General features: G+C 72.5%; 58 protein-coding genes and 2 pseudogenes (2 of these 60 running past the window's edge). 24 read left to right on the plus strand and 36 right to left on the minus strand.

Going from position 1 to position 55,870, the window contains the following annotated elements; genetic code table 11:
* The 4 genes from AAH991_RS14710 to AAH991_RS14725 form a co-directional block, all read left to right on the plus strand.
* Positions 1-1,068 carry the 3' portion of a L,D-transpeptidase gene (locus AAH991_RS14710; RefSeq protein ID WP_346226358.1) on the plus strand. Its footprint begins 165 nt before the window's first position, so only the last 1,068 of its 1,233 coding nucleotides appear in the window; the start codon falls outside the window, past its left edge; it ends in the stop codon at positions 1,066-1,068.
* A 46-nt stretch (positions 1,069-1,114) separates the two neighbouring features.
* On the plus strand, positions 1,115-1,549 hold the full coding sequence (locus tag AAH991_RS14715) for a VOC family protein (RefSeq protein WP_346226359.1): 435 nt from the start codon (positions 1,115-1,117) through the stop codon (positions 1,547-1,549).
* 93 nt (positions 1,550-1,642) lie between these two features.
* Positions 1,643-2,074, plus strand: a complete 432-nt coding sequence (locus tag AAH991_RS14720; RefSeq protein WP_346226360.1) for an NfeD family protein — start codon at positions 1,643-1,645, stop codon at positions 2,072-2,074.
* Between the two features lie 2 nt (positions 2,075-2,076).
* Positions 2,077-3,171: an SPFH domain-containing protein gene (locus AAH991_RS14725; RefSeq protein WP_346226361.1), complete on the plus strand. Its 1,095-nt coding sequence runs from the start codon at positions 2,077-2,079 to the stop codon at positions 3,169-3,171.
* A 278-nt stretch (positions 3,172-3,449) separates the two neighbouring features.
* On the opposite strand, the pseudogene AAH991_RS14735 reads toward AAH991_RS14725, so the two are convergent.
* Positions 3,450-3,566: pseudogene (locus AAH991_RS14735) on the minus strand (FAD-dependent monooxygenase); the annotation flags it as partial.
* A 393-nt stretch (positions 3,567-3,959) separates the two neighbouring features.
* On the opposite strand from AAH991_RS14735, the gene AAH991_RS14740 reads away from it, so the two are divergent.
* From AAH991_RS14740 to AAH991_RS14750, 3 genes are read left to right on the plus strand one after another with little or no spacing between them, the layout of a single operon-like run.
* Positions 3,960-4,250, plus strand: coding sequence for a hypothetical protein (locus AAH991_RS14740; protein ID WP_346226455.1), 291 nt, complete (start codon positions 3,960-3,962; stop codon positions 4,248-4,250).
* The gene (locus AAH991_RS14745; RefSeq protein WP_346226362.1) at positions 4,154-4,714 is read left to right on the plus strand and encodes an MFS transporter; all 561 of its coding nucleotides are present in this window, start codon (positions 4,154-4,156) and stop codon (positions 4,712-4,714) included. The genes AAH991_RS14740 and AAH991_RS14745 overlap by 97 nt, the downstream gene beginning before the upstream one ends.
* The gene (locus tag AAH991_RS14750) at positions 4,711-4,896 is read left to right on the plus strand and encodes a hypothetical protein (RefSeq protein ID WP_346226363.1); all 186 of its coding nucleotides are present in this window, start codon (positions 4,711-4,713) and stop codon (positions 4,894-4,896) included. Before AAH991_RS14745 ends, AAH991_RS14750 begins: the two co-directional genes overlap by 4 nt.
* Before the next feature lie 47 nt (positions 4,897-4,943).
* Here AAH991_RS14750 and AAH991_RS14755 read toward each other — a convergent pair whose 3' ends face one another.
* From AAH991_RS14755 to AAH991_RS14795, 9 genes are all read right to left on the minus strand, one after another.
* Positions 4,944-6,641 (minus strand): GTPase, encoded by a 1,698-nt coding sequence (locus tag AAH991_RS14755; RefSeq protein ID WP_346226364.1) that lies wholly within the window; start codon positions 6,639-6,641, stop codon positions 4,944-4,946.
* Complete coding sequence (locus AAH991_RS14760) at positions 6,638-8,365, minus strand: P-loop NTPase family protein (RefSeq protein WP_346226365.1); 1,728 nt, start codon at positions 8,363-8,365, stop codon at positions 6,638-6,640. The genes AAH991_RS14755 and AAH991_RS14760 overlap by 4 nt, the downstream gene beginning before the upstream one ends.
* Positions 8,366-8,475: 110 nt before the next feature.
* Entirely contained in the window at positions 8,476-9,156 is a 681-nt protein-coding gene (locus AAH991_RS14765) for a hypothetical protein (protein ID WP_346226366.1), read from the minus strand.
* A gap of 6 nt (positions 9,157-9,162) precedes the next feature.
* Complete coding sequence (locus tag AAH991_RS14770; protein WP_346226367.1) at positions 9,163-10,626, minus strand: sensor histidine kinase; 1,464 nt, start codon at positions 10,624-10,626, stop codon at positions 9,163-9,165.
* Entirely contained in the window at positions 10,610-11,299 is a 690-nt protein-coding gene (locus AAH991_RS14775) for a response regulator transcription factor (RefSeq protein ID WP_346226368.1), read from the minus strand. Before AAH991_RS14775 ends, AAH991_RS14770 begins: the two co-directional genes overlap by 17 nt.
* A complete protein-coding gene (locus tag AAH991_RS14780; protein WP_346226369.1) occupies positions 11,296-11,892 on the minus strand; it encodes a hypothetical protein in 597 nt (198 codons plus the stop codon). The genes AAH991_RS14775 and AAH991_RS14780 overlap by 4 nt, the downstream gene beginning before the upstream one ends.
* 28 nt (positions 11,893-11,920) lie before the next feature.
* The gene (locus tag AAH991_RS14785; RefSeq protein ID WP_346226370.1) at positions 11,921-13,201 is read right to left on the minus strand and encodes an ABC transporter permease; all 1,281 of its coding nucleotides are present in this window, start codon (positions 13,199-13,201) and stop codon (positions 11,921-11,923) included.
* Positions 13,198-13,962, minus strand: coding sequence for an ABC transporter ATP-binding protein (locus tag AAH991_RS14790; RefSeq protein WP_346226371.1), 765 nt, complete (start codon positions 13,960-13,962; stop codon positions 13,198-13,200). The genes AAH991_RS14785 and AAH991_RS14790 overlap by 4 nt, the downstream gene beginning before the upstream one ends.
* A gap of 92 nt (positions 13,963-14,054) precedes the next feature.
* Complete coding sequence (locus AAH991_RS14795) at positions 14,055-15,215, minus strand: efflux RND transporter periplasmic adaptor subunit (protein ID WP_346226372.1); 1,161 nt, start codon at positions 15,213-15,215, stop codon at positions 14,055-14,057.
* Between the two features lie 157 nt (positions 15,216-15,372).
* On the opposite strand from AAH991_RS14795, the gene AAH991_RS14800 reads away from it, so the two are divergent.
* A complete protein-coding gene (locus AAH991_RS14800; protein WP_346226373.1) occupies positions 15,373-17,229 on the plus strand; it encodes an efflux RND transporter periplasmic adaptor subunit in 1,857 nt (618 codons plus the stop codon).
* A gap of 365 nt (positions 17,230-17,594) precedes the next feature.
* Here AAH991_RS14800 and AAH991_RS14805 read toward each other — a convergent pair whose 3' ends face one another.
* Together AAH991_RS14805 and AAH991_RS14810 are read right to left on the minus strand one after the other, a co-directional pair.
* Positions 17,595-18,359 carry an SDR family NAD(P)-dependent oxidoreductase gene (locus AAH991_RS14805; protein ID WP_346226374.1) on the minus strand — a complete coding sequence of 255 codons (765 nt, stop codon included), beginning with the start codon at positions 18,357-18,359 and terminating at the stop codon, positions 17,595-17,597.
* Between the two features lie 32 nt (positions 18,360-18,391).
* Positions 18,392-18,952 carry an NADPH-dependent FMN reductase gene (locus AAH991_RS14810; RefSeq protein ID WP_346226375.1) on the minus strand — a complete coding sequence of 187 codons (561 nt, stop codon included), beginning with the start codon at positions 18,950-18,952 and terminating at the stop codon, positions 18,392-18,394.
* A 96-nt stretch (positions 18,953-19,048) separates the two neighbouring features.
* Between AAH991_RS14810 and AAH991_RS14815 the strand changes: the two genes are divergently transcribed.
* Positions 19,049-19,516: a MarR family winged helix-turn-helix transcriptional regulator gene (locus AAH991_RS14815; protein WP_346226376.1), complete on the plus strand. Its 468-nt coding sequence runs from the start codon at positions 19,049-19,051 to the stop codon at positions 19,514-19,516.
* 80 nt (positions 19,517-19,596) lie between these two features.
* Here the strand turns inward: AAH991_RS14815 and AAH991_RS14820 are convergent, their stop codons facing one another.
* The 7 genes from AAH991_RS14820 to lhgD all read right to left on the minus strand — a co-directional run bounded on the left by AAH991_RS14820 (position 19,597) and on the right by lhgD (position 24,409).
* Complete coding sequence (locus tag AAH991_RS14820) at positions 19,597-19,803, minus strand: ATP-binding protein (protein WP_346226377.1); 207 nt, start codon at positions 19,801-19,803, stop codon at positions 19,597-19,599.
* A complete protein-coding gene (locus AAH991_RS14825) occupies positions 19,800-20,099 on the minus strand; it encodes a helix-turn-helix domain-containing protein (RefSeq protein WP_346226378.1) in 300 nt (99 codons plus the stop codon). The genes AAH991_RS14820 and AAH991_RS14825 overlap by 4 nt, the downstream gene beginning before the upstream one ends.
* Positions 20,096-20,377: a type II toxin-antitoxin system RelE/ParE family toxin gene (locus AAH991_RS14830; protein WP_346226379.1), complete on the minus strand. Its 282-nt coding sequence runs from the start codon at positions 20,375-20,377 to the stop codon at positions 20,096-20,098. The genes AAH991_RS14825 and AAH991_RS14830 overlap by 4 nt, the downstream gene beginning before the upstream one ends.
* Before the next feature lie 213 nt (positions 20,378-20,590).
* The gene (locus tag AAH991_RS14835) at positions 20,591-20,962 is read right to left on the minus strand and encodes a hypothetical protein (RefSeq protein ID WP_346226380.1); all 372 of its coding nucleotides are present in this window, start codon (positions 20,960-20,962) and stop codon (positions 20,591-20,593) included.
* Between the two features lie 60 nt (positions 20,963-21,022).
* The gene (locus AAH991_RS14840; protein WP_346226381.1) at positions 21,023-22,480 is read right to left on the minus strand and encodes a sensor histidine kinase; all 1,458 of its coding nucleotides are present in this window, start codon (positions 22,478-22,480) and stop codon (positions 21,023-21,025) included.
* A 3-nt stretch (positions 22,481-22,483) separates the two neighbouring features.
* Positions 22,484-23,206: a response regulator transcription factor gene (locus AAH991_RS14845; protein ID WP_346226382.1), complete on the minus strand. Its 723-nt coding sequence runs from the start codon at positions 23,204-23,206 to the stop codon at positions 22,484-22,486.
* An 18-nt stretch (positions 23,207-23,224) separates the two neighbouring features.
* Positions 23,225-24,409, minus strand: coding sequence for an L-2-hydroxyglutarate dehydrogenase (gene lhgD, locus AAH991_RS14850; RefSeq protein WP_346226383.1), 1,185 nt, complete (start codon positions 24,407-24,409; stop codon positions 23,225-23,227).
* Positions 24,410-24,497: 88 nt separating this feature from the next.
* On the opposite strand from lhgD, the gene AAH991_RS14855 reads away from it, so the two are divergent.
* Positions 24,498-24,860, plus strand: a complete 363-nt coding sequence (locus tag AAH991_RS14855) for a hypothetical protein (RefSeq protein ID WP_346226384.1) — start codon at positions 24,498-24,500, stop codon at positions 24,858-24,860.
* A gap of 63 nt (positions 24,861-24,923) precedes the next feature.
* Positions 24,924-25,358 carry a CBS domain-containing protein gene (locus tag AAH991_RS14860; RefSeq protein WP_346226385.1) on the plus strand — a complete coding sequence of 145 codons (435 nt, stop codon included), beginning with the start codon at positions 24,924-24,926 and terminating at the stop codon, positions 25,356-25,358.
* 94 nt (positions 25,359-25,452) lie between these two features.
* Here the strand turns inward: AAH991_RS14860 and AAH991_RS14865 are convergent, their stop codons facing one another.
* Together AAH991_RS14865 and AAH991_RS14870 are read right to left on the minus strand one after the other, a co-directional pair.
* Entirely contained in the window at positions 25,453-26,115 is a 663-nt protein-coding gene (locus AAH991_RS14865; protein WP_346226386.1) for a response regulator, read from the minus strand.
* Positions 26,112-27,242 (minus strand): sensor histidine kinase, encoded by a 1,131-nt coding sequence (locus AAH991_RS14870; RefSeq protein ID WP_346226387.1) that lies wholly within the window; start codon positions 27,240-27,242, stop codon positions 26,112-26,114. The genes AAH991_RS14865 and AAH991_RS14870 overlap by 4 nt, the downstream gene beginning before the upstream one ends.
* A 176-nt stretch (positions 27,243-27,418) precedes the next feature.
* Here AAH991_RS14870 and AAH991_RS14875 point away from each other — a divergent pair, with 176 nt between their 5' ends.
* Positions 27,419-27,826 (plus strand): hypothetical protein, encoded by a 408-nt coding sequence (locus AAH991_RS14875; protein ID WP_346226388.1) that lies wholly within the window; start codon positions 27,419-27,421, stop codon positions 27,824-27,826.
* Positions 27,823-29,343 (plus strand): multicopper oxidase family protein, encoded by a 1,521-nt coding sequence (locus tag AAH991_RS14880; protein WP_346226389.1) that lies wholly within the window; start codon positions 27,823-27,825, stop codon positions 29,341-29,343. The genes AAH991_RS14875 and AAH991_RS14880 overlap by 4 nt, the downstream gene beginning before the upstream one ends.
* Before the next feature lie 22 nt (positions 29,344-29,365).
* Here the strand turns inward: AAH991_RS14880 and AAH991_RS14885 are convergent, their stop codons facing one another.
* Complete coding sequence (locus AAH991_RS14885) at positions 29,366-30,403, minus strand: hypothetical protein (RefSeq protein WP_346226390.1); 1,038 nt, start codon at positions 30,401-30,403, stop codon at positions 29,366-29,368.
* Positions 30,404-30,496: 93 nt separating this feature from the next.
* On the minus strand, positions 30,497-31,606 hold the full coding sequence (locus AAH991_RS14890; protein WP_346226391.1) for an epoxide hydrolase family protein: 1,110 nt from the start codon (positions 31,604-31,606) through the stop codon (positions 30,497-30,499).
* A 62-nt stretch (positions 31,607-31,668) separates the two neighbouring features.
* Here AAH991_RS14890 and AAH991_RS14895 point away from each other — a divergent pair, with 62 nt between their 5' ends.
* The 7 genes and pseudogenes from AAH991_RS14895 to AAH991_RS14925 form a co-directional block, all read left to right on the plus strand.
* Positions 31,669-32,652, plus strand: coding sequence for a helix-turn-helix transcriptional regulator (locus AAH991_RS14895; protein ID WP_346226392.1), 984 nt, complete (start codon positions 31,669-31,671; stop codon positions 32,650-32,652).
* 76 nt (positions 32,653-32,728) lie between these two features.
* Positions 32,729-35,974 (plus strand): ATP-binding protein, encoded by a 3,246-nt coding sequence (locus AAH991_RS14900; RefSeq protein ID WP_346226393.1) that lies wholly within the window; start codon positions 32,729-32,731, stop codon positions 35,972-35,974.
* 125 nt (positions 35,975-36,099) lie between these two features.
* Positions 36,100-36,300, plus strand: a complete 201-nt coding sequence (locus AAH991_RS14905) for a hypothetical protein (RefSeq protein ID WP_346226394.1) — start codon at positions 36,100-36,102, stop codon at positions 36,298-36,300.
* A gap of 168 nt (positions 36,301-36,468) precedes the next feature.
* Positions 36,469-37,464: an MvdC/MvdD family ATP grasp protein gene (locus tag AAH991_RS14910; protein ID WP_346226456.1), complete on the plus strand. Its 996-nt coding sequence runs from the start codon at positions 36,469-36,471 to the stop codon at positions 37,462-37,464.
* Positions 37,454-38,506, plus strand: a complete 1,053-nt coding sequence (locus tag AAH991_RS14915; RefSeq protein ID WP_346226395.1) for a TIGR04500 family putative peptide maturation system protein — start codon at positions 37,454-37,456, stop codon at positions 38,504-38,506. The genes AAH991_RS14910 and AAH991_RS14915 overlap by 11 nt, the downstream gene beginning before the upstream one ends.
* Complete coding sequence (locus AAH991_RS14920; RefSeq protein ID WP_346226396.1) at positions 38,503-40,647, plus strand: peptidase domain-containing ABC transporter; 2,145 nt, start codon at positions 38,503-38,505, stop codon at positions 40,645-40,647. The genes AAH991_RS14915 and AAH991_RS14920 overlap by 4 nt, the downstream gene beginning before the upstream one ends.
* Positions 40,648-40,740: 93 nt before the next feature.
* Positions 40,741-42,006, plus strand: a pseudogene (locus AAH991_RS14925) (AfsR/SARP family transcriptional regulator); the annotation flags it as partial.
* A gap of 579 nt (positions 42,007-42,585) precedes the next feature.
* Here the strand turns inward: AAH991_RS14925 and AAH991_RS14930 are convergent.
* The 4 genes from AAH991_RS14930 to AAH991_RS14945 form a co-directional block, all read right to left on the minus strand.
* Positions 42,586-43,338, minus strand: coding sequence for an SDR family NAD(P)-dependent oxidoreductase (locus tag AAH991_RS14930; protein ID WP_346226457.1), 753 nt, complete (start codon positions 43,336-43,338; stop codon positions 42,586-42,588).
* On the minus strand, positions 43,335-44,654 hold the full coding sequence (locus tag AAH991_RS14935; protein WP_346226397.1) for an MFS transporter: 1,320 nt from the start codon (positions 44,652-44,654) through the stop codon (positions 43,335-43,337). Before AAH991_RS14935 ends, AAH991_RS14930 begins: the two co-directional genes overlap by 4 nt.
* A gap of 70 nt (positions 44,655-44,724) precedes the next feature.
* Complete coding sequence (locus AAH991_RS14940; protein ID WP_346226398.1) at positions 44,725-45,306, minus strand: TetR/AcrR family transcriptional regulator; 582 nt, start codon at positions 45,304-45,306, stop codon at positions 44,725-44,727.
* A gap of 37 nt (positions 45,307-45,343) precedes the next feature.
* The gene (locus AAH991_RS14945; protein ID WP_346226399.1) at positions 45,344-46,516 is read right to left on the minus strand and encodes an FAD-dependent monooxygenase; all 1,173 of its coding nucleotides are present in this window, start codon (positions 46,514-46,516) and stop codon (positions 45,344-45,346) included.
* Positions 46,517-46,571: 55 nt separating this feature from the next.
* On the opposite strand from AAH991_RS14945, the gene AAH991_RS14950 reads away from it, so the two are divergent.
* Positions 46,572-47,141, plus strand: coding sequence for a PadR family transcriptional regulator (locus AAH991_RS14950; protein ID WP_346226400.1), 570 nt, complete (start codon positions 46,572-46,574; stop codon positions 47,139-47,141).
* A 49-nt stretch (positions 47,142-47,190) separates the two neighbouring features.
* A complete protein-coding gene (locus AAH991_RS14955; protein ID WP_346226401.1) occupies positions 47,191-48,159 on the plus strand; it encodes an aldo/keto reductase in 969 nt (322 codons plus the stop codon).
* Between the two features lie 100 nt (positions 48,160-48,259).
* On the opposite strand, the gene thpR is transcribed toward AAH991_RS14955, so the two are convergent.
* From thpR to AAH991_RS14995, 8 genes are all read right to left on the minus strand, one after another.
* Positions 48,260-48,829 (minus strand): RNA 2',3'-cyclic phosphodiesterase, encoded by a 570-nt coding sequence (thpR, locus tag AAH991_RS14960; protein WP_346226402.1) that lies wholly within the window; start codon positions 48,827-48,829, stop codon positions 48,260-48,262.
* Positions 48,792-50,045, minus strand: coding sequence for an MFS transporter (locus AAH991_RS14965; RefSeq protein WP_346226403.1), 1,254 nt, complete (start codon positions 50,043-50,045; stop codon positions 48,792-48,794). Before AAH991_RS14965 ends, thpR begins: the two co-directional genes overlap by 38 nt.
* 5 nt (positions 50,046-50,050) lie before the next feature.
* On the minus strand, positions 50,051-50,494 hold the full coding sequence (locus tag AAH991_RS14970) for a MarR family winged helix-turn-helix transcriptional regulator (RefSeq protein ID WP_346226404.1): 444 nt from the start codon (positions 50,492-50,494) through the stop codon (positions 50,051-50,053).
* Positions 50,495-50,654: 160 nt separating this feature from the next.
* Positions 50,655-51,083, minus strand: coding sequence for a VOC family protein (locus tag AAH991_RS14975; protein WP_346226405.1), 429 nt, complete (start codon positions 51,081-51,083; stop codon positions 50,655-50,657).
* A gap of 10 nt (positions 51,084-51,093) precedes the next feature.
* Entirely contained in the window at positions 51,094-51,585 is a 492-nt protein-coding gene (locus tag AAH991_RS14980) for a helix-turn-helix transcriptional regulator (RefSeq protein ID WP_346226406.1), read from the minus strand.
* A 9-nt stretch (positions 51,586-51,594) separates the two neighbouring features.
* On the minus strand, positions 51,595-52,110 hold the full coding sequence (locus AAH991_RS14985) for a DUF3995 domain-containing protein (RefSeq protein ID WP_346226407.1): 516 nt from the start codon (positions 52,108-52,110) through the stop codon (positions 51,595-51,597).
* Positions 52,097-52,549, minus strand: a complete 453-nt coding sequence (locus tag AAH991_RS14990; RefSeq protein WP_346226408.1) for a hypothetical protein — start codon at positions 52,547-52,549, stop codon at positions 52,097-52,099. The genes AAH991_RS14985 and AAH991_RS14990 overlap by 14 nt, the downstream gene beginning before the upstream one ends.
* Positions 52,550-52,702: 153 nt before the next feature.
* Entirely contained in the window at positions 52,703-54,208 is a 1,506-nt protein-coding gene (locus tag AAH991_RS14995; protein ID WP_346226409.1) for an NCS2 family permease, read from the minus strand.
* A gap of 94 nt (positions 54,209-54,302) precedes the next feature.
* On the opposite strand from AAH991_RS14995, the gene AAH991_RS15000 reads away from it, so the two are divergent.
* On the plus strand, positions 54,303-54,563 hold the full coding sequence (locus tag AAH991_RS15000; protein ID WP_346226410.1) for a DUF2530 domain-containing protein: 261 nt from the start codon (positions 54,303-54,305) through the stop codon (positions 54,561-54,563).
* 15 nt (positions 54,564-54,578) lie between these two features.
* On the opposite strand, the gene AAH991_RS15005 is transcribed toward AAH991_RS15000, so the two are convergent.
* Entirely contained in the window at positions 54,579-55,625 is a 1,047-nt protein-coding gene (locus tag AAH991_RS15005) for a TetR/AcrR family transcriptional regulator C-terminal domain-containing protein (protein ID WP_346226411.1), read from the minus strand.
* 155 nt (positions 55,626-55,780) lie between these two features.
* Between AAH991_RS15005 and AAH991_RS15010 the strand changes: the two genes are divergently transcribed.
* Positions 55,781-55,870 carry the start of an FAD-dependent monooxygenase gene (locus tag AAH991_RS15010; protein ID WP_346226412.1) on the plus strand. 1,116 nt of this gene lie beyond the right edge of the window, so only the first 90 of its 1,206 coding nucleotides appear in the window; the start codon lies at positions 55,781-55,783; the stop codon falls past the right edge of the window.

Raw genomic sequence — 55,870 nt, forward strand, 5'->3', positions numbered from 1 at the left:
TCCGGCGCGACGGCGGTCCCGCCGGAGGCGGGCCTGGTCGTCAGCGCGACGGGCGGCAGGCTGACCAGCGTGCTGGCGTTCGCGGGGCGCGACCCCGTGCCCGGCACCTTCGACCCGGCCCGCACCGTCTGGCGGTCGTCGTGGACGTTGCGCCCCGGCACGCAGTACGTCGTCAACGCCGTCGCGACCGGGCCCCAGGGCGTCACCGCCCAGGTCGCGGGCCGGTTCCGCACGCTCACCCCGCGCCGTGCGGTCGCCGTCGCCTCGATCGTCCCCGCCGACGGCGAGACCGTCGGGGTCGGCATGCCGATCATCGTGACGTTCACCGGGGCGGTCGAGGACCGCGCGGCGGTCGAGCGGGCGCTGGAGGTCCGGGGCCCCGCCGAGGGCGCCTGGCACTGGGTGAGCTCCACCCAGGTCGTCTACCGGCCCCGGAAGATGTGGCCGTCCGGCGGCGACGTGCGCCTGACCGCCCATCTCGCCGGCGTCCGCGCCGCCCCCGGCACGTACGGCACCGCCGACCGGAGCGTGGCCTTCACCGTGGGGCGGGCCATGGTCAGCACGGTCGACACCCGCGCCCACGAGATGGTGGTGCGGCAGGACGGCCGGGTGGCCCGGCGTGTGCCGATCAGCGCCGGCATGGCGACCACCAGGGAATACACGACCACGAGCGGGATCCACCTGACGATGGACAAGGGCAACCCCGTCCGCATGGTGTCCCCGGGCCGCCGCAAGGGCGACCCGGGCTTCTACGACAAGCTCATCGACTACGCCGTACGGATCTCCAACAGCGGCGAGTACGTCCATGCGCTGGACAACGTGTGGGCGCAGGGCCGGGTCAACGTCAGCCACGGCTGTGTGAACGTCCACCCCGACCAGGCGCGGTGGTTCTACGAGCACGCGCTGCGCGGCGACCCCGTCATCGTCACCGGCACGACCCGCGAGCTGGAGTGGAACAACGGCTGGGGCTTCTGGCAGCTCTCCTGGCCCCGCTGGCTGGCGGGCAGCGCCCTGCGGCACGACGGCGCGCGCACCCCTTCCCCCGTGACCCCTTCCGCGGCCTCCTGACAGACACGGCCGCACTCGAGTCAGCGGTCTGCATTACGGTCGAGTCATGGCAGCAGTGACGATCGACCTGACTCTCTATTGTGAGAACGCACGGCTCCTCGCCGAGTTCTGGAAGACGGCGCTCGGCTACGTCGACGAGATCCCGGCCTCCCGGTACGGCACCGCCGAGGAGTCGTTCGCGCGGCTCGACCTGCCCACCGGCGGTGCCGACGACGACGGGGCCCTGCTGTGCGACCCCGAGGGAATCGGCCCCCGGCTCTCCATCTTCCGGGTCCCCGGGCGCGGGACGGCGGACAACCGGCTCCACATCGACGTGCGCGTGCCCGGGGAGGGCTCGGCCGCCGACCGGTGGGAGCGGATCAGGGTGGAGGCCGCCCGGCTGGTGCGCGCGGGCGGCACGATCCTGGAGGCCTTCGACGACCACATCCTGATGGCCGACCCGGAGGGCAACGAGTTCCGCGTCACCGCGGCCCCGGCGTAAGGACCTCGCACCCTGGGATGGCGCGGCCGTACGCGTTAGGTTTGAGGAGGAACCGGACCCGAGCGGTGTTCGTTCATTGCTATGGAGGCGGCAATGGACTCCTGGATCGTATGGCTCATATTGGCAGCGGTGCTGGGCGTCGCGGAGATCTTCACGCTGACCGCGGCGTTGGGACTGCTGTCCGTCGCGGCCCTGCTCACGACCGTGGCCGCGGTCGTCGGGCTACCGCCGGCGATCCAGCTCGCCGTGTTCGTCGTCGCTTCCGTCGCCGGCCTCGCCGGGGTGCGCCCGATCGCGCTCCGGCACCTCAAGCAGCCGCCGCCGAAGCGCTTCGGCGTGCCCGCGCTCATCGGCAAGTCCGCGTACGTGACCAAGGAGGTCACGGGCAGGGACGGCCGGGTGCGCATCGGCGGGGAGGAGTGGTCGGCCCGTGCGTACGACGAGACGCTCGTGATCCCGCCAGGGGCCACGGTCGACGTCATAGAGATCGAGGGCGCCACCGCCCTCGTCTATCCCCGGGAGTGATCATGGACGGAGCATTGATCGCCGGACTCGTCATCGCGTTCGTCGCGATTCTGACGGTGCTGCGGGCGGTCCGGATCGTGCCCCAGGCCAGAGCCGGCAACGTCGAGCGCCTGGGCAGGTACTACCGCACGCTGGGCCCCGGCCTGAACTTCGTCATCCCGTACATCGACCGGGTCCGCCCGCTGCTGGACCTGCGCGAGCAGGTGGTGTCGTTCAAGCCGCAGCCGGTCATCACCGAGGACAACCTCGTCGTGGACATCGACACGGTGCTGTATTTCCAGGTCACCGATCCCCGGGCGGCGGAGTACGAGATCGCCAACTTCATCCAGGGCGTCGAGCAGCTCACCGTGACGACGCTGCGCAACGTGGTCGGCGGCATGGACCTGGAGAAGACGCTCACCTCGCGCGACATGATCAACAGCCAGCTGCGCGGCGTGCTCGACGAGGCCACCGGAAAGTGGGGCATCCGGGTCAACCGGGTCGAGATCAAGGCGATCGACCCGCCGAAGACCATCAAGGACGCCATGGAGAAGCAGATGCGCGCCGAGCGGGACAAGCGCGCGGCGATCCTCACGGCCGAGGGCCAGCGGCAGTCGCAGATCCTCACGGCCGAGGGCGAGAAGCAGAGCGCGATCCTGCGCGCCGAGGGTGAGCGCACCTCGCAGATCCTCAAGGCCCAGGGCCAGTCGCAGGCGATCGACGAGGTGTTCCAGGCCGTCCACCGCAACGACCCCGACCCCAAGCTGCTCGCCTACCAGTACCTCCAGGTGCTGCCGCAGCTCGCCCAGGGCCAGGGCAACACGATGTGGGTGATCCCGAGCGAGGTCACCTCGGCACTCAACACGCTGTCGAAGGCGTTCACCGAGTCGCTGCCCGCGAGCCGGGCCACCGTGACCGACGGCAGGGAGCACGAACGGAGGACGGCGGGCGACGCGGCCGTCGCCGAGGCCGAGCGGGCCGCCGCCGAGGCCAGGGCGGCGGCCGAGGACAGCGAGCTGGGACCGCGCCAGATCGAGTCCCGCCGCGCCGATATCGGCACGGACGGCGTCCCGAGCCCCGACCCCGCCCACGCCGTACGCCCCGACGAGCGCCCGTAGTCCGCACCATGTCCAGGTAGGCGGCGAGCTCGTCCGCCGAGGAGGTGGAGACCCCGGCGTACCCGTCCGGCCGGACGAGGGTGTACCGCTCGCCGCCGCGCCGGGCGAGCTTCCAGCCCAGGGTGCAGGCGTCCTGGACGCCGGTGTTGAGACCCTGCCCGCCCGTCGGCGGGTGCTCGTGGACGGCGTCCACGGCCAGGAGGACCCGGCCGGAGCGGTAGCGCGTCGAAGACCTCCAGCGTGCGCGGCCGCAGGCCCTTGCCCTTGGAGCCGGCCGCGGGCTCGGGCGCCCGCTCGACGATCCGGCGGGCGACGCCCCGCCGGGCCAGGCCCACGGCGAGAGTGAGCCCGGCCGGGCCGGCTGCGGCGATCAGTACGTCGGTGTTCTCGTGCATGCCCCGGCCATGCCGGGCCGCTCTGCCGAACCGCTGTCACGCGCCTGCCATGCCTGCCGCCGGGTCGCCCCCCACATCCCCGTGGCGACTGTCATCGCGGTAAGTGAGGAGTGAGTTGACGGGTACCCGATCAGGGGGACTACTGCTGCCGGACACGTGAGGTGGAGGCTTTGACCGGGTGCGAGGACATCTCCGTGGAGGGTGAGCGGCTCCCCGCCGCTTCGCCGAGGCGAGGTGCGCGTACCGGTGCCTGACCGGTTGAGCAGCGGGGTCCCGGCGGGTGGCACGCCCGGCAGGCACGGGCGGAAGGTCGCGGACCCCCGCCGCTGGAAGGCGCTGGCCGTCTGTCTGATCGCCGGTTTCGTCACCTGGTTGGACATCAGCATCGTCAACGTGGCACTGCCCTCCATCCGCATCGCGCTGGACGCTCCGCCGAGCGACCTGCAGTGGGTGGTATCGGGATACGCATTCGCCTTCGGGCTGCTGCTGGTGCCTGCCGGGCGATTCGGTGACACGCACGGCCGGCGCGATGTGTTTCTCTTTCCTTGTTTCGCAGAGGCTCGTATGCCCTCGGAACCCTGCTCGCGATGCTCTACTTCGGCGGATTCACCGCGATCTTTTTCATCATCACCCAGTACCTGCAGGAGGGCTTGCACTATTCCGCGCTGCGAGCGGGCTGGGTGAGCGCGGCATTCGCGCTGGGATCGGCGCTCAGCGCCGCGCTGGGCGGCCGGGTCGTCGCCCGGTTCGGCCGCCCGCTGGTCGTGTTCGGGCTGGTGCTTGTCACGCTCGGACTGGGTGCCACCGAACCCGCCGCGCGGCTGGTTTCCGGGCAGAACGCGGCCTGGGCGATCGCGGCGCCGTTGTTCGTCGCCGGGGTGGGCAACGGTCTGATCGTCTCGCCCAACCAGACGCTGACCTTGTCGGCGGTGCCTGTCGCCGAGGCCGGGGTTGCCGCCGGCGTATTGCAGATGGGACAGCGGATCGGTGCCTCCGTCGGTATCGCGGCGGTGGGCTCGGCTCACGGCATCTACGCGGCGTCGTTCCAGCAAGCACTGCTGGTCAACATCATGTTCGTGCTGGCCGCCCTGGCCGCCGGGATCGCCGACGTGTTCGTCGAGCGCCGCGCTGACCGGCGGTCCGGATGAAGGATTCGGGCAGGACGGCGCAGGAATACCCGAACGGATCATTGGCCGACGACGGCGTCGAGTTCGTCCTGGGTCTCGCGGCGGCCGGCCTCGCCATCGCCTTCAGCGGAGGAGGCGCCCTCGCCGCCGACAACCTGTGGCAGGGCCGCAGGGCGAAGGCCTTGGAACACAAGTCGCGATGACGCCCGCATGACGGAGCGGGCCCTCTCTGGTGCGGGGTCCACCGCGGTCACGAGGCGGCGAGCGACACGCGGTCGGCGAATCTGGCGTAGCGGTCGAGTTCGTCTCTGGTGGGCGCGACGATCAGCTCCCCGGCGACCCGTTCGATGCCGGCGCGCAACGCCTTGGCGGCCCTGCGCGCCCTGCGCCGCCCGCCGATCCAGGCGAACACCCGGCACAGCAGCGCGATCAGCACTCCCGCCAGCGCGCCGCCCAGCAGGAGCACGGTCGGCCACGGCGCCCGGCCGAGCGTGGGGGTGGGCAGCTCGGGCAGCATGAGGTAGTTCAGCGCGAAGCGCACGAGCAGCCAGATCGCGCCCAAGGCCATCGCGGCGACGGTCAGCCACTGCGCCGTTCCCGCCACGCGCCACCATCGCGGGGCCTTGGAGACGCCGCCCGACGTGGCCGCGGCGACCGTGCGGTCCAGGGCGTCGGTCAGCTCCTCCGACCGCGACCGCGCCGCGTGCCGTACGGCTGTCGCCCACGGCTCGGGCACCTCCTCCGACGCGGCGGCCCCGACGTCCCGCAGGGCGGTGTCCAGGGCCGAGACCTCGACGGCGGTGGCCGCGGGCAGCGAGGAGCGGGCTCCCCCGGTCAGATGCAGACGGCGCAGCGGGTCGGGCCGCAGCCTGCGCAGCCAGCGCGTCACCGGCCAGCCCGTCGCGGCGACCGAGCGGTGCCGGTGCGACTTCGCGACCGCCTCGACCGCGACGGGCGCCCCGGCCGCCTGCGCCAGCGCCCGCGTCAGAGCCCTGCCGACGGCGACCTCCGGCACCGCCACCCGTCCCGGCGGAGCCTCGGCGGTCGCGCGGGCCGGGGGCGGAGACGCGGCGACGGCCGCCCTCGTCCCCCTCGTGCCGGCCGGGAGCGCCACCGCGCCCGGCTCCGGTTCCCGGGCGGCCGGGGGCCGGGTGGCCGCCCACAGCCCGGCGGCGGCCGAGGCCACGTCGGCGGCGAGCCGCGACGACCAGGCGCGGCGGCGGGAGACTTCGCGGTCGAGCAGCGTCCGCAGTTCGGGGACGCCCTCGCCGGTGCGGGCGGAGACGCCGAGCACCGGAACCCCCTCGAGCCCGTCCGCCGCCAGCAGTCCGCGCAGGTCGTCGAGGCAGCGCTTGACCGAGCGTTCGGGCAGCCGGTCCACCTGGTTGAGCACGACGACCATGACGTCCCGGTGCCGCGCGAGCGGGCGCAGGTAGCGCTCGTGCACGGCCGCGTCGGCGTACTTCTGCGGGTCGAGCACCCAGACCAGCAGGTCCACCACGCCGACCAGACGGTCGACCTCCCTGCGGTGGGCCAGCTCGATGGAGTCGTGGTCGGGCAGATCCAGCAGGATCAGCCCCGACGCGTCGCCCTCGACGGTGTGGCGCAGGGGGACGTCGAGCCAGTCGAGCAGCGGTCCCGCGCCGCCGCCGCCCCACAGGGCCGCCTGCGCCTTGGCGGTCGTCGGCCGGGTCACCCCCACCGTCGCGAGGTCGGTCCCGGACAGGGCGTTGAACAGCGACGACTTGCCGCTCCCCGTCGCCCCGGCGAGGGCGACCGCGGTGTGGTCCACCGAAAGGCCGCGCCGCACTCCGGCGCGGGCGACGACGGCGCGCGCGTGGTCCACGGCCTCCCGGCCGAGCCGGCCCTCCGCCAGGTCGGCGGCCTCGGCGAGCGCCTCCAGGCGGTCGTCCAGCGACACCTCCGCCTTCCTGCGCGGGAGCTTCACAGGACGCCCCTCTCCTGTACGGCCTTCGCGGCCTCCCGCAGCCGGGCCGACGTCTCCGGCGCCGGGCCCAGCCCCTCCACCAGGGAGATGAAGCGGGCGCGTTCCTCGTCCAGCAGCGCGCGGACGCGCCGCCGCAGGTCCTCGCGGGCCTCCTGCGTCAGCGTGCGTACGGCCTGGTCGCCGAAGACGGCTTCGAGCAGCTTCTGGCTGAGCACGCCGGTGCCGCCGGCGATGCCCAGCTCGATGCCGGTGATCCCGCCGGTCGTGGAGAACACGGCCAGCATGATCAGCACGCCGAGGCTGTTCACGCCGAACGACGCCGCCCGGGCGAGCGTGCGCCGGTCGGCGCCCTCGGAGCGGACGAGGTCGAGCACGTGCCCCTGCCAGGCGCGTACGGCCTCACCGGCCCGGCGGGGCAGATCCGGCGAGGCGCGGCCGAGCCGGCCGGAGACGGTGACGCCGGACTTGTCCAGCAGGTCGCGCCCGGCGGGCAGGGCCAGCCACGCCTCGACGGCCCGCTCCGCCGCCCCGTCGGCGGTGGCGCGGATCAGCGACTCCACCCCGCTCTCCAGCGCCACGCGCAGCTCCCTGTCCGGCGCCGGGCGGCCCCGGAACGCGGCGGCGAGGCGGTCGCGCAGCCAGCCGATCCGCGACTCCAGCGAGCGCATCAGGTCGCCGGTGCCGACGAAGTCCTGCCAGCGGGCCAGCACCTCGCCGCGCAGCAGCCTGCCGTCGCGCATCCCGTCGTCGAAGGCCGACATCGCCACGTCGTACGCCCTGCTCGCGATGTCGCGCAGCTCGGTGATGCCCGCCCGCTGGCGCTCCACCCGGTCGGCCAGGTCGGGCACCCGGGTGCCCAGGCTGTCCAGGGCGCCGGTCAGGGTCCGCCGTACGACCTCCGCCCGGGCCTTGGCGTCCACCGACAGGTCGGCGAGCCAGGTCGCGATCGGCTGCACGACGTGGGCGGGCAGCCGGGCCCGCTCCGACGGCAGCTCCAGCTCGGGGACGGCGAACAACGGCGTGCCGCCCAGGCCGTTGTCCCGCAGGAGCCGGGTCAGGTCGGCGGCCACGGGTTCGCACGCCTCGGCCGGGACCCGCTGGAGGATCACCGCGAGCGCCGTGCTCCGCTCCCTGGCCAGGCGCAGGAAGCTCCACGGCACCTCGTCGGCGTACCGCGCGGCGGTCGTGACGAACAACCACAGGTCGGCCGCGGCGAGCAGTTGCGCGGCCAGCTCGCGGTTGGCCGTGACGATCGAGTCGATGTCGGGGGCGTCGAGCAGCGCCAGCCCGGGAGGCAGGCCCTCGACGGGGGCGATCCGCAGGGTGCCCGGCTCGCCGCGTCCCCCGCCGGCCGCCCCTCCCGTCACCCTGGCGAGCCCGGGCAGGACCGTGGTGGAGGTGAACCAGGCGGCGTCGGCGGGGTTGCACACCAGAGTCGGGGCGAGCGTGGTGGGCCGCAGCACCCCTGGCTCGGTCACGGTCACCCCGGCCAGCGAGTTGACCAGGGTGGATTTGCCCGCCCCGGTGGAGCCGCCGACCACGGCGAGCAGCGGCGCGTCGATCGCCGCCAGACGTGGCAGCAGGTAGTCGTCGAGCTGCCCGCGCAGCTCCACCAGGACACGCCGGTCGGCCGCGGCGTCCCCGATCTCCAGGGGGAAAAGGTCCTGATCGAGGTGACGCCGCAGGCTCTCCAGGGCGGCCCGCAGCCTGTCGTTCCCCGCCATACTTTCGACCTTCCCCGAGGAGGGCCCGCGAATCAGCCGCCGGGCGGGCCCGCCCCGGCCCGGTCGCCCGGGTACGGGAGCGGCGGTGGCCGGGGCGGGCCGTCTCCGCGTCAGGCGCCGGGCGCGGCAGCGGGCACGGGTGGGGGCGTGGATGCGGCAGCGGGTGCGGGCGTGGGCGCCGGCAGCAGGACCTTGCACTTGTCGTACGCCTTGGCGACCTTGGGGTCCGCCGTGGCCAGGCCGCGCACGCGTCCGCCGGCGGGCAGTTCGGCGCCGTTGTCCTTCATGCAGGTGCGGAACGCCTGCAGGGCCTGCGGATCGACGCCGCGCCGGCCGCCGAACCCGCCCTGACCGCCTTGCGGCATCAGGGAACGGCACGCCTCGAACGCCTTGCTCGTCGCCGGGTCCATCGACCGGAACCCGCCGAAGCCCCCTCTGGGCCGGTCGCCGGCCCAGCCACTGGGCCAGGCGCTGGGCCTGTCACTGGGCCTGCCACTGGGCCTGCCACTGGGCCTGCCACTGGGCCTGTCACTGGGCCGCACGCTCGGCACGCCCGGAGGACGCCCGCTGGGGAGCGTGACGCCGTTCTCGCGCAGGCACTCGGTGAACGCCGCCCGGGGGTCGGCGCCGGAACCGCCGTCCGCCGCCCGCGTGGTGGTCGTGGTGGTCGTGGTGGTCGTGGTGGTCGTGGTGGTCGTGGTGGTCGTGGCGGCGGTGTCGTCGGCGCCGCCGCAGCCGGTCACCGTGACCGCCAGCGCCGCCGCGGCGGCCGCGATGGACAGGTGTCGCAAGGGGGATCACCCTAGCCTTTCTTCTGGCGGACACGCGGGGAGACGGACGCGGAACACCGCGCCGCGGCCGGGCTCGCTGTCGGCCGTGATGGTGCCGCCGTGAGCCTGGACGAGGGCGGCGGCGATGGACAGCCCGAGCCCCGTGCCGCCGGAGTCCGACCGGCTGCGCGCGGGGTCGGCGCGGTAGAACCTCTCGAAGACGCGCTCGGCGTCGCCCGGGGCCAGGCCGGGGCCGTCGTCGGCCACCTCGATCAGCGCCTGCGATCCGGGCACGAGGCCCACGCCCACCCGGAAGGCGGTGCCCGCGGGGGTGTGCCGCAGGGCGTTGCCGACGAGGTTGCCGACGACCTGGCGCAGTCGCGCCTCGTCGCCGAGCACCCGCACCGGCTCCTCCGAGTCGTCCAGCCTCAGCAGGTCGATCTCCCGGTCCGGTGCGAGCGTCTGCGCGTCGAGCACCGCCCCCGCCGCGAGGCTGAGCACGTCGACCGGACGGCGATCGAGGGGGCGCTGCTGGTCGAGCCGGGCGAGCAGGAGCAGGTCGTCCACGAGCAGGCCCATGCGTACGGCCTGGTCCTCGATGCGGCGCAGCAGCACGACGGGGTCCTGCGAGCTCTGCTGGCGATACAGCTCGGCGAAGCCGCGGATCGAGGTGAGCGGGGTGCGCAGCTCGTGGGAGGCGTCGGCCATGAACCGGCGCATCCGCTCCTGCGACGCCTCCCGCTCCCGGAACGCCGTCTCGATCTGGGTGAGCATGCCGTTGATGGACCGGCCGAGACGGCCCATCTCCGTGCGCCGGTGCCGGAGCGGGACGCGCCGCGACAGGTCGCCGGCCGCGATCGCCTCCGCCGTCCTCTCGATCTCCCCCAGCGGGCGCAGGCTGCGCCGTACGAGCCAGTGACAGGCGACGCCGAGCGCGACGATCACGGCGAGGCCGACCCCGACGACGATCACTTCCAGCTGGGAGACCGTGCCGTCGATGTCGGCCAGGCTGATCGCGGCGACGCGGAAGCGGGCGCCGTCCTCCTCGCGTACGGCGATCGCCCGCCACAGCACCCCTGAAGGGGACTCCACCGTGAACAGCCACCGCTCCCGGTCCTGGCGGGGCCTGGGCAGCGTGGGCGGCGGGTCGGCGTTCGGCGGTTCCTGGACGGTACGGGCCACGGTGCCGTACCGGTCGAGCACGACGATGTAGAACGACCCGAACTGCCGCGGCGGCCGGGACACGGCGTTGGCGGCCTGGGCGGGAGACGGCTCGGCCGGGCGCCGGCCGACGGCCGTGAGCTGCGTGTCGACCCGCTGCACCAGGTAGCCCCGCAGGAGCTGGACGGCGAAGCCGCCGGTCAGCGCGATCGCGAGCGTGACGAGCAGCAGCGTCCCCGCGACGAGCCGCAGCCACAGCGGGGTCCGCGCGGCCCGCCGCCGCAGCTCCCCGACGCGCAGCGAACGGAGCAGGTCACTGACGCGGCGCACGGAGGACATAGCCGACGCCGCGGAGCGTGTGGATCAGCTTGGGCTCGGTGGTGTCGACCTTGCGCCGGAGATAGGAGACGTACGACTCGACCACGTTGTGGTCGCCGCCGAAGTCGTAGTGCCAGACGTGGTCGAGGATCTGCGCCTTCGACAGCACCCGGCCCTGGTTGGCCATGAAGTAGTGCAGCAGCTTGAACTCGGTGGGCGACAGCCGTACGAGGGCGCCGCCGCGCCAGACCTGGTGGGAGTCCTCGTCGAGCTCCAGGTCGGCCACGCGCAGCCGGGCGGGGGCGGTGTCGCCGCCGCGCGTGCGGCGCAGCACGGCCCGGATGCGGGCGAGCACCTCCTCCAGGCTGAACGGCTTGGTGACGTAGTCGTCGCCGCAGCCCAGCCCGGTGATCTTGTCCTCGGTCGCGTCCCTGGCGGTCAGGAACAGCACCGGGACCCGCCGTCCGGAGGCGTGCAGCCGGTCGGAGACGGCGAAGCCGTCCAGGTCCGGCAGCATGACGTCGAGCACGATGAGGTCGGGGCGTACCTTGCCGGCGATCTGGACCGCCTCCCGGCCGGTGGCCGCGGTGATCACCTCGAACCCGGCGTACCGCAGGCTCGCCGACAGCAGTTCCCTGATGTCGGGTTCGTCGTCGACGACCAGCAGCCGGCCCTCCGGGCTCACGATCCCGCCCTCCGGCCCATGGGCGAGCCCTGCGTGACCGACGTCGCCGCCACCTGGCCCTGGTCGTCGGCGGCGCCCGCGACGGTGACGAAGCTGCCCGGCTTGAGGTCGGAGACCTTGCCCGCCCGGCTGACCTGGACCTTGGTGTCGCCCGACGTGGTGACCGTGACCACGCCGCCGTTCGCGGTCTGGACGTAGATCTTGTCGCCGTCGACGAGCTTGACCGTGCCGAAGGTCATGCCACCGGCCCCTCCCCCTGCCCCTGGCCCTGCCCCTGGCCCTGCCCCTGGCCCTGCCCCGCCGAAGCCGCCGCCCGCGCCCCGTGCGTACCCACCGCCCGCAGGGGCCTGACCGGCGCCGGCGTACGCCCCCGCGCCAGCCGCACGAGACGGGAACTGGCCCGAGGTGGAGCCGCCCAGGAGCTTCTGCACCTGGATGCCGAGGAGCAGCCCGGCCACGAGCAGGACGCCCCCGGCCAGGGCGAGCGTCAGCTTCGACCCGCCCGCCCGCGCGGGACGCGCCGTCAGCACCTCCTGGAGGTCGTCGTCGAACGGCGAGGTCTCCAGAAGCTCCTCGGTGTCGTTCCTGCTCACATGAATCTCCCTTCCACGGGTCCGGCCGTCACTCGAAGCGCAGCGCTTCGATCGGCCGCAGCCCGGCGGCGCGGTTGGCGGGATAGCTGCCGAAGAACAGGCCGATCACGACCGAGACGCCGAGCGCCAGCGCGATCGACGCGGGGACGATCACCGGCCGCACGCCCGCGATCGTGAACTGGGCGCCGATCACGGCGATCAGCACGCCCAGCAGGCCGCCGACGAGGCTGAGCATCGTCGCCTCGGCGAGGAACTGGCCGAGGATCGCGCCCTTGGGCGCGCCGATCGCCTTGCGGATGCCGATCTCCCTGGTCCGCTCGGTGACCGTGACGAGCATGATGTTGGTGATGCCGATGCCGCCGACCAGCAGGCTGATCGCGGCCACCGCGCCGAGCAGGACCGTGAACGTCCCGGTCGCCGCGCTGACCGTCTCCTGCAGGGCCGCCTGGTTGAGGATGCGGTAGTCGGCGCTCGCCGCGCCGGTGATGCCGTGCCGCTGGTTGAGCACCTCGCTGACCTCGCTCTGCGCGGCGTCGACCGCCTCGGCGCTCTTGGCCTGCACGAGGATCTGCCCCAGCGGCCCGAATCCGGTCAGACTCTGCTGTACGGCGGGCAGCGGGGCGATCGCCACGTCGTCGGCGTCCTGGAACCCGGACGAGCCGGCCTCCTTCAGCACGCCCACGACGGTGAACGGCACGCCCGACACCGTGATCTGCTTGCCGAGGGGGTCGACCGTGCCGAACAGGTTCTCGGCCACCGTCTGCCCGATCACCACGACCTTCCGTGCGGCGAGCACGTCGTCGTTGTAGAAGTAGGAGCCCTTGACCACCGGCTTGTTGGACGCCTCGAAGTAGCTCGGGTAGGTGCCCACGAGCTGGCCGATCGAGTGGCTCGCCCCATCGTAGGCGGCGCTCTGGGACTGCGCCGTCACGACCGGCGAGACGCTCTTGACCGAGGGAGCGTTCGCCGGGTCGGCCAGCGCCCGCGCGTCGTCGACGGTGAGGTCCTTGGCCTGGGTGCGCGGGCCGGTGTTCTGCCGCCCGGCCTGGCCGCCGCCTCCCCCGCCGGCGCCGCGGGCGAAACCGCCGGGGCCGCCCCCGCCACCCGACGTGGAGGGCGTGATGGTCAGCGAGTTGGCCCCGAGCCGCTGGATGTTCTGCTGGATCTGCCGGGAGGACCCCTCGCCGATCGCGACCAGCAGGATCACCGCGGCGACGCCGATCAGGATGCCGAGCATGGTGAGCGCGCTGCGCATCTTGTTCGCGGCCAGGCCGCGCAGCGCGAAGCGCAGGACCTCCGCGGTGTTCACGACGCCACCTCCGCGAGCCGCGGGGGCGGGCCGCCGACCGGCGTGGTGCGCACGTCCTCCACGATCCGGCCGTCCATGAGGCGGACGACCCGTTTGGCGTGCGCGGCGACCTCCTCCTCGTGCGTGATGACGACCAGGGTCCGGCCGCTCGCGCTGAGACGGTCGAAGATGTTCATGACGTCCTCGCTGGACTTGCTGTCGAGAGCGCCCGTGGGCTCGTCGGCCAGCAGCAGGGTCGGCGCGGTGACCAGCGCGCGGGCCACCGCCACCCGCTGCTGCTGGCCGCCGGACAGCTCGTTGGGCTGGTGGTGGACACGCTCGGCGAGCCCGACCCGGTCGAGCGCGGCGAGCGCCCTGCGGCGCCGCTCCGCGGCCCTGACCCCGCCGTACGCCAGGGGGAGCTCGACGTTGGCGAGCGCGCTCATCCGGGGGATGAGGTTGAACGACTGGAACACGAAGCCGAGTTTGCGGTTGCGGACGATCGCGAGCCGTCGCTCGTCGAGCCCGCCGACGTCGGTGCCGTCGAGGCGATAGGTGCCGCCGGAGGGGACGTCGAGGCAGCCGATGATGTTCATCAGCGTGGACTTGCCGGAGCCGGAGGCGCCCATGATCGCTACGTAGTCGCCGCGCTCCACCCTGAGCGACACGCCGCGCAGCGCGCGCACCGCGGTCTCGCCCTCGCCGTACACCTTGGTGACGTGGCCCAGGTCGAGAACAGGGGGGTCGAGAACAGGAGGGTCGGGCACGGAGCGGCCGGGCACGGGGCGATCGGGCGCAGGGCGATCGGGCACGGAGAGATCGGGCACGGAGAGATCGGGCGCAGTGCGATCGGGCACCGGCGGCGGCCCGGCCCTCATCGGTTGCCTCCGCCGCCACCGAAGCCGCGGCCGAACCCGCCTCCGCCACCGGGGAACTGGATGCCGCCGCCCCCGCCGGTCGTCGACGTCCGGGGCCGCACCACCTGGTCGCCCTCCCGGAGTCCCGACTTGATCTCGGTGGTGGTGTCGCCCTTGATTCCGACCTCCACCCGCTTCACGACCTGCCTGCCGTTCTCCAGCACCGTCACGGTGGTCCGGCCGCCCGCCGTGGTGACCGCCGCGGACGCCACCGTGAGCACGTCGGCCGCCTCGCCCACGGTCACCCGTGCCGTGGCCGTCTGCCCGAGCCGTACGGTGGAGGGCACGTCGGTCAGCGAGATCGTCACGGCGTACTGGACGACGTTGTTGCTGGTCTGTGGCTGCGGGTCGACCACCGTGACCTTGCCGGATGCGGTGACCCCGGCGAGGGCGTCGAAGCTCACCGTCGCCGCCTGCCCGACCTTGATCCTGCCGACGTCGGCCTCGGTGAAGTTCCCCACGATCCGCAGGCGAGCGGGGTCGGCGATCTCGATGAAACCGCCGGACCCGGCGGACCCGGAGGAGCCTCCGGACCCCGCGGACCCCGCGGACCCTGTGGACCCGTTCTGCGACTGCGCCTGACCGCCCTGCGAGGACCCGCCCGACGCGCCCGAGGAGCCGCCGACGGCCCCGTTGACCGCCGTGACGACCCCGGCGAACGGCGCCTTGATCACCGTGCCCGCCAGTGCCCGCTTCGCCGACCGGTAGGCGTTCCTCGCGTTGATGTACTGCGAGTAGCCCGAGGCCGTCGAGGTGTCCGCCTCCTCGGCGGCGTCCAGGCTCGCCCGGGCCGCCTCCAGGCTTTCCCGGGCGGCCGTGTCGTCGATGCGCGCGAGCACCTGTCCCTTCTTGACCCGGTCGCCGGTCTCGACCAGTACGGCCTCCACGGTGCCGCTCACGGCGAAACCGAGGGCGCGCGTCCGGGCGCTCTCGACGGAACCGGAGGCCGACACCGAGGCGAGCACGGTCCCGCGCGTCACCCGGGTCGTCAGCGGCGCGGCGCCGTCTCCGGAGGTGTCGTCCCCCACGGACGCCCAGGCCGCCGCGATCCCGCCGAGCAGCAGTACCACCAGGACGCCGTTGATGATCAGCGTCCTGCGCTTCGTCGACAGCTTCACGACGTCGAACCATGGCAAACTCCGCTGCGGGCAACCTAGGCCGATGCTGAGGGTTTGCTGACAGTCCGCGTCCGGGTCCACATCCGCGTTCGCATCCACAGACAACTCTCAGGTACGGCCAAGCCACCGGTCACGTGGCGTCAGCAGGATGGCCGCCATGAGATCGAGCACTCCACTCCGTGTCGGAGGGCTCGCGCTGGCGGGGATCGTCATCGCGAGCGTCGCCGTGATCTCCGCCAGTGGCGGCGACACCTCCGTGGCCGACCGGATCACGCTCGCCTCGGTCAGGCGGGGCACGGTCACGTCGTACGTCTCCGCCGCCGGCAACACGGTCGACACCGGTGTGCGCGACCTCGCGTTCGGAGCGGAGGGCACGGTCGAGAAGGTCTACGTCAAGGTGGGCCAGAAGGTCCGCCGGGGCGAGGTCCTCGCCCGGGTCGACGACACCATCGCCAGGGAGAACTACGAGGCCGCCAAGGCCTCCCTCGCCGCCGCCCAGGAGACCCTCGACGACGTCGAGAACGGCACCGCCACCGGAGCCGGAACGCCCGGTGGCGGAACCGGCGCAGGAGGCTCGGGCGGCGCGGGAGCCGGCGCCTCCGGCGGCGGAACGGGTGCGGGCGGCGCGGGAGCCACACCGAGCGGCGGCGGAACCTCCGGCGCTACGGGCCCTGGAGCCGGGCCGGGGAACGCGGGCGGTTCAGGGAGCAGCGGCGCAATGGTGTGTCCGACACCCTCCGCGCGTCCCACCACACAGCCCTCAGGACAGCCCTCAGGACAGCCTTCAGGACAGTCCTCAGGACAGCCTTCAGGACAGCCTTCGGGGCGGCCGTCCCCGCGTCCCACCTCTCAGACTTCGGGGCACTCGGCCTCCCGGCCGTCGAGCCGGCCGACCGGTCGTGCGGCGTACAACGGCGCGAGCACGGCGAGCCTGGCCCTCGTGGCGTACGGGGGCGGCGACCACGGAGGTGACCACGGCGGCCCGAAGCCCGAGCCCAGTCCCGCCCCCACACCCATACGCACGCCGCGTCCGCCTGCGAAACCGCCCACGACACACCGCCCGGCCCCCACGGTCGGCGGGGTTGCCACGCCGAACCCGGGGGTGAGTGTGTCGATTCCGCCCACGGCACCGGCACAGCAGCCCTCCGCCAAGCCGATCCCCTCCCCCAGTGGTTCCTCCTCCACGTGCGCGCCCGGACAGGGCGGCCAGGGACAGGGCGCGCAGGGGCAGAGGGCACAGGGGCAGAGCGCACAGGGACAGGGCGGCGGCACGCAGGGTCGTGCGGGCTTCGGCGGCGGCCGGAGCGGTCAGGCGGGGCAAGGCGGGCAGGCGGGCCAGGCCGCTCAGGGTGGCGGCGCGCGGCTGACCGAGGCACAGGCCGAAGCACAGGTCAGCCAGGCGACGACCGAACTGGCCGAGGCCAAGAAGGCCCTCGCCGGCGTGCGGATCAAGGCCCCGTCGGACGGCACGATCCTGTCGATCGCGGGATCCACCGGCTCCCGCTACACCTCGGGCGCCTTCATCACCCTGGGCGACCTCGACGCTCTTCAGGTGCAGGCGATGTTCACCGAGTCGGACATCCGCTTCCTGAAGGTCGGTCAGGCGGCCACCGTCACGCTGTCCACCCAGCCGGGACGGGAGTACGCCGGAACGGTCGCCCACATCGATCCGACCGCGACCACCTCCAACCGGCTTGTCCGGTACGGCGTGACGATCGACCTGGAGAACCGCCCCGCCCGGCTGCTGCTCGGACAGAGCGCCACCGTGCGGGTGACGACCGGCGAGGCGGCCGGCGCGCTCTACGTCCCCTCACAGGCCGTACGCCTTCAGGACGACGGCACGGCCGTGGTCACGGTGACCAACGGCGGAACGCAGACACGGCGGACGGTCGGAATCGGCGTGCGCGGCGACACCCAGGTGGAGATCACCGACGGCCTCGCCGAGGGCGACCAGGTCGTCCTGCCCGGCACCTCCACCGCCTTCCCCGACGAAGGCTTCCCCACCGCCCGCTGACCCCTCGGCAGACCACCGCCGTCAGCACGGTCACCGCGCGCGACGGATGACTGCACGGTCGGCCGCGACAGGTCGGGCTGCCGTACGGGCGAAGGGTGTTCCGCAAGTGGGCGGTTCGCTTAGCCCTCGTTTCTGCCATGAGAATCCGCGCACTGGTGGACGGGCTGCGGGCCGCAACGGCTTGCTGAGCGACCAAGAAGAGTTGCCGCACCATGGACAGCCCAACCGGCTGCGGGGTCCGGGCCCAAGGAGGGGTGCGTACCCCCTTGGACCCGTCACCCCACGTCAGGGGAGCCTCGATCAGGGCGCGACGCCCTGCCCCCGCGGTCAGGCCCCCACGTACGCGCACCCCCGATCGGGTGGCGCTACCAGGCGGTCGCACCCCCGTCGACCGCGTAGTTGGCGCCCGTGATGTACGCCGCCCGGTCGGAGGCGAGGAAGGCCGCCAGCTCGACGATCTCCTCCGGCCGGGCGAAGCGCTTGAGGAGCGTCTTGCGGGTAATCGCGTCCCTGGCCGCCCGGTTGTCGCCGAGATCGCGGTCACTGGCCGGGGTGAGGACCGGCCCGGGGCTGATCGCCACCGCACGGATCCCGTGGCGCGCGCCTTCGAGCGCGAACTGCCGGGTCATGCCGATGACCCCGGCGTTCGCCGCGCCGTGCGCGACCATCGGGGGGACCTCACCGGCGATCATGCCGGCCATGGACGCGACGTTGATGATGACGCCGCCACCCCGCCGGACCAGGTGCGGCCACGCGAACTTCGACACGAAGAAGGGATTGTCGAGTTCGCCGGCGATGGTCACCCGCCAGTCCTCCACCGAGAAATCCGGCATCGGCCCGAAGCGGGGCCTGGCCGCGTTGTTGTAGACGACGTCGAGCCCGCCGTAGGCCGCCACGGCGTCCTCGATCAACTGCCGCGCCTGTTCCGGGTCGGTGAGATCGACGGGCGCGATGCCCGTCATGTCACCTCCGGCGCGGCGGACGAGTTCCACCGTCTCGTTGTTGGCATCCACCTGGATGTCGCACCCGACGACCTTCGCGCCTTCTCGCGCGAAGACCAGCGACGCGACCCGGCCCTGACCTCCGGCGGTGCCCGTGATCAGCACCACCTTGCCGTCAAGCGTTCCCATGGAGTTCCTCCATCCCCCTGTCCGGCGCGAACTCAGCGGGCACGCAGCGGCGCGAGTGCCGTGCTCCACGCCACGACCTGGTCCAACGTCGCGGTGAGCGAGTCGAGCTGGAAGTCGTTGGGCGTGAACACGCTGAAGTCCTTGAAGTCGGTGAAGAGCGACAGCGCCACCTGGGCCCGCACATCGGCCATCTGAAGCTCGGCGGCGATCAGGCGCAGGTGTTCCACCGCGCGAGTGCCGCCGACCGAGCCGTAGCTGACGAAACCGACCGCTTTGTTGTTCCACTCGCCGTACAGGAAGTCGATGGCGTTCTTCAGCGCGCCCGACGTCGAGTGGTTGTATTCCGGCGTCACCATGACGAAGCCGTCGAACGAGGCGATCTTGCCCGCCCACGCCATCGTGTGCGGCTGCGTGTACTGCCCCAGCGACGGCGGCAGCGCCTCGTCGAGGTGCGGGAGCTTGTAGTCGAGCAGGTCGACGAGCTCGAACTCCGCGTCGGTCCGCCGCGCGGCGACCTGGTGCACCCAGCGGGCGACGGCCTCGCCGTTGCGTCCGGGGCGGGTGCTGCCGAGGATGATCCCGATCCTGGTCATGACGATCTCCACTCTCTGCAGGTCTCTGCAGGAAATGCTTGCTTCGCGAAGAAACAATATGAGGTACTTCCTTCGTGAAGCAAGTAGACTGTGGCCATGACCACATCACAGCCGACTCCGAAGGTGCCGCCGCTGACCGCCGACGAGGAGGCGCTGGTCCGCGCGTTGCCTCGCCTGATGTACGCGCTACCCCGCGCGATCGACGCCGACATGGTGCGCGAGCAGCAGTTGCCGCTCATCGAGTGGACCGCCCTGATGCGGTTGTCGGAGGCGCCGCAGCGGCGGCTGAGGATGGGCGAGCTCGCGGTCGCCTGCGAGCTCTCCCTGAGCGGGATGACCCGCATCGTCACCGTCCTGGAGCGGCAGGGCCTGGTCGAACGGGTCAGGTGCGACGACGACGCCCGCGGGTTCAACGCCGTCATCACCGACGCCGGTCTCGTCCGTCTCGAACGGGCGTGGCCGAGCAACCTGGCGAGCGTGCGCCGGCACTTTCTCGACCACCTCGAAGGCATCGATCTCGCCCACCTCGCCCGTGCGATCCAGAACGTCGCGAGCGACGCCTGACGCGGTGGGCGGCAGGCCGAGCCCGGCGCCCCCGACATCTTCGTCCCGGCTGTCGAGGACGCGTGAGTCGGCGGATCGCTTCAGGTGCGGGCTTCGGGAGCGAGGGGGAGGGTGACGCGGAAGGCGGCGCCGGCGCCGGGGGCCGTCGCCACGCCGACCTCGCCGCCATGGGCCTCGACGAGGGACTGCACGATCGCGAGACCCAGCCCGCTGCCCCCGGACGGCGGCGTACGGGAGGGGTCGGCGCGGTAGAGGCGCTCGAAGCGGTTGGCGAGCGTCCTGGTCACGCGGCGGGAGCCCGGGGTGTCAGACGGACCTCGACATCCGCGTCCAGAGCGCTCGCGAGGCGCTCGATGACAGGCAGGGTGGGAACCGTCCCTCCGGCCTCGAACCGCGCCACCGCCGACTGGGTCATACCGGCCGCACGAGCCAGATCACTCTGGCTCCAGCCCCGCGTCTCCCTCATGGCCCGAACCGTCTTTCCCAATTCGTACGCGAGGCGTGCGGCCTCATAGGCCTCGACCGCGCCGGGCTCACCCATCCGGCGATCCCGGAGCTCCCGCCAGCTCTCCTGCTTGCTCATACCGCTTCTTCTTCTTCCTCATCCACCGTGTGCACCGCCTCGATACAGCGGCGTAGGGCCCGACGAGCCCGCTCTACCTCACGCTCCTCGCGTGGCCTGGTCTTGTGAAACACCGTCAAGAGCACGATTCTGCGCCCGGGTGCGATCCAATACGTGATGCGCACCGCGATGTCGTCGAGATAGAACCGCAGCTCGCGCAACTTGCCGTCGAGTTGCTTGCTGTACGGCTCCCCGAGCAGGGGCCCCTCCGACGCGAGCAGATCGACATAGAACGCCACCTTCGCGAACGCTGCGGCAGAGAGGCCTTCAAGCCACCGCCGAACCTCTGGTTCGAGTTCGACTGTAACCCCAATTCATAGCATCAATGCTATGACCAATAAGGACGCTGTGCAGTGCTATCACTACTTCGCGCGACCAGCGATTCCGGCAACTCCCCAGCGGAGTCGGCCCGGACAGCGGCTCAGGAAGGGGACGACCGGCGCCGGAAGCGGTCACCGGCGGGGGAAGGGGACCTCGTAGGCGGGTGGACCGCCCGGCATCGCCGCCAGATCGTCTTCGGTGACGTCGCAGGCGAAGGCAGGGCCCGGCCGACGGGGGTCCCAGCCCCGGCGCAGAGCCAGGCGGACGGCGGCCGCCACGAGTGCCGGCCGTACGGCCGTCGTCCGCGCCCCCAACCAGGCGTCCGGCCGGAAGAAGGGGAGCGACACCAGGAGCGCCCTGCCCGGCCCTTCCGCCGGCTGGACCGCGAAGGTCATCGGCGACCAGCCGTTCCCCTGGCTGTAGGTGGGCTTGCGGCGGATCCGCCACCGGTAGGCGACGCCGTCGACCGTGATCGGCCGCGAGCCCTTTCCGGGAATCGTCACGGACACCTCCTGGCCCTCAAGTTGCATTCCGGAGGACACGTGAGTCAACGGAAATCGCGGTCAGGTGCGGGCTTCGGGGGCGAGGGGGAGGGTGACGCGGAAGGCGGCGCCGGCGCCGGGGGCCGTCTCCACGCCGACCTCGCCGCCATGGGCCTCGACGAGGGACTGCACGATCGCGAGACCCAGCCCGCTGCCCCCGGACGGCCGCGTACGGGAGGGGTCGGCGCGGTAGAAGCGCTCGAAGACCCGGGCGGCCTGCTCGGCGGTGAGACCGGGGCCCTTGTCCGCCACCTCGAAGTACGCCGTGCCGTCCCGGCTTCCGACGCGTACGGTGATCGGCGTCCCCTCGGGCGTGTGGGTCCTGGCGTTGCTCATCAGGTTGCCCACGACCTGCCGCAGCCGCACCTCGTCACCCGAGACGATCAGCGCCGCGTCCCCTTCGACCAGGAGCGAAACGCCGCGCTCGGGGCAGAGGGTCCTGGCGTCGTGGACCGCGTCGGCCGCCAGGGCCAGCAGGTCCACCGGTTGCATGCGCAGCGGGCGCTGCTGGTCGAGCCGGGCGAGCAGCAGGAGGTCGTCCACCAGCAGGCCCATGCGGGCGGCCTCGCTCTCGATGCGCGACATCAGCCGGGTGACGTCGGCGTCCGGCACCTGCCGGTGGAACTCGGCGAAGCCCCTGATCGAGGTGAGCGGCGTGCGCAGTTCGTGCGAGGCGTCGGCCACGAAGCGGCGCATGCGCGCCTCCGACTCACGGGCCTTGGCCTCCGACTCGCGCGCCTTGGCCTCGGACTCACGGGCCTTGGCCTCGGACTCACGGGCCGCCGTCTCGGAGGCCGCCCGCGCCTGGAACGCCGCCTCGACCTGGGCGAGCATGCCGTTCAGCGCGCGGGCGAGCCGCCCGACCTCGGTACGCGGGTCGCGGTCGGGGATCCGGCTGCCGAGGTTCCCCCGGGCGATGGCGTCGGCGGTCGCCTCGATCTCCGCCAGTGGCCGCAGGCTGCGCCGTACGATCACGACGCCGACGACGGCGAGCACGACCATCAGGGCGCCGCCGACCAGTGCCTCGATGAGGGCGAGCCGCGAGGTGATCTGCCCGACCGAGGCCATGTCCACGGCGACGACCACCGCGCCCGGGCCGTCGACGGGCACCACCCGGGCCCGCCACCGGCCGTCGCCCGACACCGCCGGCACCGTCACCGGCCTCTCCGCGGTCACGGCGCCGGGGCCCGGCAGGTCCTCCACGCCCATGCCCGCCTGCGCGAGCACCGTCCTGCCGCCGGTGTCGCGGATCTCCACCCGTCCCTCGGGCGGCACCCTGAGCCGCGCGAACGCGGCGGGACCGCGGCCGAGCCGGATCTCGGTCTCGTGCGCCAGCATGCCGACCTGCATGTCGACCCGGCTGACCAGGTAGTCGCGCAACACCGAGACGCTGCCCACGCCGATGACCGCGAGGGCCACCGCGACCAGCGCGAGCATGGCCGCGCTGAGCCGGATCCGCAGCGGCGTGCGCCCCGACACGGCTCAGGCGCCGGCAGGTGGTGTCCGCATGACGTAGCCGACGCCGCGCAGCGTGTGGATGAGCCGGGGATGGGCCCGGGAGTGGGCGCCGTCGAGCTTGCGGCGCAATACCGACACGTACGACTCGACGATCCCGGCGTCGCCGCGGAAGTCGTAGTCCCACACGTGATCGAGGATCTGGGCCTTGGACAGCACCCGGCCGGTGTTGCACATGAAGTAACGCAGCAGCTTGAACTCCGTCGGCGACAGGGACACGGCCCGGCCGCCGCGCCAGACCTCGTGGGACTCCTCGTCCAGCTCGATGTCGGCGAAGGTCAGCCGCGGCGGGGCGGCCAGCGGGTCCCCGGCGGTCCGGCGCAGCACGGCCCGGATGCGGGCGACGACCTCCTCCAGGCTGAACGGCTTGGTCACGTAGTCGTCGCCGCCGAGCGTCAGGCCCCGGATCTTGTCCTCGGTGGCGTCCCGCGCCGTGAGGAAGACCACTGGGGTGTGGCTGCCGCCGCCGCGCAGCCTGCGCACGATGTCGAACCCGTCCATGTCGGGCAGCATGACGTCGAGCACGATCAGGTCCGGGCGGTGCCGCCGGGCAGCGGCGACCGCCTCGCCGCCGTTGGACGCGGTGTGGACCTCGAATCCGGCGTACCGGAGACTGGCGGCCAGCAGTTCGAGGATGTTCGGCTCGTCCTCGACGATCAGCAGCCGGGCTTCGGGAGATTCAGCGACCATGGCGGCAGAACTCTAGACCTAGCTTGTTAAGGGAACCGTTAAAGCGATGTGCCTGGCGATGGCGAGGCTGCTCGTCGCCGCGGGCGAGGGCGCGTTGCGCACCAGCACGATCCGGCCGCGCACGTCGATGACGAAGTCGTCGAGCAGCCCGCCGTCCCGTGACACGGCCTGCGCGCGCACGCCGCCCTCGGTGCGTACGAGGTCGGCCGAGGACAGGGCGGGCACGTACCGCCGGGCGGCGGACACGAAGGCGCGTTTGATCAGTGAGCCGTACACCTCGCGCAGACCGGTCCGCCAGTGCTCGGCCGCCAGGCGCCGGGTGCCCGGCCAGGACAGGATGCCGCGCAGGTCGCGGGCCGAGGCCCGGCGCCACGAGTAGCCCTCCAGGGCGAGCGCCGGCACGGCGTTGGGCCCCACCAGGACCTCCCCGTCGATCCGGCGGGTCAGGTGGACGCCGAGAAAGGGGTAGCGGGGGTCGGGAACGGGATAGATGAGCCCATTCACCAGGTCACGCGCCGAGCCGGCGAGCCGGTAGTACTCCCCGCGGAACGGGACGATCCGCACGTCTCCGCCCGCCCTCGCCAGGTCCGCCACGCGGTCGGAGCCGAGACCGGCGCAGGAGATCAGGCGGTCGAAGGTGAGCCTCTCCGGTCCGGCCACCACCGCGACGCCGTCCGTGGTCTGCCGGATCGCGCGTACGGGGCGCGAGAGCCGTACGGACCCGCCGGCCTCGGCCACGTCGGCGGCGAGGCGGCGCGCTACCGCGGAGAAGTCGGTGATCGCGGTGTGCGGCGAGTGGACGGCGGCGACCCCGACCGCGTACGGCTCCACCTCCCGCAGGCCGATCGCGTCGAGTTCGACGATCCCGGGCACGCCGTTCTCCCCGGCCCGCTCGGCGATGCGGCGCAGCCCCGGCAGTTCGGCCCGGGTGGAGGCCACGACGAGCTTGCCCACTTCGTCGTACGGCAGGCCGTGCTCGGCGCAGTACTCGCGCAGCATGGCCGCGCCCTCCCGGCAGAGGGTCGCCTTGAGCGAGCCGGGCTGGTAGTAGATCCCGGCGTGCACGACTCCGCTGTTGTGCCCGGTCTGGTGAGCGGCGACGCGGGGCTCCTTCTCCAGGACGGTCACCTCGGCGCCCGCCCGCGCCATCTGCCGGGCCACGGCCAGACCGAGGATCCCGGCGCCGACGATCCCGATCCTCATGTCCGTACCGTTGTCGACAGCATGCCGGCCATTGTCTCAGCCGGAGCCGCTCCACGGTGATCGAACCTGTGTTCGGTACGATGGCGGCGTGTACGTGCCACCCGGCTGGCCGCCGGAGGTGCGCCCTCCGGGCAGCCCCGAATGGGAGGTCTCGGCCGTGTCGTGGCTGCTCGACGCGGTGCCCCCGGACTACCGCGCGTACGGCGTGCTGCGCCGCCACCCTCTCGCGCTCGCCCGGATGGCCCGCCAGCAGGTGGCGGCCTCGATCCAGGCGGCCAGGGAGGGATACCGCGGGGCGGCGGTGGAACTGAAGGAGCACCTGCCTCCGCACGCGGTCGAGGCGGTCCTGGACGCCTACCGCCAGGAGGGCCCCCGGCTCGTACGGCTGGCCGAGTCGATCGCGCTCGTGGAGCGCGCGCTGCGCGGCGAGCACTTCCTCCCCCGGCTGTGAATCCGCTCTTATTTCCGGACAGAGGGGGCATAACCGCCCAAAAGAGGAAATCGGGGGTTAGCCATGACCACAGAGGGAGCGACCAAGACCGCCGGCCAGGTCATGCACGAGGGCGCCGAGTGCATCGGCGAGCACGACAGCCTTCGCAGGGCCGCCGAGATGATGCGCGACCTGAGCGTCGGCGCCCTGCCCATCTGCGGGGAGGACGACCGGCTCAAGGGCATCATCACCGACCGCGACATCGTGATCAAGTGCTGCGCCGAGGGCAAGGACCTCGACCAGACCACGGCGAGCGAGCTCGCCCGCGGCCTCGTCTGGGTGGACGCGGGCGCCAGCGTCGAAGACGCCCTGACGAAGATGGAGGAGCACCAGATCAAGCGCATGCCGGTGATCGACAACCACCGGATCGTCGGGATGATCACCGAGGCCGACCTGGCCAAGGAACTGCCCGACAGCAAGCTCGCGGAGTTCGTGCACCGCATCTACGCGCGGAGCTGACTCTCGCGACCGCTCTCCGGGCCGGTGTCGCCGGGAACGGCGGCCCGGCCCTCCTCGTGCCCCGTCCCCGCGGCGTCGCGAACGACTCAGGACACTAACGACGTCCCGGTGTGACAAGCCCGGACTCGTAGGCGTGCACGACCAGTTGGGCGCGGTCACGAGCGCCCAGCTTGGCCATCGTCCTGCTGACGTGGGTCTTGACGGTGGCATGGCTGATCGACAGGTGGCCGGCGATCTCCTCGTTGGACATCCCCGTCGCGACCAGCGACAGGACCTCGCGCTCCCGGTCGGTCAGCCGTTCGAGGCCGGGTCCCGGCACGGGCCTGGGCGGGGTGGAGACGTACTCCTCGATCAGCCGCCTGGTGACCGATGGAGACAACAGCGCCTCGCCGTTGGCCGCCACCCGCACCGACTGCAGCAGGTCGGCCGGTTCGATGTCCTTCACCAGGAATCCGCTGGCCCCGGCACGCAGGGCGGCGAAGAGGTACTCGTCGAGGGCGTAGTTGGTGAGAATGACCACGCGCACCGAGTCGAGCTCCGGGTCGGCGCCGATTCTCCTCATGGCCTGGATGCCGTCCAGCAGCGGCATCCGTACGTCCAGCAACGCCACGTCGGGCAGCAGAGCACGGCACAACTCGACGGCCTCGCCGCCGTTGCCCGCTTCCGCGACGACCGTGACGTCCCCCGCCATCTCCAGCAGTGCTCGGAAACCGGCGCGGATCAGTGGCTGGTCGTCGGCCAGCAGCACCCGGATCACGGGGCGCCCACCGTCGGCAGTTCGGCCCGTACGGCGAAGCCTCCCCCCGATCGCGGCCCAGCTGTGAGCGAGCCGCCGAGGGCGACCGCGCGCTCACGCATCCCGATCAACCCCATCCCGTTCTCCGCCGTCCCTGTCGTGGTCTCTCCGTCGTCCTGGATGCTTAGTCTGATCATCTCAGCCGCATATTCGATCGTCACGGTGACGGAGGCGGCCCCGGCGTGCCGCAGCACGTTGGTGAACGCCTCCTGCACGATGCGGTAGGCGGCCCGGTCGACCTCTGCGGGCACCTCCCTGCGCGTGCCGATGGTCAGCGTCCTGACCGGCAGCCCTGCCGCTTCGGCCCTGTCCACCAGCCGGGACAGTCTGGCCAGCCCCACCTCCGAGCCGTCGGGATCGGCGTGACGCAGGACGCCCAGCGTGCCGCGCAGCTCGTGCATCGCCTCCTTGCCGGACTCCTTGACCGCGAGCAGCGCCCGGCGGGCCAGGGCCGGATCCCGCTCCAGAGTCTGCAGGGCGACGGAGGTCTGGACGTTGATGACGGAGATGGTGTGCGTGAGCGTGTCGTGGAGCTCTTGGGCGATCCACAGGCGCTCCTCCCCGGCCCTGCGAAGAGCGGCCTCCTCCCTGGTGAGTTCGGCCTGGATCGCTCGTTGTTCGACCTCTTCGAGGTAGGCGCGCCGGTTCTTGACCACCTCGCCGAGCACTACCATCGCCACCAGCCAGCCGCTGAGCAGGCTGACGCCCCCGGGTTCCGGATCGGTTCCGGCCAGTGCGACCGGGATGGCGACGCCGGAAGCCAGTGCCGTTGCAAGACCGATCGCCAGGCGGCGCCGCCCCAGAGCGGCCGCCGTGTAGATCGCGATCAGGGCGGGCCCGGCGGCGAAGATGCCCGGGTAACGCGCGCCGTAGTAGGCGACGGCGCAGCCGACCGCGACCACGCCGACCGGCACGGGAGCGCCACGCCGCCAGGCGAGCACCAGACACGACACAACGATCAGCGTCAGGCCGAGCGGGTCCAGCGATCGCTCCGTGAGACCTGAGCTGGACAACCTGCCATAGGTGCCCGCGACGCCGAGCGTGAGCATGGCCGCGGTGATCAGCACATCGGTCTTCCGGGGGTGCACGCCTGTCACGCTAAGCCACGGCGCAGGCCGAGCCCACCCGCGCAGGGATGACCTGGTGCCTGCGTCCCAGGTCGTACTCGTGCTCCGCGTCGCCGTGCCCTACACCCTGGGATGTACGGCGGAGCGCCGACCTCAGTCTGACGATCTTCGGCTCGAGGCGCAGCAGCATGCCGTGCATGAGCGTCTCACCTGTTCCGCCGCAGGCGGGCCTGGGCCGTGGGCCCGATTGGATCACCTGGCCGCTGCGGTCGGCCGCCGTGCTGCACCTGTTCGGCGTGCTCACGCAAGCCGTACTCGCCGGACTGTTCGTCACGGGTGACGTGGACATGCTCGCCTGGCATCGCACCAACGGCGGGTTCACTCATGTCATGCTCTACCTCCAGCTGGTGGCCTCGATCCTGCTGTGGCGACCGGCGCGCGGGCCGGCGTGGCCCGCCCTGGCCGCGGCCGGGCTCGTGGCCGCCGAAACCCTTCAGGTCATGGCCGGGCAGGAGCGCGTCCTGGCAGTGCACTTCCCGCTCGGCATGGCCGTTTTCGGCGCCACGACCATGCTGACGGTCCTGGTCTGGCAGGTGACGCGATGATCTCCCGTCGCGGCTTCCTCGGGCTGCTCGGCGGGGCCGGCCTCACGGTCACCGGCTGCGGCGCTCTGGCGACCGAGGCGGCCGGTGAGAGCCTGACGAGCGCGTTGCCGTTGCCCGCCCGGTTCACCGTGCCGCTCCCGATCCCCGCGACCGCCGTTCCGGTACGGCCCGGCCGTTACGAGGTCGTTCAGCGCGCGGCCAAGGTAGAGATCATCCCCGGCACCGCAACCGAGATCTGGGGCTACGACGGCACGTTCCCCGGGCCGACCTTCGACCTGAGAGCAGGCGATCGTACGGTCATCCGGGTCCGCAACGAGCTGCCCGTGCCCACCTCGACACATCTGCACGGAGGAGTCACCCCGCCGGAGTCCGACGGCTACCCCACAGACGTGGTGATCGCGGAGGGGCGGGGGTTCCGCCCGCCACAGGGCGATCACTCCCACCACGACCTGCCGCAGTGGACCTTCCATGAAGGTGCCGGAGACTACGTGTATCCGCTGGAGCAGCGTGCCGCCACGCTCTGGTATCACGACCATCGGATGGACTTCACCGCGCCACAGGTATGGCGTGGCCTGGCCGGTCTCCTCGTGGTTCGCGACGACGAGGACGACGCGCTGCCGTTGCCGAAGGGTGAGCGGGACATCCCTCTGATGATCTGCGACAGGGCGTTCGAGGAGGACGGCTCCTTCCGCTATCCGTCCCTGGATCCGACCCTGCTGACGCGGCCAGGAGTGGGTGACGCCTTCATGGAGGGAGTCGAGGGCGACGTCATCCTGGTCAACGGCGCGCCCTGGCCTTTCCTCGAGGTCGACGCCGTCCGATACCGCCTGCGACTGCTCAACGCCTCGAACGCACGCCGTCTCCGGCTGCGGTTGACTCCCGGCGGCCGGTTCGTCCAGGTCGGCAGCGATCAGGGGTTGCTGACCGCTCCCCTGACGCACGACGCGATCGCCATCTCCCCGGGAGAGCGCTTCGATGTCATCGTGGATTTCTCCGGCCACCCCGTCGGCACCGAGGTGACCATGGTCAACACCTTGGGCGCGGGTGCCGCGCGCGATGTGATGCGGTTCCGCGTGCGGCGCGGAGCCGCCGACGACAGCGCGATCCCGAAGCGGCTGTCCCGGGCCGAGCCGGTCGCCGCGGCGGTCGCCACCCGCGTCTTCGACTTCCGCCGCACGGGTCAGGGGGGAGCCGGGTCCTGGACGATCAACGGACGGCGCTTCCGGCCAGGGCGGCCGCTGGCCACCCCTCGCCTGAACACCAGCGAGATATGGAGGTTCACCGGCGACTTCCATCACCCCGTGCACGTCCATCTGGCCCGATTCCGGGTGCTCGCACGGAACGGCAGGCCGCCGGCGGCGACCGACGCCGGCTGGAAGGACACGGTGGACGTGCGGCCCTACGAGGTCGTCGACGTCCTGGTCCGTTTCGAGGGCTACCGGGGGCGCTACATGCTGCACTGCCACAACCTCGAGCACGAGGACATGGCGATGATGGCCGATTTCGAAGTCGTCTGAAGGCCGTCAGCGGCCCGTCACCTCAGCGGCCGGTGCGGTAGGCGACGAACGTGATGATCCCGATCGCCCCGAGAGCGACCGCCACCCATAACACCGGCATCGGCACGCCGAGCAGGCCGTCCCCGGCGGCCGCCTCGCTCGACGCCGTGACCGCCCTCGGCCGGGCGGAGGTCCGGGCGGGGCGGGGAGAGGGACTCGGGCGGGCGGAGCCCGGCAGCGGCACCCGGTAGACCGGGCTGTCCTCCCCCTCGCTCCCGGTGAGCAGGGCCGTCCCGTCCCGGGTGTACGCGATCGACTCGGCCTGCTTGAGCGGTGGCATCGTGACGTGCGCGAGCAGCTTTCCTGGCGAGCGGTAGACGGACGCCGAGAAGTACGTGCGGATGACGAAGCTCGACCCGTCGGGGGCGTACGCCGCGTCGGTCGCCATGATCGGCGCCGGCCCCACCCTCCGCAGCACGTTCACCTTGTCGGCGCGAAGCTTCGCCGGCGCGGCGTAGACGCCGCCGGAGAACTCCTTGCTGACGATGTACAGCCGGCCCGATCGGGGGTCGACCATCACTCCCTCGGCGTTGCGAGGCCCGTCGGCGTACCGGAAGCGGTACCGGGTCGCCCGCAGCGTCGCGTCCTCCATCGTCCGCGGCTCGACGACCTTGTAAACGGACACGTCCGGCCAGGCGCCGTCCATGTTGTCCCCGATGTCGGCGATCCACAGCACGCCGCGGCCGGTCGCGCGGTCGGTGGAGGCCGCGATGCCCTCCCAGTCCCGGGCTTCGGCGTTCCCGATCGTGAACGTCGCCCGCGTGCGGCCGTCCGGGCCGATCGCGTAGATCTGCGGACCGTGGCCGCTGTCGTTGTGGGTGTAGACGATGCCCTTGTGCGTGGGCGAGACGGCCAGGCCGCTCGACTCGCCGACGCGCTCGTCCCGGATCCGGAACTGCGGCCGGTCTCCGTCGTCGGCCCGGGCGGCCGTGCCCGGGACGACCGCTCCGGCGGCCGCGAGGAGAGCCAGGACGGCCCGCGGAATCCGTCTCGTCCGAGTCCGCCCCGTTGCGCGCCCCATGCGGCCATCATTCCCGATGTCCGCTGCGCGTGCGGCGGACGACATGCCCCCGGCCGTCCCGGATTCGGTCAGGGGCGGACATCTGACAGGCGATCAGCGCAGGGCGGCGTAGAAGTCGCGCAGGTCGGCGGCGAGCACGTCCGGCCGCAGGTGGGCGGCGTAGTGGCCGCCCCCACCGTAGGACCGCCAGTGCACGATGTTCTTGTGGTCGCGCTCGGCGAAGGTGCGCATCGACACGAAGTCGCCCTCGAACATCGCCAGGCCGAGCGGGACCGTCGTCGGCTCCTTGGGGTGCTCGGCGTGCGCGTCCTCGTAGTAGAACCGCGTCGCTGACGTGGCGGTGCCGGTCGCCCAGTAGAGCATCGTGTTGGTCAGGATGAAGTCGTCGTCGACGTCCTCGCCGAACAACTGGGCGTTCCAGCCGAGCAGCCCGGCCGGCGAGTCGAAGATCCCGTACGACAGCGTCTGCGGCTGCTGCGAGTGGACCATGTTGAACGACATCTTGTTCTCGTAGAACCACTGCAGCACCTCGAGGCCCTTGCGCTCCTCGTCGGTGAGGTTCGCCATCTCCGCCGGGTCGCCGGAGGGGAACGAGTAGATCTGCGTGACGTGGACGCCGACGACGTGCTCGGGGTCCACCCGGCCCACCTCGGGCGAGACGAACGAGCCGCCGTCGTTGCCCACCGCGCCGTACCGGTCGTAGCCGAGCCGGCGCATGAGCTCCGCCCAGGCCCGGGCCGTACGGAACCGGTTCCAGCCCCGCTCCCTCGTCGGGCCGGAGAAGCCGAAGCCGGGCAGCGACGGGATCACCAGGTGGAACGCCCGCGCCGGGTCCTCCGGGTTCGTCAGCGGCTCGATGACCTTGAGGTACTCCACGATCGAACCCGGCCAGCCGTGGGTCAGGATCAGCGGGAGCGCGTCCTCGTGCGGCGACCGTACGTGCAGGAAGTGGATGTTCTGTCCGTCGATCTCGGTCGTGAACTGGGGATACCGGTTGATCTCGGCCTCGTGGGCGCGCCAGTCGTACCCGTCGCGCCAGTAGGCGGCCAGCCGCTTCACGTACTCGACCGGCATGCCGTAGTCCCAGCCCGCGCCGGGGATCTCGTCGGGCCAGCGGGTGCGGCCGAGGCGGTCCTTCAGGTCGTCGAGGTCGGCCTGCGGGACGTCGATCCGGAACGGCGTGATCTGCGTGTTCTCGCTCATGACGCCGACACTACGGACCCTTCAGGACAGGCTCTGTCCTGAAGCGCCGCCAGACTGGAGCAATGTTGGAGACCTCGGCGCGGTTGCTGCGCCTGCTGTCGTTGCTCCAGGCGACCCGCGACTGGCCGGGCAGGGCTCTCGCCGAACGGCTCGGCGTGAGCGAGCGGACGGTGCGCCGCGACGTCGACCGGCTGCGCGAACTCGGCTATCCGGTGGAGTCGACCCGGGGCACTGACGGCGGCTATCGGCTGGTCGCCGGGACCGCGATGCCGCCCCTGCTCCTCGACGACGAGGAGGCGGTGGCCGTGGCGATCGGGCTGCGGGCCGCCGGCGGCGTGGCGGGCGTCGAGGAGGCGGCCGAGCGCGCCGCCGCCAAGCTCGAGCAGGTGCTGCCGTCGCGCCTGCGCCGACGGGTCGGCGCCCTGCAGGCGTACACCGAACCGGTGCCGCCCGACCGGCCGGGTCCGGCGATCGACCCGGCCGTCCTGAACGCGCTGGCCGCCGCCTGCCGCGACCGCGAACGGCTGCGGTTCGACTACCGGGGCCACGACGGCTCCCCGGGCGTACGCGTGACGGAGCCGCATCGGCTCGTGTCCTGGGGCCGCCGCTGGTATCTGGTGGCGTGGGACGTCGACCGCGACGACTGGCGCACGTTCCGGGTGGACCGGATCGCGCCGCGCACGCCCACCGGTCCGCGCTTCCCGCCCCGCGACCCGCCCGAAGGCGGCGCGGCCGCGTACGTCGCCCGGGGCGCGTCGGCGGCGGCCTGGCGGCATCACGCCCGGGTGCTCGTCCACGCCCCGGCCGAGGAGGTCGCGGCGCGGATCAACCCCGCCGTCGGCGTCGTGGAGGACGTCGACGACCACACCTGCGTGCTCGTGACCGGCGCCGACACCCTGAACGCGCTCGCCGTCCACCTCGGCCTGCTCGACCTCGACTTCGAGGTCACCGGCCCGCCGGAGCTGGTGGACCACCTGCGCGCCCTCACTGCCCGCTACGCCCGCGCCACGCCGGGGACGGCCGAGGGGCACCACGGGGTCTCGTGATCGGGGAGCGAAGCGGCGTTCACCCTAAACTCCTCGTGGTTGCACGGCGAAAGAGTTCCACAGGTGGGAGCAGAGGGTGGAGTTCCGGATTCTCGGCCCCATCGAGGTGCGCGGCGACGACGGGCTCCCCGTCGACCTGGGCCGGGGGCGCCCGCGTGCCATCCTGGCGCGGCTTCTCGCGGCACGCGGCACCGTCGTCTCCACCGACGCCCTCATCGCGGACCTGTACGGCGAGGATCCTCCGCGGGGGGCGCGCGCCACGCTGCACGCCTACATCGCGAACCTGCGCCGTGTCATCGAGCCCGGCCGGGAGCCGCGCGCCGCACCCGAGCTGCTCCTGTCCAGGTCGTCCGGCTACCTGCTCGCCACCCGGGACGTCGACGCGATCCGCTTCACCGGCCTGGTGGAGGCCGCGGAGACGGTCCCGCCGGGTGAGGCGCTGGTCGCCCTGGACGAGGCGCTCGGACTCTGGCGCGGCACCGCCTACGGCGATCTGGCCGACGAGCCATGGGCGGTCACCGAGACGAACCGGCTGGCCGAACTGCGCCTGGTCGCGGTCGAGCGGCGCGCACGGGCGCTGCTCGCCCTCGGCCGTCCCCAGGCGGTGATCGACGACCTCGGCGCCGAGACCGCGGAGCATCCGCTGCGGGAGCGCCTGTGGTCCCTCCTCGCCCTGGCGCTGTGGCGTGCCGGCCGGCGCGACGACGCCCTGTCCGCGACGCACCGGGCGAGGGACGCGCTCGAGCGGCTCGGGCTGGACCCGGGTCCCGAGTTGCTGGCGGTCGAGACCGAGATCCTCCAGGACACCGCCGCGCTCCGGCCCGTGCCCTCCGCCGCCATCGGCAGGGAGCGGGAACTGGCCGAGCTGAAGACGCTGCTCGACCGGACGGACCACGAGGGGATGGCCATCGCCGCGGTGACCGGCGAACCGGGAATCGGCAAGACGTTCCTGCTCGACGCCCTGCGCCGCCACTGCGAGGACCTGGGCTATCTCGTCCTCAGCGGCAACTGCCACGAAACCCGCGCAGCTCCGCCCCTGTGGCCGTGGCTCCAAGTGCTGGACGCGCTCGCCCTCGTGTGCCCGCCGCCCGACCGGCCGGCGCTGGCCGGTCTCCTGGACGAGGAGGCGCCCACCGGCACCACGGAGGCCGCCAGGCTCCGCCGCAACCAGGCCATCGCCCAGTGGCTCGCCGCCGCCGCCCGCTCACGTCCGACGCTGATCGTCCTGGACGACCTGCACTGGGCCGATCCCGCCTCACTCGAACTGCTGAGGGACGTGGTCATGCTGACCGAGGGCGCGGCCCGGCCCGTGCCCCTCACCCTGGTCACGGCCTTCCGCGACGCGATGTTCACCGGCGCCGCGGCGTCCGGCGGCACCCAGCCCGCGCGCGGCCTGACCGTGGACGAGCTGCTGAGCCGCATCACCCGGTACGAGCTGCTCAGGATCCACCTCACCGGGCTGGAGGCCGGCACCGTACGGGCGATCGCGGCGGACATGGGAACCGACCTGGACGAGACGACGGCGGGGCGGCTCACCGCGCGCACCGGCGGCAACCCGTTCTTCGTGCGCGAGAGCGTGCGCCTGCTCGCCCAGGGCCGGACGCTGGACGCGGTCCCCCCGGCGGTGGCGGACCTCATCCGGCGGCGGATCGCCCTGCTCCCCCCGGAGACCGGCGAGGCCCTGAGGATCGCCGCCGTGATCGGCCGGACCTTCGACCCCGCCGTCGTCGCCGAGGCCGGGCGCGCGGAGACGTACGACGCGCTCGACCACGCGGCGCGGGCGGGTCTGGTCGCCGCGCGGGCCCATCGGATGACGTTCGCGCACGACCTGGTGCGGGAGACCCTGCTCGCGGACATCCCGCCGCTCAGGAAGGCGGCGTTGCACCGCGACGTGATGACCGCGCTGGCCTCCCGCCCCGGGAGCGACGTGACGGCGATCGCGCACCACGCCGTCGAGGCCGGCCCGGCCGCCTACCGCGAGGCGGCGCACTGGGCGCGGGCGGCGGCCGAGCAGGCGAGTCTGCGCATGGCCTTCGAGGAGGCGGCCGCGTGGTGGGGCCGGGCGATCACCGCGCACGGCGCCTGCGCCGGTGACCCTCTCGACCATGTAAAGCTGCTGCTCCGTCAGGTTCGCGCCCTGCTCGACGCGGGGGACCTGTTCGGGGCCCGGCAGGCCCGGGCCGAGGCCGTACGCGCCGCCGACCGGGCCGGAGCGGGACCCGAGCTGACCGCCCGCGCGCTGACCGCGCTCGACGCCCCCGCGAAGTGGACGCTGCGCGACCCCTACGAGGCGGTGGAGCTGCGGCTGGTGCACCGCTTCGAGACCTGCCTGCGGGCGCTGCCGGAGGACGACAGCCCGGAACGCGCCCGCCTGCTGGGCGGCCTGGCGCAGGAGCTGTACGACGGGACGGACAACCCCCGCTGCGACGCACTCTCCGCCCAGGCGGTGCGGATGGCCCGCCGGTTGGACGACCCGGTCCTGCTGATGGGCATGCTCAACGCGCGGCACCTGTCCCTCCCCCAGCCGCTGCACGTCGGCGAGCTGCGGGACATGACCGACGAGCTGCACGCGCTGGCGCTGCGGACGGAGTCCCCGGGCTACGAACTGCTCGCGCAACTGCTGTACACCAACGCCAGGCTGGAGACCTTCGACGTCCGGGGCGCGGACGAGGCCGCCGCACGGTGCGACGAGATCCTGGAACGGCTGCCGCTGCCGTGGCCCCGCTTCCAGCACACGATGTGGCGGGCCGTACGGCTCACCCTCGACGGCCGGTTCGACGAGGCGGACGCCATGTACGACGAGGCCGTACGCCAGATCGGCGCCATCGACATGTGGCACGCCGACGGTCTCGTCGCCATGGGACGCGTCATGCTGCACTACCACCGCGGCACCATCGCGGACGCCGGGCCGTACATCGACCGCACCGCCGCCTTCCACCCCTCCATGGGCAGAGACGCCCGCATCCTGCGGCTCTGCGCGCAGGGCCGGACGGAAGAGGCGGCTGAGCTGGCCCGGGGCGGCCGGCAGGCGCCGCCCAAGGACTGGTCGTGGCTGAACACGACCTGCCTGCAGGCGGCGGCCCAGGCCGCCCTCGGCCAGGCCGGCGCCTGCCGCCTGACCTACACGGCGCTGCTGCCCTTCAGCGGGCGCGTGTCCGCCTGGTCGGGGGTCATGTGCCTGGGGCCGGTCGACTGGTACCTCGCGTTGCTCGCCACCGCCATGGACGACGCCGTCGCGGCACGGCGGCACCGCGAACTGGTGGCCCGGCTCGCGGGCGAGAACGGGCTGACCTGGTGGCGGGACCGTGCCGCCGCTTTGTGACCGCAGTCGCGACCAAGACGAACCAAGACAGGCCAAGAGCGGTCAAGAGAACCCCAAACGGCGCTCTCCAGGATGGGTGCAGGGCCGCAGGTCGCGGCCCCGCACAACCAGATGGGGGAAATGTCATGCGTGACATTCTCAAGATCGAGGACCTGCCCGCGGGCGTCACCGAGCTCTCGGGCGCGGCGCTGGAGACCGTCGCCGGCCTGGACATCGTCCAGGACGACGGCAGTGTGATCAGCGCGAGCATGAGCCCCGGGACGGGCTACGTGTCCAGCTCCTACGCCAACGGGACGAAGACCGACACCCTCCCGGCCGACCGCTGACGACGCGGTGACCGGGCCGCCGACCGAGCGCGGCCCGGTCCTGCCGACGACCGGACGACCAGGTGCGGCCGAGCCCGTCGCCCGGTCGCGGACCCAACGAACGGGGAGCCGGTGCCCGCGGGCGCCGGCTCCCCGCCGCATGTGGGCAAGGAGGGCCCAGACGTGTTGATGATCATCAGCGGTTCGCGCGACGACTCGGTGCACGCCGTGCTGCCCAAGCTGCGGGAGCGCGGCGTGCCGCTGCTGTGGTGGGACGAGGGCGACTATCCCGGGGCCTCCACACTCACCACTGAGCACCTCGACGGCCGATGGCGGCAGACGCTGACGCACCGGGGTGAGACGTACGACCTGTCGAAGGTCGGCGCGGTCTGGTACCGCCGTCCCGGCAGGCCGTCGGCCCCGGACGTGCGGGAGCCGTCGCAGCGGGACTTCGCCGAACACGTGGCCGCGCACGCCCTCGACGGCGCGTACGACCTCATGGTGGGGGCGAGGTGGATGCCCGCGCTGCCCCGCCACGCCCGGGCGATCGACAACAAGCTGCTGCATCTGTACCGCGCCGCCGAACTGGGGTTCACCATCGTCGACACCGTGGTGACGAACGACCCGGGCGAACTCGTCCCGGCCTGGAACCGGGCCGGCGGCCGCCTCGTCACCAAATCGATCGACTTCCGGCAGTTCACGGTGGACGGCGAGTTCGGCCACCTCTACACGGAGGTGGTGCCGCGGCGACGGCTGTCCGGCCGGCACCGGCTCCGGCACGGCCCGGCGATGCTGCAACCGCAGGTCCCCAAGGCGTACGAGCTGCGGGTGACGGTCGTCGGCGAGCGGGTCTTCGCCGCCCGCATCGACTCCCAGGCGTCCCGGCTGACCGCCGTCGACTGGCGGCACTACGACGATCCCAAGGTGGGCTACTCCGCCTACGACCTGCCGCCCGATGTCGCGGAACGCAGTGTCCGCCTGGTCGCCGGGCTCGGCCTGAGCTACGGCGCGCTGGACCTCATCGTGACTCCCGACGGCCGGTACGTGTTCCTGGAGCTCAATGTCAACGGGCAGTGGGCCTTCGTGGAGATGCTGACCGGCATGCCGATCAGCGACGCGATCGCCGACTGGCTCGCCGGCGCCACCATCCGCCCCCTCACCGAGGAATCCGCCGATGCGCACTGACCCGGAAACCACTGCCTTTCGGCCCGGACCCGCCTTCGCCGCGGACCTCGCCGACGCCGTCACGCTCCTGCGCGGACTGCCGCCCGCCCGCGACAGGGTCGCCGACGCGCACCGGCGCGTCCGGGACTGGGCCGCCCGGCGGCCGTGGCTCCACGCCGATCTCGTGGTCGACCAGCCGCCGGGAACGACCAGGGCCGGTTACGACCTGCTCCTCGCCCACCCCGAGGGCGGCACGGTCGCCCTGTCCGCCGAGGTCGACGACGGCGTCCCCTGGCTCGTCGACCACTCCACCCACTGGGCGGCGGGAAAGGTCCTCAGCGTCGACGGGCACGAGCTTCCGGTCGCGACCGCGCTGTTCACCCTCCGCGCCCTCGGCGCCCGTGACCCGCGCCTGCACGAACGACTGGTGGACCACTGCGTCCTCCTCGGCGAAATAGAGGGCGACCCCGAGCCGCTGACCGCCGCCGAGAAACAGCGGGCCGCGGACGGGTTCCGCCTCCGCCGCGGGCTCACCACCCGCACCCGGACGCTGGAGTGGCTGGCCGAGACCGGCATGTCCGAGGAGGCGTTCCGCAACCACGTCGAGACGCAGGCGCGCATCGCGCGGGTCCGCGAGCGCTTCGCCGGTGAGCCGGCCCGGCGGCATCTCGCCGAGCACCCGGAACATTTCACCGTACGGCGGGCCGCCTGGGTGACCGGACCGCGCCCGGAGCCGCTGCGCGCCCTGCTCCACGGCCCGGCGGCCGAGTTCGCGAACCGGGTGACGACGGCGCTGCTGCCGCCCGGCGACGCCGCCGGGCTGCGGCTGGAGGCCGCCGCCACGCTCACCCCCCGTCTGCCCGAGCCCTTGCGGGACGTCCCCGCCGGCGCGGCGGCCGGGCCCGTGCCCCACGACGGCGGCTATCTGGCCGGGGTCGTGTACGAGGTCGTCCCGCCGGACCCCGAGGCACCGGAGGTGCTCGACGCGGCGCGCGACGCCGCGTTCCAGGCATGGCTGGACGAGCGGCGGCGCACCGCCGAGATCCGCTGGTTCTGGCTGTGAGACGGCGAGTCCCGCTGCAGATGCAGCTCACGCGCAGCGAGTGCGGCGCGGCCTGCCTGGCCATGGTCCTCGGCGGGCTGGGCCGCCGCACGAGCCTCGCCGAGGTCCGCGAGTACCTGCCCGAGGGCGTCGACGGGGTGAGCCTGCGGGAGATGATCCAGGCCGGGGCCCGCTTCGGGCTGCGGCTGCGCGCCTGCCGCGCCCCGATGGACACCCTCGCCGGGCTGCCCGCGCCGTTCATCGCCCTGTGGGAGAACAACCACTTCGTCGTGGTCGAACGGGTGACGCCGCGCGGCGTCAGCGTCCTCGACCCGGCGCGGGGGCGCCGGCGGCTGTCGCGGCGGCAGTTCCGCGCCGGTTACTCCGGCACGGTGCTGCTCGCCGACGCCCCTTCCGGGCTCACGCCCGCCGTCAGGTCCCGGCCGTGGCGGGTGTTGCGCCCCCTGGTCGTGCCCGCGCTGGCGAACCGGGGGCTGATCATCGCGGTGCTGCTGGCCTCGCTCGGCACGCAACTCGCCGGCCTCGCCGTGCCGGTGTTCACCAAGCTCGTGGTGGACCGGCCGGTGGAGACCGACGTGACGACGCTCTCGGCGGCCGCCTTCTGCGTCGTCGCCGCGCACGCGCTGATCGCCTGGACGCGCGCCTGGGCGCTCATCAGGCTGCAGACCTCGGTGGCGGCCGAGATGATGCGCAGGCTCGTCGGCCACACACTGGCCCTTCCGTACCGCTTCTTCCAACGCCGCTCCAGAGGAGACCTGCTGAGCCGGCTCAGCGGGGTCGCGATGCTGCGCGACCTGCTCACCGAGCAGGCGCTGGCCTTCCTGTTCGACCTGTTCACCGCCGTGACCTATCTGGCGCTGCTGCTCGTGGCCTCGCCCGGGATGGCTGTGCTGACGCTCGCGGCCGCCACCCTCCAGGCCGGCGTGGTGCTGGTGACGGCCCGGCGCGGCACGCACCTGGCCCTCGCCGCGCTGCACACCAACGCCTCCACCCAGTCCGCCCTCGTCGACAGCCTGGCCGGCATCGAGGCGATCAAGGCGACCGGAGGCGAGGCGGCGGCCGTCGCCCGCTGGCGTGAACGGCACGACGAGGAACTGGCCACGGGAGCGGCCCGCAACCGGCACGTGGCCGGGGTGCAGGCGGCGAGCCACGCGCTGGGGATGGCGCTCGACCTGGGGCTGCTCGTCGCCGTGTTCGCCACCGCCGGCCACGGCGCGACGCTGGGCGACCAGCTCGCCCTGGTGTCCCTCGCCGCCTCGGCGGCCGCGCCGCTCACGTCGCTGCTCGGCATCGTGTACCAGCTCCAGCTCGCCGCGGCGCACGTCGGCAGGATCGCCGACCTGATCGGCGCGGAGCCGGAGCGGCAGGGCGGCGTCCGATTGGCCGGCGGGCTCCGCGGCGCCATCACCGTCACCGGCCTCAGCACCGGCTACGACGCGCGCAGCCCGGTGCTGCGTGACGTGTCGCTGCGCGTTCCGCCCGGTGCGCGGGTCGCGATCGTCGGCGCGTCCGGTTCCGGCAAGACCACGCTGGGGCGGGCGTTGATCGGGCTGGTCGAGCCGTCCTCCGGGCAGATCCGCTTCGACGGCGTGCCGCTGGAGGATCTCGACCGGCGGTGGCTGCGCCGGCAGGTGGGGGTCGTCACCCAGCAGCCGCACCTGTTCGCCGGCACGGTCATGGCCAACATCGCCGGCTTCTCCGGCCTGAGCAGGCAGGAGGCCGAGTACGCCGCCCGCCTGGCCGAGATACACGACGAGATCGTGCGGCTCCCGCAGGGCTACGACACCGACGTCGGCGAGGGCGGCGGGCGCCTGTCCGGCGGCCAGCGTCAGCGTCTGGCGCTGGCCCGCGCCCTGGCCGGCCGCCCCAGGATCCTGCTGCTCGACGAGTCGACCGCCAGCCTGGACGCGGCGACCGAGGAGCGCATCCGCCGGAACCTGCTACGGCTCGGGCAGACGCAGATCATCATCGCCCACCGGTTGTCGACCATCCGGGACGCCGACCTCATCGTCGTGCTGGACCGCGGCCGGCTGGTCGAGGCGGGCACCCATGACGACCTGATGGCCTACGGCGCTCACTACGCCCACCTGGTCCGCCATCAGGGTCAGCCGGCCGGGCTCGCCGCGACTCCCGCTCACTGATCCTCCTCCGGCCCAAGTCCCCGGCCAGTTGGATGCAAGTCCTTCCCTGTTGTCTGGAAGTCCGCGAAGGACTGCCCTGCCGGGAGGACGCTCATGCCCACGGACGCGGCGACGCGGACGGAGTTCCGCGTCCTCGGCCCCCTGGAGGCCCACGACGGCGAAGGCGCGCCCGTCGATCTGGGCGGGCCCGTCCAGCGGTCGCTGCTGGCCAGATTGCTGGTCGCGCGGGGAGGCGTGGTGCCGGTCGGGCGGCTCGTCGACGACGTGTACCGCGGCGCGCCTCCGGCCTGTGCCGTGGCTACGTTGCGAGCGCACGTGTCGAGACTGCGCCGGGCCGTAGAGCCGGGCCGCGCGCCGCGTACCCCGCCGTCTCTGCTGATCTCGCGTCCTCCCGGGTACGCGCTGGCGGCTTCGGACGTCGACGCCCTGCGCTTCGAAGAACTGGTGCGCGGTGCGGAAGGCCGGCCGGCGGCGGAGGCGCTGCCCCTGCTCGACGAGGCGCTGGGGCTGTGGCGGGGTCTCCCGTACGGGGAGTTCTGCGACGAGCCGTGGGCCGTCGCCGAGGTGGACCGGTTGTGGGAGCAGCGTGCGGCGGCGGTCGAGCGGCGCGCGCAGGCGTTGCTGGACCTGGACCGGCCGCAGGCGGTGATCGGCGGCCTGGAGGGGGAGACGGAGGCCAACCCGTCCCGGGAGCGGCTGTGGTGCCTGCTCGCGCTGGCGCTCTACCGCACCGGCAGGCAGGCCGACGCGCTGGCCGTGCTGCGCCGCGCCGCAGGCCGCCTGGGACGCCGTCCGGGGACGACCTCGGGCGCGGCGCTGCGGACGCTGGAAGCGGACATCCTCCGGCACGCCCCCTGCCTGGGACCCGTCCCCGCTGCCGTGGCGCACGCTCCGGAGGCCCCTGCGGAGGCCCCTGCGGAGGTCCCCCGGGAGCGGCCGCCGCTGCGCGGCCGGGAGCGGGAACTGGCGGAACTGACGACCATGCGGCCGGGCGCGGCGCCGGCGGTCGCGGCGGTCGGCGGGGAGCCGGGCATCGGCAAGACCGCCCTGCTTGCGGCCTTCCGGGAGGACCGCGCCCGGCTCGGACATCTGGTGCTGTGGGGCGGCTGTGACGACGCCGGCGAGGCGCGCCCCTTCGGGCCGTGGCGTCAGGTGCTGGGGGCGCTCCTGCGGAGCCGCCCTCCCGCTGACCGCTCCGCCCTGCGGGACCTGCTGGACGACGTGCCGCCCGCGGTCACGGCGTCCGCGCGCCGCGGCGGGGCGGTCGCCCGATGGCTGGCCGCCGCCGCACGCGAGCAGCCGCTGGTCGTCGTCCTCGACGACCTGCACCGTGCGGACCCGGCATCCGTCGAGCTGCTCGGGGACGTCCTGATCCATCTGCGCGCCGTGCCCGGCGACACGCCCGTAACCGTCGTCGCCGCCTTCCGCTGTTCCCCGCCGCAGGGCACCGCCGGGCACGCGGCCGAAGATCTGCTGTGTGCTCTGGCCCGCTACGACCTGGTGAGAGTCCGGCTCGAGGGTCTGGACGCCCGGGCGGTGGGCGCCCTCGCCGCCGATGCCGGCGTCACGCTGGACGAGCCGGCCGCGCGCCGGCTGACAGAACGAACCGGGGGGAATCCGTTCTTCCTGCGGGAGATCCTGAGCCGGCGCGCGCGGGGTCCGGTGGCGGAAACCGTGCCCGCCGCGGTGGCGGAACTCATCCGCCGGCGGGTTGCCGAGCTGGGGCCGCGGGTCGGCGCGGTCCTCGGGATCGCCGCTCTGATCGGCCGGGACTTCGACCCCGCGCTCGTCGCCGAAGCCGGCGGCGATTCGGTGTGGGACGCGTTGGACCAGGCGGCCCAGGCGGGTCTGGTCGTCTCCCGCGCCGGCCGCATGACCTTCGCCAACGACCTGGTCTGGGAGACCCTCGCCGACGAGGTCCCGCCGTCCCGGAGGGCCTCAGGCCGAGGCGCCGCCGTCGAGTGCCAGGTCGAGCCCCACCGCGAAGCCGGCGTCGTCGGAGGCCAGCCAGAGCACGGTGCCGGTGATCTCGTCGAGGGTGCCGACACGGCCGATCGGCAACTGGTCCCGGAGCCGGGCCGCCCGGTCGTCCGCGGTCTCGCCGGGGCGCATGGACATCTCCGTGTCCAGCGGTCCCGGGCTGACCGCGTTGATCCTGACGCCCGCCGCGATGTTCTCCAGCGCCGCCGTACGGGTCAGCGCGCTGACCGCGGCCTTGGACGCGGCGTAGGCGCCCAGCCCGGGAACCCTCTTGTGCGCCCCGATGTTCGAGGCGATGTTGACGATCACGCCGGAGCCCTGGGCGCGCATCGCGGCGACCTCGTGCTTCATCGCGAGGAAGGTCCCGGTCGCGTTCACCAGCATGACCCGCGCCCAGTCGTCCTCCGGCATGTCCGCGACCGTGCCTGCGGCGAAGATCCCGGCGTTGTTGACCGCGACGTCGAGGCGGCCGAACCGGGTGACGATCTCCCGGACGAGCCGGGCCACATCGGCCGAGTCGGTGACATCCACCGCGAGCGCGGCGGCCCGGCCTCCCTCGGCCTCGATCAGCTTGACGGTCTGCTCCAGCGCCTGGGGGTTGCGTGACGCCGCCACCACGACGGCGCCCTCCCGGGCGAACCCCCGGGCGACCGCCCGGCCGACGCCGGAACCCGCTCCGGTGACCAGAACCACCTTGTCCGTGAACCTCATCGTCGCTCCTCCGATCGGGGCAGCGCGACGGCGACCGTCGCCGCCGCGAGAAGGAAGACCGGGGCCATGGCGGTGAGGGCGAATCCGTAGCCCTCGGTCATGGCCCGGGTGCCGCCCGCCGGCACGTGGCCCGTGCGGGCGGCGGCGAGCGCCACGAGCACGGCGAGGCCCACCGTGGGCCCCGCCTCCATTGCGGTGTTGACCAGTCCCCCGGCCGCCCCGGCGTCCTCGGCGGGCACGTCGTCGAGGGCCGTCACAGTGGCGCCGGAGAAGGCCAGTCCCGAGGCGACCGGGAAGACCAGCAGCCCGGCGAGCACGCTTCCCCCGGCCCCGATGTCGCCGAGCAGCGCCATCGACACCGCCGCGAGCACCAGCCCGGCGACCAGCACGCGCCGCGCACCGAAGCGGCGCAGCAGGCGGCCGCTCACCGGGCCCATGACGACGACCAGGAGAAAGGGCAGGAAGGCCAGACTCGTGCGGATCGGCGACAGCCCGCGCCCCTGCTGCAGATGCAGACTGAGCAGGAACGTGGTCGCCGCGCCGGCGGCCGCCGTGACGAAGACGACGAGCAGGGCGGCGCCCCTGCGGCGGTGCGCCACGAGCCGCAGCGGCAGCAGCGGCCGCGGCGTCCTCGCCTGAAGAGCGACGAAACCGCACGTCAGCAGCAGTCCGGCGGCGGTGACGACCATCGCGCCCCGCAGAAGACCGTAGGCGAACGCGACCAGCCCCGCCGTGGCGAGCAGCGCGCCGGGCAGGTCGAGGCGGGCCGCCGTACGCGGCACGGGCGGCAGCAGGAGGGCCCCGGCGGGCACGGCTGCGACGCCGACGGCGGCGGGCAGGAGGAACGACCAGCGCCACGAGGCCACGGCGGCGACGAGGCCGGACAGCAGGCTGCCGGCGACGGCCCCGGTGGCCGACAGGGTGCCCCACACCGCCAGCGCGCGCTCGCGCTCCCGTACGTCGGGGTGAAGCCGCGTCACCAGGGAGACGGCCGCGGGGGCGGCCATCGCGGCGCCCACTCCCTGGGCGAAGCGCGCGGCGAGCAGGACGGCGTGGCCCGGAGCCAGCCCGCCCGCCGCCGACGCCAGCGCGAGCAGGGCCATCCCGGCGAGGAACATCTCCCGGGCGCCCCACCGGTCGGCGAGCCTGCCCCCGAGGAGCAGCAGCCCGCCGAAGGTCAGCCCGTACGCCGAGCTCAGCAGCGCCAGGTCCCCCTGTCCGAGGCCGAACTCCCGCTGCACGGCCGGCAGCGGCACGGTGAGGAGAGTGATCGCCGCGACGAGCGTGACCTGCGCCCCGCCGAGCACGGCGAACACCGCCGTCTTTTTAGATCGATCAGTCAATAATGAGGGCATGGCAAAGCGCACTCCTCTTTCCACGGGGAGATCAGCGGAGGAGCGCGAGGGCCTGGGCGGCGGCGTCGCGGACGCGGGCGGGATCGCCGCGGCCCTTCCCCATCACCCGCAGCCCCTGCAGGAAGACGAGCACGAATCGCGCCAGCGCCCGGGGATCGGCCTCGGCGGAGATCTCCCCTTGGGCGCGGGCGCGGATGAGCGCGGAGGTGAGCGCCGTCTCCAGGCCCGTCCAACTGGTCTCGACGAACCGGGCCACCGGCTCGTCGTCCGGCAGGAGTTCGGCCGCCGCGTTCACGATCATGCAACCCCGCCGGTCGCGATCGTGGATCGAGTCCTCGGCGTACATCTCCACCAGGGCCCGTACGGCCGGCAGGGCGGGACCGGGCTGCGACAGCAGCTCCACGAGGTCGGGGTCGCGCGTCTGGACGTAGCGCTCCAGCGCCTTCAGGTAGAGGTCGTGCTTGCCGCCGAAGGTGGCGTACAGGCTGGCGCGGCCGATGCCGAGATGCTCGACCAGCTCGGCCATCGACGTGGCCTCGTATCCGCGCCGCCAGAACAGGTCCAGGGCCCGCTCCAGCACGACGTCGGGGTCGAATTCCTTGGTCCTCGCCATGGCCCCGACCCTAGACCATATGAGAACGATCGGTCAATTAAGCCGTGATGTGGTCGTCCCAGGTGATCCGGTGGTCGTACATCCAGGCCAGCGCGTTCCGCTTCTCCACCTGCCGCATGATCACGGGAAGGATGAGGTCGCGGACGAAGGCCCCGCCGGCGCCCGGCGCCTTGCCGTCGCCGTTGCGCTTGCCCTGCGCGACGACGCGCTCGACCCGCTCGCGCCGCAGCCGCTCGAAGGCGGCGAACGCGTCCGTGGTGTCCGGCACGTCGCGCAGGCACTTCCCCAGCACCACGGCGTCCTCGATCGCCATCGACGCGCCCTGGCCGGAGGAGGGCGAGGTGGCGTGGGCCGCGTCCCCCACGATGACCATGCGCTCGCCGAACCACCTGGGCACGGTCGGGTAGTCGTAGGTGTTCCAGGCCGGCAGGATGCGAGGCGTCGCGGCGATGATCTCCCGCATCGGTCCCGCGTCGCTCGCGAAGAGGTCCATGAGCCTGGCCCGCCACCGCTCGGGAGTGATCGCCGCCAGTTCCTCCGCGCTCATCTCCCTGCGGCTCGGCGGGTTGGCGAACCACCACACCTGCCCATCGGGATGGACCATGTAGCCGAAGAAGCACCGCCTGCCGAAGACGAAGTAGCAGACCCCCGGCCTGCCCGGCGCCCGCACGCCTTCGGCGTAGCCGCCCGTGTTCAGCAGCCCGACGTACCGGGCGCGGGGAGCGCCGGGGTCGATGAGGGTGCGAGTGCGCGAGCGCAGCCCGTCCGCGCCCACCAGCAGGTCGCCCTCGGCCTCGCTCCCGTCCGCGAAGACCGCCCGCACCCCTCGCGGGGTGCTCGCGGCGTCGACGAGGCGCCTGCCGTAGTGGATCGGCACGCCCCGCCGTACGGCCTCGTCGCGCAGCGCCTGATAGAGGTCGGCGCGCCGGAGTGTGCGGCTCGGCTGCCTCGTGGTCGCCAGCAGCCTGCCGCGCGCGTTGCGGATCTCCATGACCGGCGTGTCCATGCCCAGGCCGCCGACGACGTCGTCCAGGCCGAGCAGCCGCAGGGCCTCCAGTCCGTTGCGCGCGACCGTGAGGAAGGCGCCGACGCCCTCGGCTCCCCGGTCGTAGGCCTCGAAGACCTCGCTGTCGACTCCGGCGCGCCGCAGCGCCATGGCCGTGACGGGACCCGCGATCCCGCCCCCGATGATCAGAGCTCTCTTGGTCATGCTGTAACTATACATATTATGACTATTTGCCGACAAGGCCCCTATGATGGGCGCCATGTCGACGCGGCGCTCTCCCCTGGCCACGGCGGTGCTCGCCCTGGTCTGCGAGTCGCCGATGCACGCCTACCGGATGCAGCAGCTGATCAAGGAGCGCCACCAGGACGACGTGGTCAACGTCGCGCAGCGCAACAGCGTGTACCAGACCATCGACCGCCTGCTCCGCGACGGGCTGCTCGCGGTCCGCGAGACCACCCGCGAGGAGAACCGGCCGGAGCGCACGGTCTACGAGGCCACCCAACTGGGCCGGGAGACGCTCAAGCAGTGGATGCGCACCATGCTGTCCACCCCGGCCCGGGAGTTCCCCGAGTTCCCGGCCGCGCTCGCCTTCCTGCCCGTGCTGGCGCCGGACGAGGCGCTGGCCGCGCTGCGGCAGCGGATCGCCGCGCTGGAGACGCGGCTGGCCGCGCTCGACGCCGAGCTGACCGAGAGCCTGACCTTCGTCGCCCGCCTCTTCCTCGTGGAGTCCGAATACCAGCGGGGGCAGATCGCCACCGAGCTGGAGTTCGTCCGCGGCCTCGCCGACGACCTCGCCGAAGGCCGCCTCACCTGGGACTTCCGCCTCTGAGGCGCGCCGGGCTCGCCTGGAGTCCACTCCAGGTACCTAGGGTGGGGGCATGGAATACGGACACCTTGGCCGCACCGGCCTGCTGGTCAGCAAGCTCTGCCTGGGGACCATGAACTTCGGTCCGCAGACCACGGAAGAGGACTCCTTCGCGATCATGGATCGCGCCCACGAGCTCGGCGTCAACTTCTTCGACACGGCCAACGTGTACGGCTGGGTCAAGGGCGAGGGGATCACCGAGAACATCATCGGCCGCTGGTTCGCCCAGGGCGGGGGCCGTCGTGAGCGTACGGTCATCGCCACCAAGCTGTACGGCTCGATGGGCGACTGGCCCAACGAGGAGAAGCTGTCGGCGCTGAACATCCGGCGGGCGGCGGAGGCCTCGCTGCGCCGCATGCAGACCGACTACATCGACGTCTACCAGGCCCACCACATCGACCGGGACACCCCGTTCGAGGAGTTCTGGGAGGCCATGGACATCCTCAAGCAGCAGGGCAAGATCCTGTACGTCGGCTCGTCGAACTTCGCCGGCTGGCACATCGCCAAGGCCCAGGAGTCGGCCCGGCGCCGGGGCACCCTCGGCCTGGTCAGCGAGCAGTCCCACTACAACCTGCTCGTCCGCGCCCCCGAGCTCGAGGTCATCCCGGCCTGTGAGGACTACGGCCTCGGCCTGATCCCGTGGAGCCCGCTGGCGGGCGGCCTGCTCGGCGGCATCCTGCGCAAGATCGACAAGGGCCGCTCGGCGTCCGACATGATCGTCGCGCAGCTCGACAAGCACCGCGACAAGATCGAGCGCTACGAGGCGTTCTGCGACGAGCTCGGCGAGGACCCGGCCAACGTCGGCCTGGCGTGGCTGCTGCACCAGCGCGCGGTCACCGCGCCGATCATCGGCCCCCGCACGGTCGAGCAGCTCGACGGCACGCTGCGGGCGCTGGAGATCGAGCTGGACGACAAGGCGCTCGCCCGGCTCGACGAGATCTTCCCCGGCTTCAAGACCGCACCGGAGGAGTACGCCTGGTGATCAGGCGGAATTGAGGAGTGCGCCGACGATCACGATGAGCACGAGCAGCGCGAGCACCGTGGGCAACAGCCAGCGTCGAGGACGATCCACGTCATGGAGCCTAGTCGCGGACTGCCAGTGGGTACGCCTCGACCTGCTCATAGCGCACACTCGCCCCGATGTGGCTGCGTACGAGGTGCACCGACGACACCTCCCAGCGCCGCCCGCCGAAGGCGCTCAGGGCGCCGACCAGGGGGCGCAGGTCGTCGCCGTGACGTGACCGGGTCCTGGATCGGGCCAGGGTGAGATGGGGATGGAACCGCTTGCGGTCGGTCTCCACCGCCCCGGCCCGCCGGGCTCCGGCCGCCACCGAATCGGCGAGCCGCGTCAGCGCCGGTCCGGCGTCAAGACCGACCCAGAAGACGCGTCCCCGGGAGGCGGAGGGGAAGGCGCCGGCGCCGCCGAACGCCACCGTCTGCGAGGAGTGGCGGGCGGCCGCCCGGGCCAGCCGGACGCGGAGCTCGGGCAGGGCCTCGTCGGGCACCTCGCCGAGGAAGGCCACGGTGACGTGCCACAGCGCGGGATCGACCCAGCGCAGCTGCGACCACTCGGCGCGTACGGGGCCGACCGCCGTGGCGATCTCCGCCAGCGCCTCAGGCGGCGGCAGCAGCGCCACGAACAATCTGCTCACGTGCCGATTCTTCCGTGCGGGCCACGCGTGCCGCGACCATCCGGGTCACCAGCACCGCCAGGAAGACGCCGCACATGCTCAGCACGCCGGCGGCCACGACCGAGACCCGGGGGCCGGCCAGCTCGGCGAGCCAGCCGACCAGCGGCGACCCGATCGGGGCTCCTCCGGTGAAGACCAGCACGTAGATCCCCATGACCCGGCCGCGCATCTCGGGCGAGGCGCCGAGCTGCACGATCGTGTTCGCGGTCGTGTTGACCGTGATCATCGCCATGCCCGCGGGGACGAGCATCAGCAGGAAGGCCGGGTATCCGGGGGCGAGCCCGGCGGCGACCTGGAACAGCCCGAAGCACAGCGCCCCGGCGATCAGGAACCGGCGGCTCGGCTTCACCCGGCGCGCGGCCAGCAGCGCCCCGCCGAACGCCCCGACGGCGAACGCGCTGGACGCGACGCCGAAGGAGGACGCGCCCGCGCCGAACGCCTGCTTGGCCATCAGGGCGATGCTCGTCGAGAAGCTCTGCGCGAAGATCGCCATGAACGCCACGAGCAGCAGCGGCAGCAGCAGGTCGGGTCGGCTGCCGACGTAGCGCAGGCCCTCCCGCAGCTGGCCCTTGCCCCGCGGCACGGGCTCGGGCGAGCGCAGCTCGGACACCCGCATGAGCGCGAGGCCGGTGATCACCGCGGCGAACGACGCGGCGTTCAGCACGAAGATCGGGCCGGTGCCCATCCAGGAGATCAGCAGACCGGCCACGGCCGGCCCGACGACCCGGGCGAGGTTGAAGGTCGAGCTGTTCAGCGCGATGGCGTTCGGCAGGTCCCGCCGGCCCACCATCTCCACGACGAACGACTGCCGCGTGGGCACCTCGACGCACGACACCAGGCCGAGCGTGAACGCCATCGCGTACACGTGCCAGACCTGGGCCGTGCCGGTGATCACCAGCACGCCCATGGTGAGCGCCAGCAGCCCCATGAGCGTCTGGGCCACCATGAGGATGCGACGCTTGGGGTAGCGGTCCGCGATCACTCCGCCGAACATGCCGAAGAGCATCGTCGGCAGGAACTGCAGCGCAACGGTGACGCCGAGCGCCGAGCCGCGGCCGTGCGAGAGGTCGAGGACCAGCCAGTCCTGGGCGGTTCGCTGCATCCAGGTGCCGACGTTGGAGACGACGCCCCCGGCGGCGAACAGGCGGTAGTTGTGGTTCCGCAGCGAACGGAACATGCCGCCTACATCGTCGACAGCTTCTCCAGGATCGGCGCCGCCGCCCGCAGTGCCGCCCTCTCCTCCGGCGTCAGGTCTTTGAGCCGCTGCGCCAGCCAGGCCTCCTTGGTGCGGCGTTCCTCCTTCAGCAGCTCCGCTCCCTGCGGCGTCACGCTGACCGTCACCTGCCGCCGGTCGGTCGGATGCGGACTGCGTGCCAGCAGACCCCGCTCCTCCAGCTTGGCGATCACGCGGGTCATCGAGGGTGGCTGCACCTTCTCGTGCTCCGCGAGCTCGCCGGGGGTCATTGCGGTGTGGCGCTCGACGGCGACGAGTGTCGCGAGCTGTGTGGGCGTCAGTGAGTGGTGCGCGGCCTGCCTGCGCATCCGTCGCGTCAACCGGGCGAGGGACACGCGCAAGGCGGACGCGAGAGCGGCGTCGCTGCGCAAGTTCTGGGCGTTCGTTAGCATAAGTCATTACCTTTGCTAACTATATGGCGCATGTCCGCATTCCTCCAAACCGTCCGGCTCTGCACGGTGATCGCGACACACCGTACCGGCACGTCACCGGGCCTGCGGACGACGAAGGCCCGGCCCCGTGGGGCCCGGGCCTTCCCGACGTGCGCCGGCGTCAGGCGAAGTCCTCCGGCGTGAACTCCCTCGGCTCGACGAGGACGAGCCAGTTGCCCTGGTTGTCGCGGATGACCGCCTCCACACCGTACGGCCGCTCCTCGGGCTCCTGCAGGACCGTGACGCCCTTGGCGGTGAGCTCCGCACAGGTCCTGCGGCAGTCGTCGACCCGCAGGCCGAGGCCGCCCGCCTGCCCCTTCTCAAGCTGACGGCGGTAGAAGCCGGCGGTCTCGGGGTCCTGCGGCGGCCCCGGCTTCATGAGCGTGAGCTCGAGCTCCGGATGGTCGGGGTGGCAGATGGTGACCCAGCGGAAGTCCTCGCCCATACTGATGTCGGTGCGCGGGACGAAGCCGAGCACATCGACGTAGAAGTCCCGCGCCGCGTCCTGGTCGAGGCAGTACACGATCATCAGGGAGACGTTCTTAATCATGCCGAGGACGCTACTGAGACCCCTCTGACCTGGGCTTCTCCAAAATTGCACAATCCGGGGGCCCCTTCCGCGGCGCGGCCGTGCCGGTGAGGTCGAGCACCCCGCGCATGAACAGCCAGCACCCGGGGACGTGCGGCCCGCCGCGCGCCGCCCACCGGTCGCGGTAACCGCTCGGGCTCTCGCCCACGAGCTGACGGAACTTGGCCGAGAACGACCCGAGACTGGTGAACCCCACTGCCATGCACATCTCGGTGACCGTGAGATCGGCCCCGCGCAACAGGTCCTGGGCCCGCTCGATGCGGCGCCGGGTCAGGTATCGCATCGGCGTCTCGCCGTACGCCGCCTCGAAGCAGCGGACGAAGTAGAACTTGGAGATCCCGGCCACCGCCGCGAGCGCGTCGAGATCGAGCTCGCCGCGATAGTCGCGGTCGATGCGGTCGCGCGCCAGCCGGAGCCGGGGCAACAGCTCCACCGGCACCCGTCGCTGTCCCCTCACGGCCACGTCACGACACTAGCGCTCGGCCCCGACAGATCGTCTCGGCCGCCACACGGCCGCCGTCCAGCACGCGCCCCAGAGCAGGAAGAACGGCGACCACAGCAGCAGGTCCCACCGCGCCAGGTCGTGAGCGAGCGCGGCGTGCTCGGCGGGCACCGAGGAGACCCCGGCCAGCACCAGCGCGTCGCCGACGAACCCGAACCCCAGCGCTCCGGCCGACCGGGCGATCATGAAGATTCCCAGTGTCCAGGCGATCGCCGGCAGCAGCCGGCGCGGAAATGCCGCTTTTCGGGGACGGACGGTGGCCAGCGCCACGACGACACCGACAGCCGCGGCGCCGGCGAGCACCCAATGACTCGTCACGAACAGGGGATCGCGCGCGAGCAGCCGCTCCCGCAGCCCCGGCGGCAGGGGATCCTTGTCGGCCAGTGCCCCGGCTCCCAGCGCCTGAGCGAGCTTCATCGATCCGTAGGCCGCGCAGCAGGCCGCCGCGCCGTAGCCGCCCACCCGCTTCCAGTCAGCCCGCGACACGTGTCGTCGCTTTCGCGTAAGACCGGAACATCTCAGCGAACAGCCCGATCACGACGATGCCGAGCACACCGTGATACCACTTCCAGCCCACACCCATGCCGACGAACCCGTCCAGGATCATGATGCCCGCGCCGCCTCCGACAGCCGCCAGCATCACGGTCAGCACGAGCAGCATCAGCGTCCTCGGTGCCGTGCGCCCGAGCGGCGTGACCGTGGCGAGGGCGACACACGCGCCCACAATTCCGGAGGCGGTCGCGAGCCACTGCGCGGTGGCCGCATCCATGAGGTACCCCTGCGTCTCGGCGGCCGACACGGGTGGGCCGCCCGGGAAGCCCAGCCGGCCCTGCAGGGCGAAGGCGGCCTTCCCCGCGGAGTAGCCGAGGAACAGCACGGCCAGCGCGTACGCCGGCCAACGTCGTGGGTAAGCGGAATCGAGCATGACTCGACCGTAGACACGACGCGCCCGGCAGCACTCCCGTGTGCGGGGGAAGCGCATCCCCCCTGTGGGGGAGCGGCTCGCGGAGGCCACCCGGCCGACGCGCGGAAGGCCGCCGGGGCGAAGGCCCCGGCGGCCCGTTACAGGGTGCGACGCTCAGGACAGGCCGAGCAGGGTCTTGATGGGTTCGAGGGCGAAGTACACGACGAACAGCGCGCCCACCAGCCACATCAGGAAGTGCAGCTCGCGCGCCTTGCCGCGGAACACCTTGATGGCGATGTAGCTCACGAAGCCCGCGCCGATGCCGGCGGTGATCGAGTACGTGAACGGCATGAGCACGATGGTCAGGAACGCGGGGATCGCGGTCTCGAAGTCACTGAAGTCGATCTCCTTGACCTGCGTCATCATCAGGAAACCGACCACCACCAGGGCCGGGGTCGCCGCCTCGAACGGCACGATCTCCGTCAGCGGGGCGAAGAACATGGCCAGCAGGAACAGCACACCGGTGACGATGCTCGCCAGGCCGGTGCGCGCGCCCTCGCCGACGCCGGCTGCCGACTCGATGTAGGTGGTGTTGGACGAGACACCGGCCGCGCCGCCGGCCGCCGCCGCGAGCGAGTCGACCAGCAGGATCTCCTTGGTGCGCTCGACGGTCCCGTCCTCCTTGACGAGGTTCGCCTGGCGGCCCACACCGACGATGGTGCCCATCGTGTCGAAGAAGTCGGCGAGCATGAGCGTGAAGACGAACATCACGGCCGCCAGACCGCCGATCTTGGCGAAGCTGCCGAACAGGCTGAACTGGCCGAGCAGCGACAGGTCGGGCAGCTCGATGAAGTTCTTCGGCCACGCGGGCACGTTGAGGGACCACCCGTTGGGGTTGCTGCCGTCGGGGGTCTGCGGTCCGATCTTGCCGACGGCCTCGACGATCATGGCGAGCACCGTGGTGCCGACGATGCCGATCAGGATGGCGCCCTTGACCCTGCGGGCCACGAGGAAGGCCGTCACGAGCAGGCCGACGACGAAGACGAGCGTGGGCCACCCGGTCAGCGAGCCGTTGCCGAGCGCGCCGAGCTTCACCGGAACCGTGGTGTTGCTCGCGTCCGGCATGCGCCGGACGAACCCGGCGTCGACGAACCCGATCAGCGCGATGAACAGGCCGATGCCGACGCTGATCGCTGTCTTGAGCTGTGCCGGGATCGCGTGGAAAACCGCCACCCGGAAGCCCGTCACCACGAGGATCGCGATGACGATGCCCTCCAGCACCACCAGGCCCATCGCGTCCTCCCACGACATCTGGCTGGCGATGCCGAAGGCGAGGAAGGCGTTCAGGCCGAGACCGGTCGCCAGGGCGAACGGCACCCGGCCGAAGACGCCCATGATGATCGTGAGGATGCCCGCGGCGAACGCGGTGGCCGCGGCGACCAGCGCGATGTTGGGGTTCTCCCCGTCGCCGAGGAACTGGCCCGTCTTGTCCGCCACGGTGCCGATGATCAGGGGGTTGAGCACCACGATGTAGGCCATCGTGAAGAAAGTGGCGAAGCCGCCGCGGACCTCCTGTCCGACGGTGGATCCGCGAGCTGAGATGGAGAAGTATCGATCGAGAAAATTAGGGGTGTTCATGGGGTTCGCATTCACGCGCGCAGAGTCGCAGGCCCTTACCATCCGCGGAAAGAGCCAGGGGAGCAGCGTTGTCCTTTCGTGACTGGTTTGTCATGAAGATACCGGCTCACCTGCGCGACCTTCTAAGCTGGCTGGCGTGAGCGAGCGCCACCCCGACCCCATGCCTCTCAGGACGAGGGACACCGTCACGATCCTGACCGGAACGGTGCTGTGGGCGATCGCCCTGGCCGTCGTGCTGCTGGTGGTCAGACCGCCCGATCCGCGCCCCGCCTGGGTCTGCGTCGTCGGCATCGGCCTCGGCCTGTTCGGGCTCTGGTACGTCCGCCGCCGCGACGCCCGGATGCGTGAGGCCGCCCCCGCCGACGAGGTCGCCGGATCGGAGCCCCGCCGCCCCTGACCGCGGTCCCTTCGCTCAGCGTGTCCCGGTGAAGAGCATCGCGATGCCGTCGAGAAGCCGCTGCAGACCGAACTCGAACAGGGCGTCCATGTCGAAGTCGTATCCGCCGGCCGCGCCGAGCCGCTCGAACAACGGCAGCCCACCGCCCGCCGTGATCGCCTCGAACGCCGGTTGGTGCGCGTCCATCCACTCGTCGGCGTTCAGCCCGGTGAGCGCCTCGGCCTCCGCCTCGAACTCCAGGTTGATCGCGGTGCCGCGGATGTGGTTGAACACGGTGATGTAGGCCGTGAACATCGTCACCGGGTCGAGGCCGTGATCGTCGAGAGCGCCGAGCACCCATTCCATGAACGGGAACGCGTTGGGGATGAGCTGCGGCCGTGTCACCGACATCGCCGGTGCGAGCCACGGATGCCGCCGGAACGTCGCCCACAGCATCCGGGAGGCCAGCTCGATCCTGCCGCGCCAGTGCCGGGGCGGCTCTTCGGGCAACCGCATCCGCCCGAAGATCGTGTCCATCATCTGGAGCAGCAGGGTGTCCTTGTCCGCGACGTGCCGGTACAACGACATGGTCGCCACCCCGAGCTCGGCCGCCACGCGGCGCATCGAGACCGCCGCGAGCCCTTCGGCGTCGGCGACCGCGATCGCCGTCGTAATGATCCGCTCGGGCGTGAGCACTCCGTCCGGGATGGACCGCCGCGCCCCCCGGGCGGGCGCCTCCGCCGGGGCCGCCGAGCCGTGGCCGCCCACGGGCGGCGGCACCGGACGGTCACCTGTGCCGGCGACCGGGCCGGCACCCGGGCCGACGACCGTGCCGACGACCGTGCCGACGACCGTGCCGACGACCGTGCCGACGACCGTGCCGACGCCAGGGACGGCGCGGACGAGCCCCTCGCGGCGCAGCTCGGTGAGGACCTTCGTCGCGGTGGCCATCGCGACGCCCCACTCCCGGACGATCTCCCGGGTCGACGGCACGCGCTCGCCCGGCCTGAGCTCGCCCGCCTCGATCCGCCTGCGTATCTCGGCGGCGATCTCCTGGTAACGCCCTGCGCCCGGACCTGCCACCACACCTCCCCGCACTAGTGCACCACTGTAGCCGCGCACGCTGCGGCGACACCGCGCACCGCCCGCCCGCAGCCCATTAGCGCACTAGTGCTCCGCGCCTATTTGTGCAGTACACAGGCTTGTGAACCATCAGCGTACGCCGTACAGTGCGCACTATGCCGAACAAGGAAATCCTCATATCCGGCGGCGGAATCGCCGGGCCCGTGCTGGCCTACTGGCTGGGCAGGGCCGGCTTCGCCGTCACG

Origin of the sequence: Microbispora sp. ZYX-F-249, from assembly GCF_039649665.1 — a bacterium.
In the GTDB taxonomy this organism is placed as follows: Bacteria; Actinomycetota; Actinomycetes; order Streptosporangiales; family Streptosporangiaceae; genus Microbispora; species Microbispora maris.

Coding starts and splice junctions, on each gene's coding strand:
- AAH991_RS14715 (WP_346226359.1), top strand. CDS start 1,115: ATGGCAGCAGTGACGATCGACCTGACTCTCTATTGTGAGAACGCACGG.
- AAH991_RS14720 (WP_346226360.1), top strand. CDS start 1,643: ATGGACTCCTGGATCGTATGGCTCATATTGGCAGCGGTGCTGGGCGTC.
- AAH991_RS14725 (WP_346226361.1), top strand. CDS start 2,077: ATGGACGGAGCATTGATCGCCGGACTCGTCATCGCGTTCGTCGCGATT.
- AAH991_RS14745 (WP_346226362.1), top strand. CDS start 4,154: ATGCTCTACTTCGGCGGATTCACCGCGATCTTTTTCATCATCACCCAG.
- AAH991_RS14750 (WP_346226363.1), top strand. CDS start 4,711: ATGAAGGATTCGGGCAGGACGGCGCAGGAATACCCGAACGGATCATTG.
- AAH991_RS14760 (WP_346226365.1), bottom strand. CDS start 8,365: ATGGCGGGGAACGACAGGCTGCGGGCCGCCCTGGAGAGCCTGCGGCGT.
- AAH991_RS14800 (WP_346226373.1), top strand. CDS start 15,373: ATGAGATCGAGCACTCCACTCCGTGTCGGAGGGCTCGCGCTGGCGGGG.
- AAH991_RS14805 (WP_346226374.1), bottom strand. CDS start 18,359: ATGGGAACGCTTGACGGCAAGGTGGTGCTGATCACGGGCACCGCCGGA.
- AAH991_RS14810 (WP_346226375.1), bottom strand. CDS start 18,952: ATGACCAGGATCGGGATCATCCTCGGCAGCACCCGCCCCGGACGCAAC.
- AAH991_RS14815 (WP_346226376.1), top strand. CDS start 19,049: ATGACCACATCACAGCCGACTCCGAAGGTGCCGCCGCTGACCGCCGAC.
- AAH991_RS14825 (WP_346226378.1), bottom strand. CDS start 20,099: ATGAGCAAGCAGGAGAGCTGGCGGGAGCTCCGGGATCGCCGGATGGGT.
- AAH991_RS14845 (WP_346226382.1), bottom strand. CDS start 23,206: ATGGTCGCTGAATCTCCCGAAGCCCGGCTGCTGATCGTCGAGGACGAG.
- lhgD (WP_346226383.1), bottom strand. CDS start 24,409: ATGAGGATCGGGATCGTCGGCGCCGGGATCCTCGGTCTGGCCGTGGCC.
- AAH991_RS14860 (WP_346226385.1), top strand. CDS start 24,924: ATGACCACAGAGGGAGCGACCAAGACCGCCGGCCAGGTCATGCACGAG.
- AAH991_RS14875 (WP_346226388.1), top strand. CDS start 27,419: ATGAGCGTCTCACCTGTTCCGCCGCAGGCGGGCCTGGGCCGTGGGCCC.
- AAH991_RS14880 (WP_346226389.1), top strand. CDS start 27,823: ATGATCTCCCGTCGCGGCTTCCTCGGGCTGCTCGGCGGGGCCGGCCTC.
- AAH991_RS14885 (WP_346226390.1), bottom strand. CDS start 30,403: ATGGGGCGCGCAACGGGGCGGACTCGGACGAGACGGATTCCGCGGGCC.
- AAH991_RS14890 (WP_346226391.1), bottom strand. CDS start 31,606: ATGAGCGAGAACACGCAGATCACGCCGTTCCGGATCGACGTCCCGCAG.
- AAH991_RS14895 (WP_346226392.1), top strand. CDS start 31,669: ATGTTGGAGACCTCGGCGCGGTTGCTGCGCCTGCTGTCGTTGCTCCAG.
- AAH991_RS14905 (WP_346226394.1), top strand. CDS start 36,100: ATGCGTGACATTCTCAAGATCGAGGACCTGCCCGCGGGCGTCACCGAG.
- AAH991_RS14910 (WP_346226456.1), top strand. CDS start 36,469: ATGATCATCAGCGGTTCGCGCGACGACTCGGTGCACGCCGTGCTGCCC.
- AAH991_RS14915 (WP_346226395.1), top strand. CDS start 37,454: ATGCGCACTGACCCGGAAACCACTGCCTTTCGGCCCGGACCCGCCTTC.
- AAH991_RS14930 (WP_346226457.1), bottom strand. CDS start 43,338: ATGAGGTTCACGGACAAGGTGGTTCTGGTCACCGGAGCGGGTTCCGGC.
- AAH991_RS14940 (WP_346226398.1), bottom strand. CDS start 45,306: ATGGCGAGGACCAAGGAATTCGACCCCGACGTCGTGCTGGAGCGGGCC.
- AAH991_RS14945 (WP_346226399.1), bottom strand. CDS start 46,516: ATGACCAAGAGAGCTCTGATCATCGGGGGCGGGATCGCGGGTCCCGTC.
- AAH991_RS14950 (WP_346226400.1), top strand. CDS start 46,572: ATGTCGACGCGGCGCTCTCCCCTGGCCACGGCGGTGCTCGCCCTGGTC.
- AAH991_RS14955 (WP_346226401.1), top strand. CDS start 47,191: ATGGAATACGGACACCTTGGCCGCACCGGCCTGCTGGTCAGCAAGCTC.
- AAH991_RS14965 (WP_346226403.1), bottom strand. CDS start 50,045: ATGTTCCGTTCGCTGCGGAACCACAACTACCGCCTGTTCGCCGCCGGG.
- AAH991_RS14970 (WP_346226404.1), bottom strand. CDS start 50,494: ATGCTAACGAACGCCCAGAACTTGCGCAGCGACGCCGCTCTCGCGTCC.
- AAH991_RS14975 (WP_346226405.1), bottom strand. CDS start 51,083: ATGATTAAGAACGTCTCCCTGATGATCGTGTACTGCCTCGACCAGGAC.
- AAH991_RS14990 (WP_346226408.1), bottom strand. CDS start 52,549: ATGCTCGATTCCGCTTACCCACGACGTTGGCCGGCGTACGCGCTGGCC.
- AAH991_RS14995 (WP_346226409.1), bottom strand. CDS start 54,208: ATGGTAAGGGCCTGCGACTCTGCGCGCGTGAATGCGAACCCCATGAAC.